We start from the raw sequence: 57,671 nt of genomic DNA, 5'->3' as shown, positions 1-57,671 counted from the left end.
CTACTTGGCTACAGCAACAAATTAATACGCGTTTTTCTTTTAGGTTTTAAGTTCCAACAAAAATAACCCTCGCATATAGATAGGTAAGGCAAGTATTTAATGAACAGTAACGATTGAATATTATTAAAGCTGTGAATCAATTAGCTCCAATGCTTCGTCTAAAATAGTTTTAACCGCATTACGTGCTTTTTCAGGGTTACGAGACTTAATGGTATTAAGGATATCAGCATGTTTTTCTACATCAGCGCCGGGTACGCCTTTAATTTTATTTGTATACCTAATACTGACTTTTAAGGCAGTTCCTATAAACTCAGTAAGTTGAACAAAAAATCGATTACCACTAGCAACTAAAATACTAGTATGAAAAGCAATATCTGCATCTAGTGGGTCGTCTAGCCCTTGATCTGCATCGATCATACGTTCTAAAGCTTTTTCAATATCTTCTAGCTGTTCATAAGTTGCATTAATAGATGCTAAAGCTGCAGCTTGAGGCTCTATTGCAGCACGAACTTGTGTAAATTCTTTTAATAAAGATAGTGATGGTTTACTACTTAATATCCAAGTTAAAACATCGGTATCAAACATGTTCCAACTGCTTTCAGGTAGAACTCTTATACCTTGTTTAGGTCTAGAGGAAATTAACCCTTTTGCAGATAGCATTTTAACAGCTTCGCGTGTTGAGCTTCGACTTACATTGTATTGAACACAAAGATCAGCTTCTGAAGGTAAGCCTTCCCCAATAGGATAAGTTCCCTTAACGATTGCTATGCCTAGACTATGAGTTAATTGCTGAGTTAAATTCTGTTTAATAGAAGGTGTCATTTAGCTAAAATCCACTATTATTGTATTAATATGTTATATCATATTTAATTTCAAACAAATATGATATAACTTTATATGTAGATAATAACTAACACATTTAAATACTTTAAAGCCTATTAAAATAAAATAGGTTAATTTTATTACATATTCACAATAGTTGGAGCATTGAAGTGAGTCTATCAACTCAATACACAAGCTTAAAAGATAAAGTTATTTTAATTACTGGCGGTGCAAGTGGTATAGGCGCATCGATGGTTAAAGCTTTTGTTCAACAAAAAGCTAAAGTAGCATTTATTGATTTAAACCAAGATAAAGCCGATGCATTAATTTCTGAATTATCTTCAATATCAAATAATAACATTTGGTTTAAAGCTGTCGACGTTACACAATCTCAAATATTACAACAAGCCATTATTGAAGCAGCAGAATACTTTAATGGTTTCGACGTGTTAGTTAATAATGTGGGTAACGATAATCGTCAATACACAGAAAACATTTCAGCACATGACTGGCATAAATGTATGCAAGTTAATTTAGATCCTGCCTTCTTCTCTTCTCAAATAGCGTTTAAATTAATGAAAGGTAACGCATCTGGTAGCATTATAAACTTTAGCTCGATTAATGCCTTAATTGGTCAACAACACATGACTGGGTATGTTACTGCTAAAGCAGGCTTAATGGGTATGACTAAAGCTTTATCAAAAGAATTCGGCGAATCTAATATCCGAGTAAATGCTATTTTACCTGGCTGGGTTGCAACTGATCGTCAATTATCAAGCTGGTTAACAGAGCAAGAAGAAGAAAAGTGGATGGAATCCATGGCATTAAAAAAAAGAATTAGTCCAGAGGATGTATCGAATTTAGCATTGTTTTTAGCATCTGACGATAGTGCATTAATCACAGGACAAAGCATTATTATTGATGGCGGGAGAATTTAATTGCTAATTCATAAATATGTTGTTGCTGTTGATTGGGGGACCAGCCATTTACGTGCTTTCTTATGTAAAGTAAATGACGATAAAACCCTCACTCTAACTGACAATGCAAAGAGTCTTGGGGTGAACAAAGTAGTTAACAGCTTTGAAAAAACACTATTTGATTGTATTGCTCCTTGGGTTAATAAGTACGGTAAAATCCCAGTATTTATGATGGGACAAATAGGATCAAGTATTGGTTGGAAAGAAACAAGTTACCTGCCCTGTCCAACAAGTCTTGAAGATATAGCTTCAAAGTGTATTAATTTTTCATGTAATGACCATGATATTGTCATTGTTCCAGGAGTAAGTTGTCGTTTAAGTAACGATAACTATGATGTTATGCGCGGTGAAGAATTACAAGTGTTGGGTTGGTTACAGCAAAGCAGTCAGCATTCTATAGGAACCCATTTAATTTGTTTACCTGGTACGCATACTAAATGGGTTTTGGTAAAAGATGGCAAGATAGAATTATTTAAAACAGCTATGACAGGTGAGCTTTTCGATTTGTTAATAAATCACAGTATTTTAATTAAAAAAAACAATAATGCTACATTCGATTTATGCTCTTTTCAAAAAGGTGCCGACTTTACTTTAAAAAGCGAACTAGGGAGTTTTACGCACGGTTTATTTAGTGTTCGCAGTAAACAGCTTTTTGGTGAATTAACTAATTCTCAAGCATATTCATATCTATCAGGTTTACTTATTGGTAGCGATGTTAGAGCAGCAATGAATGCCGAAGAATGGCAATTATCTCAAATTGGCGACGTATCTGTCATAGGTGAAAATAAGTTAAGTCAGCAATTTTCTCAAGTGCTAAAAGCGCACGATATTAAGATGAAAATCTACGAAGTTAGTGAAATAACCTTGTTAGGTTTTAACGCTGTTTATCAGCAGTTTATCGCATTACCTTCTTCTAAATAATAAGCATTGATTTCAAATTTAATAAGGATTACCTTTGAAACAATTTATTGATAAACATCCTGTTGTTGCTATTTTACGCGGAGTATTACCAAGTAATGCCATCAATATTGCACAATGTTTATATGATCATGGTATCAGAGTTATTGAAGTCCCATTAAACTCACCGCAAGCAATAACCTCTATAGCGAATATTGTTGGTGCCCTACCAGAAGATTGCTTAATTGGCGCAGGTACAGTTATTACCTTAGAGCAAGTTAAGCAGGTTAACAATGCAGGAGGTAAGCTCATCATCTCTCCTCATTGTGATATAGATATTATTAACTATTGCCTGGCTAATAATTTAGACGTTATTCCAGGAATAGCAACTCCCACAGAAGCATTTTTAGCTTATCAGGCGGGTGCAAGATGGTTAAAACTATTCCCAGCAGAAACTTATGGCTGCGCTCATTTAAAAGCATTAAAATCTGTTTTGCCAAGGGATGCACACATCATACCTGTTGGCGGTATTTCTCAAAAGAATGCCTCACAATGGCTATCATTTAATGCAATTGCTGTTGGTATAGGAAACAGCTTATATCAAAGTAATGATTCTGTTGATACCGTTACAGCTAAAGTGATCCAATTAAATAAAGTGTTAAACATTAACCTTCTCGATGATAAATAAAAACACATGATGAAAACTGTAACTACTGAACTTCTAAAAGTCATACCTAGCCAATGTCAATTAGGCGAAGGTGTGTTGTGGCATATAGAACAACAGGCAATTTACTGGATTGATATTGAAGCAAAACATTTATATCGATACTTTGTTGCAAACGATATCATGGAAAAATTCACTTTACCGCAACGTATAGGTAGCTTTGCATTTACCCCTATCGACGATCAAATTGTTGCAGCTTTTGAACAAGGTGTTGCTCGTTACAATATAAAAACATCATCTTTAGAATGGCTAAGCCAACCTGAACTTAATATAACAGGTAACCGTTTTAATGATGGGAAGACTGATCAACAAGGTCGATTTTGGGCGGGCACTATGGTGGAAAAGCTAACTACACCAGAACAAAAAGCTTCACTATATTGCATTGATCATCAACTAAACTGCCATATAAAGGTAAACAAACTAAGCATTTCTAATGGCTTATGTTGGAATAAAGCAGGAGATATTCTTTTTCATACTGACTCTCCATCACACAGTATTTTCAAATACGACTTTTGTCAAACAACAGGTTCAATAAGCAATAAACAATTATTTGCCACCACTCACTACTCAGCATTTCCTGATGGCTCAACAGTAGATGCTGACGATCATTTATGGAATGCTCAATGGGGCAATAGTCAAGTGATCCGGTACGACACTAATGGCGATATTGCATTATCAATATTATTACCTGTATCCCAACCTTCCTGCGTAACCCTTGGCGGACCTAATTTAGACTGGTTAATTGTAACAACTGCAAAACAAGGACTGTCTAAAAGACAATTATTAACACAACCTTTAGCCGGTAATGTATTCATATTTCAATTAAATGGTGTGGTTGCTCTAGCTGAGCCTAAATGCACCATTTAGCCTCTCTAATTCTTTCATTACTTAACTTTAATTATTAAAAAACCATCATTAAAAACACAGTATTAATTACATTATTGAAGGAATTAAACTTATAAGTAGACAAGACTTTGGGTTAATGCTTTAATTATTTTATCTTATAAATAGTACTTAATAACCTTATGAATTCTATTGTTTTAGAAAATTCAACCGCCAGAGTAGAAGTTTCCCCATCGTTAGGCGGATCAATTTTAGCTTACGATGTTAATCTTAATGGTCAGTTTATACCTATTTTAAGAGAAGCGAGTAATGCAAAATCGGTTCATGAAAGCGCTAATTTTCCCTTAGTACCTTATTCTAACCGTATTAGACATGGCCAATTTAGCTGGCAAGAAAAAGAAATGACACTTCCACTCAATCATTTACCAGAAAAGCATAGTATTCATGGTCATGGCTGGCTATTACCTTGGGAAATAAAACATAAAACGGATACCAGCTTAACACTGCAATATCACTATAAAACCTCTGACTGGCCTTTTTCTTATAGAGCTGAACAAGTTTTTACACTTAAAGACAACTCATTAACTATCGAATTGTCTGTGATTAATTATTCAAATAACGAAATGCCTGCAGGTTTAGGCTTGCACCCCTACTTCAGTTTAACTGATAACACATCAATTACATGTTCAGTAGAAAAAATGTGGACTGTAGATGATGAATCCATGCCAATAGAGCTTGTTAATGTACCTACAGGTATGACTGATTCAAAAGGGTTATTAGTAACAGGAAGTAATTTAGACAATGTATTTACAGGTTTTGATGGGGCAGCAACAATTACTTGGCCTGAAAGAAAAATAATGGCTAAAATCACAACATCATCAAACTGCAAATTTGCCGTAATATATAGTCCTAAAGGCAAAGATTTCTTTTGTTTTGAACCTGTGACTCATTGCACAGATGCTATTAACTTAGCTCAGAAAGGTGTTAAAAACACTGGAGTTATATCATTAAACCCTCAAGAGAAAGTGACAGTGTCAATGTGTATTTCCCCTGAAGAATTAACAGCCTAATAGGTTTCTATTAAGTACAAATTAACTCAGTAAATTTAAACAACATAAAGAGAAGAGTTTTAACTGAATATCTACGATAAACAAGTTAAAACTCGCACTCAACTGTCTATTCTTAGTTAGCCTTTAATTCAAAAATCAGTGAAGATTGTGGGAATAGTACAGGTAATTGCATACCAAAGTTCATTAATGCTTCACCACTAAATTCTTGCCCTTGAATCTTACTTAAAATAGAAGGTGAATACTCTTTAAGCTGAGTTGGCCAAATAAGTGATAATTTATAAACCTTATCTAGTGCTAAGCCTGCAAACCTAAATTTAGGTGGTGTTGTTCTTTTAGTTTCAGTAACACTATTATAAGCAAACAATGCTTGTGTTTTATCATCATTAATCAAGCCAAAATCAATTGAATCGGTAGTGCTATTTAAGCGCACTAACTCGCCGCTATGTATTAACTTGCGGTGCTTTTTATGTAATGCAATGATGGTTGTTAGCTGTTCGCATTCCTTATCCGTTAGCTCTCTTGGGTCCATTTCAAGTCCCATATGCCCAAAAAATGCTACGGCTGCACGCATTTCCATACTAATGTGACGGCCAGTAATATGACAATCTCTAGGCCCTACATGTGCTCCCATAACTTCTGCAGGAAAGAAGAATGAACAACCTTGCTGAATTGATAACCTATCTAAAGCGTCATTTGAATCTGATGTCCAAACTCTGTCTGTATGTGCCAAAATACCATAATCAACGCGTGCTCCACCCGACGAACAACTTTCAATTTCTACATCAGTATGTTTTTCTTTTAAGCGATCTATTAATTGATATAAAGCATGCGTTTGCTGATGAATAGCTGGCTTACCAAGTGCATTACCGGCGTGATTAATGTCTCTATTCATATCCCATTTAATGTATTTAATTTTCGGGTATTCAGACAAAACATCATCAATCGCATTAAACAAATACTCAACAACTTCAGTGCGAGTTAAATCTAAAACCAATTGATTTCTAAAGATTAATTGTTCATTGCCAGCGGTAGCTAATATCCAATCAGGATGAGAACGATATAAGTCGCTGTCTGGGTTAACCATTTCAGGTTCAAACCATAAACCAAACTCCATACCCTTTTCGTTAACATGCTCAATTAAAGGCGTTAAGCCTTGTGGATAAATTTCTTTATCTACTACCCAATCACCTAAACCAGCGAAGTCTCCTCGACGACCTTTAAACCAACCATCATCTAAAACAAAACGTTCCGCACCTAAGCCAGCAACTTTATCTGCGAGCTGCTTTAAGGTTTCTACATCGTGATCAAAGTAGATACCTTCCCAAGTATTATAATGAACAGGACGAGGCTTTTGACTGTGTTTTGCCGATAATAATTCACGACGAACATACTGATGAAAGCAATGAGATAAGCCACTAAAACCTTGATCGGAAAAGGCTGCATAAAGCGTTGGGCTTTTATACGATTGTTGCGGCTGTAATACAACTTCACCAGGCAGTAATAATTCGCCTAACTGCACATAACTGCGCCCTTCTGCTAATAACTCTGCACGCATCTTATGGTTACCGCTCCACCCAAGGTGAAATCCATAACACTCGCCTGCTTGTTCATGTGTTTGGTTATTGTGCATGACCATGCCAGGGAAATTATCATGAGATGTTTTACCTTTACGGTTTTCTCTAACAAAACTCCCCAAAAATAAATCAAGTGAATTACGTTGAAACTCATTAGACCAACGACCTTCAAATGACATAATTTTATTCATTTGATCTGGTAACGTGAGTGTAGGTGCTGCACACCAGTTAACACTTAGCGGCTTGTCACTTAAATTAACGAGTGTTGTAGAGGCAGACAAAACATCCGTCTCATTATTTAATGATAAATTATGCACCACTTTTATTTGGCGAATATCATCAAGACTTTCAAATACAACTTCATGCTCATGTCGTTGAGTAATATTAACGATGTCGCCGCCAAGTGACCATGCAAAATCTTGATCGACTATTTCAATACCAGGGGCACCTGTAAACCCTTGTCCTAACAAAGGAGATAAAGAGATAGGGGCTTCAACAACAAGTGAACACTTAGCTTCTTGCCGAGTCGACAATAACGTTAACATCTCAGTAGAGGTTTGTGCTGAAAGTATCTTTCCCCAGTAAAGTATAGTGGGAGTTCTATTTTGACAATCAATAATCAAACTAACGTTTTTACTGTTCAATTGAATAACATCGTGCAATGGTTTCATTTAACTATTTCCTTCAAATAACTTTTTTCAATGAGGCTTATTCCACATTTACTAATTTATTTTATATCAATAAATATTAATAGTATATATCATACAAATAAAGTTAATATAGATCTAAAACAAATTAAAAGTATAGATTAATGATAAAAAGTAATATTTGAACAACATTCAAATATTCTCTTCTTATACAGACAACAATAAACAGAGAGTGAAAAAAATGTTAGGTGTTTGCTATTATCCTGAGCATTGGCCCGAATCAATGTGGGCACAAGATGCTAAAGAAATGCGAGAGCTTGGTTTACGTTACGTACGTATTGGTGAGTTTGCATGGTCAAGAATTGAATTTAGTGATGGCGTTTACAGCTTTGAATGGTTAGACCGTGCCATTGAAACATTAGCGGCAGCTGGCTTAGAAGTGATCATGTGTACGCCTACCGCCACACCTCCTAAATGGTTAATTGATAAGTACCCTGACATTTTACCTGTTGATATAAATACAGGTGTAACACGTGCATTTGGCTCACGCAGACACTATGATTTTTCTAGTAAGAATTTTTTTAGAGAAGCAATGCGTATCTCTGAAGTGTTAGCTAAAAGATACGGTGAACACCCAGCCATTTGTGGCTGGCAAACTGACAATGAAATTGCCTGTCATGATAGTACTCATAGTGGTTCTGTTGCGGCAAAAGAAGCATTTCGTGAGTGGTGTAAATCTCGTTACCAAACCATTGAAAAGTTAAATACCGATTGGGGTACTGTTTTTTGGTCAATGGAATATGAAAACTTTGAGCAAATAGACTTACCTATTTTAACGTTAACGGAAGCTCAACCAGCTCATCAATTAGCTTATCGTCGTTTTAGTTCAGATCAAGTGTTAGCTTTCCACAACAAAATGATCGAAATTATACGTCAACATGCGCCAAATAGATTTGTGACCCACAACTTTATTCCTATGATGGACACACAAGTTGATAACTATGCCCTAGCTGAAAATTTAGATTTTGTTAGTTATGATAATTACCCATTAGGCCGCTCAGATTTATTTTTTGCAAACAGACCAGCTGAAGAATTTAAACCTTATATGCGCACTGGTCACCCTGACTATGCAAGTTACGACTTTGATCAAAGCCGTGGGATCAGCAAAAAGAACTTTTGGATTATGGAGCAACAACCAGGTCCAGTAAATTGGGCTCACCATAACCCTCGCCCTGAAAAAGGCATGGTTCGTTTGTGGTCTTGGCAAGCATTTGCACATGGTGCAGATTGTGTTTGCTATTTCCGCTGGCGACAAGCGCCATTTGCACAAGAGCAAATGCATGCAGGTGTTAAACGAAATGACAACTCTAAAGGTGCTGCATGGGCTGAAATAGAGCAAATGCGCGATGAACTTAAAACCGTAGCCTTTTCTGCAGATGCACCAGTACAAGCAAAAGTAGCAATAATTTCAGGAACGACTAATCAGTGGGTTAGCGAAATTGAACGCCAAGCTGACAGCTATAGCCATCATGAAACAGAGTTTTCTTACTATTCAGCTATACGTCAATTAGGTTTAGTCGTAGATTTTATTTCAATGGATAGTGACTTTAGTCAATACGATTTAATTCTTGCGCCATGCTTGCCTATTGTTAACGACGCTTTTATAGAAAAATGTAAAAACGCAAAAGCTCACTTTGTATTTGGTCCTCGCTCAGGTGGCAAAACAGATGAACTGTCATTAGCGCCAAACTTACCACCAGGTAAACTACAAGCTTTAGTGCCTATTCAAATAATTTCTACTGAAACTATACGCCCTGATTGCAGTGAAACACTTATCTACAAAGGTAAAACGTTTGAAAGTCGTTGTTGGAGAGAAGAGATTCAGATCAATGAAAACGTCAACATTAGTGCTCTATATCATGATGAAAACCCAGCAATAGTTCGACATGGTAATACAAGTTATATCGCTACTCTTACATGTGATAACTTCTTAATTGAATTGTTTGATGATTTAGCCAATGAAATGGGTATTACAACCATAAGATTACCTAAAGACATGCGCATGGTTCATCGTGGAGATATGACTTATGTATTTAACTATGCAGGTCATGCTCAAACATTCCCAATAGAAAACGTAGGTTCTTTTTTATTAGGGCAAGCCAATATGGCACCTTATGATGTAGCCATCATTAAACTAAATAGTTAAATTTAAAACCAATAACTACAGTAAAATGATTACAAAAAACAAAGCCCTTTTTAGATAAATAAGGGCTTTTTACTATATAGTGATCAAACACTTATTTAAAATAAATCAAACCTAATAATACAACTACCTTACCTAAGCCTGTTTCTTGTATGTGTTACTTTCCATTAAAGGATTCTTACCAGGTTGATCATCTTTAAATAAAAATCAAAGTAGATAAAACACCTTTATTTAATCAATAAAAAAGGAGCTATATTAGCTCCTTTATATAAATACATGATGAATTAGTTAACGATTAACTCTTCATTTTTAAAAGAGAGTGTAGCTTTTCCGCCAAACACAAACTTATTGATTAATAGTGCAAATGAAACACATGAGATAAGTGTTACAAACATAAGATGAATGTAATGCAAACCAAATGGTGCATGAAACGGTGAGAATTCAAAAGAAAGTAATCCATATAAAACCACACCAAACAGCACTGCAGCTATTCCTGCATTTGCATGAACACCTTTGAACAATAAGCCTACAATAAAGATCGATAGTATTGGCATACTAAATAAACCCCATAGTTGCTGTATTAAGTTTATTATACTATCAGCCTGTTGATATACAGGAACCAAGGCCAATGTTAAAAAGGTTAATCCTACGGTTATCCAAGCACTTAGCTTAGGTACATTAATATCTTTGTTAATATAAGGTTCGTGAATATCACACACATATAATGCTGTCGCAGAATTTAGGTTACTGTTATAAGTTGAAAGTACCGCTGCGGCCATTGCTGCGGCAAAAATACCTGATAACCATGCAGGTAATAAATCACCAACAATTTGGCCATAGGCTGCGTCACCAATATCACCGTACAACTTAAATGAAATAATACCCGGTATTACAATTATTGCGGGTACAATAATAATACGAATACCCATCGCAGCAAACACACCTTTTTGTGCTTCTTTTAAGTTAGGGGCAGCCATTGCTCTTTGAGTAATAACTTGGTTAGTACCCCAATAAAACATTTGAATAAATAACATACCGGTTAATAGCGTATGCCAAGGAATAGGTGAATCGTCACCGCCAATTAATGTTAAACGCTCCGCAGGAATACCTGAAAAATCATAGTCAATCGCATTTAAGGCTAAGAATACAACGGTAATTGCCATCGCAAGTAATAATACCCCAGAATAAGTATCAGACACTGCTACAGCACGTAAACCACCAAATATAGAGTACATAGCACCAATTGCAGCAAATGCTACGGCTATATACATAAGTGGAATATCAACTTGAAACATTGTTTTCATAAACAACGCTCCAGAATAAATAACCGCAGGACAAAATATTAATGCGCTACTTAAGAAAAACAACGCACCAATAACAGCACGAATATGCTTATTGTTATATCGCTTTTCTAATAATTCAGTTGTAGTAGTACAGTTATATTTGTAATAAACAGGTAAAAACACTTTAGCTAAAATAAATAAACCAACCACAGCTGCAAATTCCCACCATGCGAGTAATGCCATTTGGTTTCCGTTAGAACCTACAAGCTGATCTGTACTTAAATTTGTTAAAGTAATTGAACCTGCGACAAAATACCAAGCTAGACCACCACCAGCTAAAAAGTACTCTTTATTTTGCGCTTCAGCCCCGCTCCCTACTTTTCGTCCATGACCACGACATTTCAAATAGGTTAATAAGCCTATTAAAGCTGTTACAAAAACAAATACGAATATTTGAATTAAATTATCTGACATTTATAATTTCCCCAATCAGCTTGTTATATTAAGTATGGTTAGCTTTAGTGACTTCTAACTTGATACTTTTTATTTTATGTAAATGACTAAAATTATTATTTTTAATAATCAATGTGTTTAATTGATAAATAGAAACTAACATTGCGTGAATAGCTGATAAATAACCCTTTTTATTTAGCTCAAACAACTGCTCCGCATTTAAACCTTGAAGTTTATCTTCATTTATAGTGCTTAAACCTTTAAGTGTCTGTGTTGTCCCATCTTCGTAGGCTATTTTTACGTCTATCAATTTAATTAAATTAAGTGACTCAATACACTGAATAAATTCATACGACTGCATATCGCTTTTTAATTCAGCCTCAAGTAGTTTTGTTTTTTGATGCAGATAAGGTGTAGCATTTTTGTCTTCGTCAAATAATGCATCCCCCTTTGTTTTAGAAAATATAGGGTTTGACTCATCAATACCTACCGTATAGCTTTTATCGTCATTAGGTGAACGCATTAAATAAAATGGATAGGTTTGCATCGCACTTGGTTTATAAACAGCGGTCCATTGGTCATTTTCAACATATACGTTTGTATTAGCTTCAAAACTTGTCAGAATAGACAGTCTCAAATGTCCATTTAGATTGTCGCGCATAAAAAACACAGGAAAACTACTTACAGCCTTTCCTATCTCATCAACACGCAAATTCATAATATGTAACTTATTCGCAAATTTAACAGCACTGTTTAAGTGAACTTTTAACTCGCTATGGTTATTACTTTTTACTTCAACTAGTTCTTTCATATTACTTTTCAGCTTATTTTGTGGCAGATAACCATTGATTAATAAAGTGACGATGAGGTTGTAACGTTTGTAACATTTGTTCTGTTAATTGCTCATTACGCTTGATTAGACGATCAGCTTGCAAATGCTCTTGATATAAATGTTGCTGAACCGTAAAGTCAGGTTTAAACCCCATACCATAAAGAACATACTGATAACTTGCTGCCGGAAACAATTCATTTGCTCCTTGAAAGTCACTAATAGTCGGGCCTTTATACTTCCAAATTGCCAAATCTTCTTTTAACGACTCCGGGATAGTTTTAGGATCACAGTGGGCTTGCCAATATGGTTCTTTTCGCTTGGTTAACATGTAGTGCAATTTCAAGAAATCGATAATACGCCCCCAACGATAGTCCATTTGGCTATTAAAACGTTTGGCTGTAATAAGCATGTTCTCTTTACTAGCAGGTAAATTTTCTGCTATGTACCGTGCAGAAATTTCAACTAACATTATCGCTGTTGCTTCTAAGGGCTCAACAAAGCCTGCAGACATACCAACCGCTACGCAATTTTTTTCCCAGAAACGTTCATGGTAACCTGGCTTATAACTAATTTTACGACAAGAAATACCTTCACCAGCCTTTCCTAAATATGTACGTAAATTATTTTCAGCTTCATCGTCTGTTATATATTTACTTGAATACACATGGCCTACGCCTCTTCGATGCGTTAAACCTATATCCCAAATCCAGCCAGTATTTTGGGCAGTAGCTATTGTATGTGTGGCAACAGGGTCATCATCATTTTCATAAGGAACTTGCATAGCTAAAGCACTATCATTAAACAATACATCATCTACTGGCTTAAATGGCACTCCTAAGGTTTTTCCGAGTAATAAGGAGGACGCACCGGTGCAATCTACAAATAAATCAGCATCAACTTCGTTATGTTCATTTAAAACAACTGACTTAATACTACCGTCGTTTGATAAGGTCACACTTTTCACAGTATCGACAATCTGAGTAACATTAAGCTTATTGATACAATGCTCTTTTAACATTTCGCCCAACATAGATGCGTCTAAATGATATGCATAATTGCATGTACCTTGATACTCACCTTCAGCGAATGTTCTTGGCGCTAATCCTTTCTCACATATATGATGTTGAAAGTTTGATTCAATAGCATAATTTTCAATGTTATTGACATAAGGGGCTAAGTCAATACGTCCGTAACCTAATGGAACCGTAAAGGGATGATAGTAAAAATCGCCGTTACCATGAACCCAATTAGTAAACTTTGCCCCTTGTTTAAAAGCCGCGTGACATTTTCTAAAAACGTCGCTTTCTTTTAAACCAATATCTTGAAGTGTATTTTTTAAAGTAGGCCAAGTACCTTCACCAACACCAATGGTTGGAATATTTGAAGATTCAATTAAAATAACGTTTACGGAGTTATTCGAGGCACTTTTATGATGAGATGCAATAATAGAAGCAGTTAACCAACCAGCCGTTCCTCCTCCAACTATTGCAATTGTTTTTACAGTATTTGTCATTTTTAACACCTTTAACTAAGTTTCAGTTATTATTTTTTAACGATAACTTTAGTCGTTTATTAAGAAAAACAATGAAAATAACACTGTTTATTTCTCTTAATAAAACACTCAGTTCAACTAATTGTTTTATTAAGAAAAAATGGCCTGATTAATTTTTCTTTCAGACCATAATTTTCTATATCAATTTAAATGATATAACTACTTAAAACTTAGCACGAACACCTATTGCATAACGAGATCCGTTATCTTCGATGTTATATGCTTGATTAGCAAAACGACCTGTTTGTACTAACTCTTCTTCAGTAATATTAATACCTTCAAAGAATACAGATACATTTTCTGAAACATCGATGCTAGCGCTAATATCTAATTGGCCAAATGTTTGAGTGTTAACTGGTTCACCATTAAAACCGTTATCAGCTAAGCGTAAGAAGCCTTCACGATTATTATAAGCTACTCGTGCTTGCCAAGTATCAGCTTCATAAAACACAATAAGGTTTTGAGAGTCGCCTAAACCTTCTAATCCAAATGATGTTCCATCTTCGTCACTATCAACCACAGTAGCGTTAGCTGTAAAACCAAAACCATTCTCAAAGATATGTGTTAAAGCAATTTCGTAACCAGTAACAGTTTTAACATCACCATTTTGTGGACGTGCAACAGTATATGTTTCAAATTGACCGTTTAGTTCAGCATCTACTTGAGCATTGGTGTCCGTACAAAGTGCACCGGCACAATTATATTCAGGGCCTACACGGTCGGTTAATTCATAAGATTCAGCTCCAGTACTAACACTGATAAAATTATCAACTTCTTTACTAAATACAGCGAATGAAAATAGACTTGCATCGTTATAATACCATTCGTAAGAAATGTCCCAGTTTTCAGAAGTAAATGGCTTAAGCGCTGGATTACCGCCTGATGCTGTTAATGTTTGACGACGAGGCTCACCAAATACCGTAGCAGGAGACATTTGAGACAAGGTAGGACGAGTTAGTGAATCATATGCTGCAAATCGTAACACCATGTCTTCTTGAATTTCTAATTTAACATTTACACTCGGAAGTAAATTAGAATAGCTGCTTGAGTTACTTATGTTTTGAACAGGACCAAATACATTTTCAAACAACGTAGGATCCGTTGTTACTACAACATCTGCAATATCACTTTGCACAGCCATCGCGTTAACACTTGTTGTTGAGTATCTAGCACCAACATTTACCGTTAACGGCATATCACCTAGCTCATACCCAAATGTAAAATCGGCATATAGGCTAGTAATATCTTCATTAATTGTATAACGATTATTTTGTAATACCGGTTCAATTGGTGCACCTTGGTCAGCTAAGAAATTATTCATAGCATCACCATCAAAAGTATAAAAAGTATCAATTAATCCAGGGAAGTAGTTCTCTGCAGTAAAAGATTCAAAACCTATTACATCGTTTGGAGCTTCTGTACCGTATCCACAGAAAGCACATTGACTCGCAAAAATTTGGAAACTTGATTTTTCACGCTCTTGACGATAAATACCAAATTTAGCATTTTCGAATACATCTCCGTCAGCTTCGTAAATAAAGTCGGCTTTAAATTCGTTAACTTCATCTTCATCTGTAAAAGTGTTACCTATTTCGTTGTAATGTAAACGAGATAGTGAAGCATCAGGTAATGAACCATTTTCAAAGCCATCATGTAAAACGGTTGGAATAGCACCTGTACCATCAAACTCATAGTTATTTAAAATACCAACTACGTTGAAACGATCTTGTCCCGCTCTATCATTTTCAGCACTTGATGTTGAAACATCGAATGTTGCACTTAATTGATCAGATACCTGCCACTCAACATTTATACCAAAACCATCAGTAGAAACATCACGTGAATTACGAGTATGTGATACAAAATCAGTTGCGCCGCCAATTTGGTCAAACGTCAATAATGTACGTGTTTCTGAATCAATCGTTGCGTTGTTAACACGACCAGGTTCAAACCATGATGCTAAATCAGTTGCAACAGAGTCAACTTCAAATTTTGAAACAAAACCATCAACAGTAATACTTATATCTTCAGAGGGTGCGTATTGAAGTACTAAACTTGCATTAGTACGTGTACGCTCTTGATTATCAACAATTTGATCCCAGTTACGAGGAATATATGCATTAGCAAATAACTCTTCTCCAGCAGTTGTCTGAATCGATCTACCCGGCATCCAACCTGCAGTTTCTATACGGTTAATTTGAACATCGCGCTCGGAATGACTTACCGCTAATAAAACACCAACTGTATCATCCGCAAACGTATTACTTACTAGTATTGAAGCTGCTGGTGAAGTTTCTTCAGAAAGACTTTCATACATGCCCTTTATTGAACCAACAACCTGAAAACCATTATAATCAAATGGTCTAGCCGTTGAAATATCGATAGTACCACCGATACCACCTTCTTGAAGATTAGCTACAGAAGTTTTAAAAACGTCTGCTCCTGTAATTTGGTCTGCAGCAATAATGTCGAAGTTAAACTCTCTACCTGCACTATCAGTTGCAATCTGACGACCATTAACTAGAACAGTGTTAAATTGTGGGCCAAAACCACGAACTGTTACCGCTTGGCCTTCACCACCACTACGGTCGATTGAAACACCTGTGATTCGTTGTAGTGATTCTGCTACGTTTAAATCCGGAAATTTACCTAAATCTTCAGCAGCAATACCATCTGAAACAGTATTGGAATGTTTTTTATCTACCATTGCTGCTTTCAAGCTTCCTAACATACCTGTTACAGTAATAACTTCAACTTCCTGTTCTTTAGCTGTGTCTTCTGCTATTGCACTAGTGCTTGATAAAGCTCCAGCTACTGCTAAAGCGATAAGTGATCTTTTTGTAAGAGTTAAACCTTGACTTGTTGACATAATCTTCCCCATTCATTGTTATAATATTTTGTCGATTGGCATCACTTAAGATCACCAACCCCATACAAGCTATTAAGCCTATTTATCTTATAATTACAGTTGAGGTGTAATAATGTCAACTATTACCACAATAGATAATCAATATATTTTAGGTGACGTAGCAAAAAACATCCAATAAAAACATATAAACCACTGTTTTAATTAAAATAAAAAACTTAAAACCTTAATAAGGTTATATTCTTATTTCTTAATCAGATTTATCTTGATACTGAAAAAATTAAGTACAATTATTAAATACCTGTATTTTCATTTAATAGTCATTGTAAATTAAAACTGCATTTTTATTGCATTTCAGTATTGCTAAATAAATTAATAGGTCTAGTTAAATGTCAGCTATTAAAATAAACATTTAACAATAGTCACCCTTCATATTGTTAACTCAATGAATAACAATAACTAACTAAAAAATAAAGATAAAATATAAAAAACACAATAAAACCAACTAAACCGTTTTTTTATTTAACTTATAACTAAGTGATTTATTACAGACCATTAACTTTCTCTGTGTATAAACATAAGCATATATAAATACATTAATTACATATGGAACAACATGTTAAAAATATAATGACTTTTTTTGTTCAATGTGATTTTTTCTGCTACTAACTTCTTATACTAATTAAAGCTGAAATCTTATTAGTTTCTACTGCAAAAAAATAATATTTGATAATTTAATCACATTCATTTATCTTATAAATAAGACTTTACTGATTGAGTGATAAATGAACGTATTAGTTACCGGTGGTATGGGTTACATAGGTAGCCATACCTGTTTGGCATTACTTGAGGCAGGATTTACTCCTGTTATTTACGATAATCTATCGAATTCAAGCGTCAAGGTGTTAGAGCAATTAAAGGCAATTTCTAACTACGACTTTAACTTCATAGAGGGTGATATAGCAGATACTGCAATGCTAGAAAGTGTATTTAGAGATTACAATATACCGGCTGTCTTTCATTTTGCCTCATTAAAAGCTGTGGGCGAATCAACCGAGCAACCTTTACGCTATTACGATAATAATGTCTCAGGTACCTTAAATTTACTCACTGCAATGGATAATTGTGGAGTTAAACAAATTGTATTTAGTTCTTCAGCAACGGTTTATGGTGACCCTCAATACTTACCTATTGATGAGCAACATCCCATTTCTGCAACTAACCCATACGGTTGGACGAAAGTGATGATTGAACAAATACTTAACGATTGGTGTTTAGCAAATAAAAACAACCTTGCTATTTCGTTACGCTATTTTAATCCTGCGGGTGCTCATCAAAGTGGTTTACTCGGGGAGAGTCCAAATGGTATCCCTAACAATTTGATACCTTACATAGCGCAAACAGCGGTAGGGAAAAGAGACTGTGTGAATGTGTTTGGTAATGATTACAATACAGAAGATGGTACAGGTGTTCGTGATTATATCCATATTTTAGATCTAGCAGCAGGACATGTTGCTGCTTTTTCAACACATAAAGAAGATAATGGTTCGTTTGTTTATAACTTAGGCACGGGTAAAGGATACTCTGTTTTAGAAATAATTAACGCTTTTTCATCATCAGCCAAAGTTAAAATCAACTATCAATTTGCGCCTCGACGAACAGGTGATATTGCTAGTAATTATGCAGATTCTTCACTTGCAGAAAAAAAGTTAGGCTGGCAAGCCCAATTAAACATTAAATCGATGACTGACGACACATGGCGTTGGCAGTCTAAATACCCCAATGGTTTGGAATAAAAAATGAATAATTTAGAGTTCACTCATCGTCGAAAAAACCCTCTTACAGGTGACTGGGTATTAGTTTCCCCTCATAGAAACAATCGTCCATGGCTTGGTGCCACGGAAGATGCCCCTGTTATAGAGTTACCAAAGTATGATGAAAGCTGTCCGCTTTGTCCGGGCAATGAGCGAGCAGAAAACAAAGAAAACCCTGATTACAAACATACACATGTATTTGTTAATGACTTTGGTGCATTAACCGAAGAAACTCCTGAATCAGCACAAATGAATGATGAACAACACCCGTTGTTTGAAGCTAATGTTGCCCATGGTGAGTGTCGAGTTGTTTGTTTTTCTCCAGACCACAACAAATCTCTACCCCAATTAACCGTTGATGAAATTAAAGCCGTAGTAGATACCTGGCAATCAAATTATGTTGAGCTGGCAAATAAGTATACCTGCGTAAGTATATTTGAAAACAAAGGTGCCGTAATGGGCTGTTCTCAGCCGCACCCTCACGGTCAAATATGGGCTCATGAACATTTATCAACTGAAATAGAACAAGAAAATCAACAGCAACTTGATTATCAAAATAAATACGGTAAATCATTATTAGCAGACTATGTTGAACATGAGAGTACAAAAGCCGATCGTATTGTTACAGAAAACGAGCATTGGATAGTAGTTGTGCCTTTTTGGGCAGCATGGCCTTTTGAAACTTTATTAATTGCTAAAGATAATATTGAACATTTTGGTCAATTAAACGACCTACAAAAAAACAGCCTAGCGCAAATACTTCAAGAGCTAACAATACGTTACGATAATGTTTTCAATTGTAGTTTCCCTTATTCAATGGGTTGGCACAGTGCGCCTGAAAATGGTGCTGATAATAGCCACTGGCGCTTACATGCTCACTTTTACCCTCCACTATTACGTTCGTCTACCGTTAAGAAATTTATGGTTGGTTACGAAATGCTTGCCGAAAGTCAACGAGATCTAACAGCTGAAACCGCCGCTAAAATATTGCGTTCAGTGAGTACAACACACTACAAAAAGGAGCTAATAAATGACAAATAATAGCTTTAATGAAAAATTCGAAGAAATTTATAAGCAATCTGCTCAAGCTATTTCTATAGCTCCAGGGCGAGTTAACCTCATTGGTGAGTTTACTGACTACAATAACGGGTTTGTATTACCTTGCGCATTAGAATTCGCAACACGCATCCTTTACAAAAAACGTGAAGATAATAAAGTTGTTGTGCATTCTCTACACTACCCTGGCGAGCATGACGAATTCAGTATCGACGGCGACATTACTCCAGGCGAGTCCCAATGGGGCAATTATATTCGTGCCGTTGCTTTTGTATTTAAACGTCAAGGTCATCAACTATGCGGTCTAGATTTATTAATCGACAGTAATGTACCGCAAGGCAGCGGTTTATCGTCATCGGCTGCTTTAGAAGTTTCTATGGGCGGGATTTTTAATCAAGCTTGTCAATTAAACCTATCAGGCCAAGCGATAGCCTTATTAGGTCAAGAAGCTGAAAACGACTTTATGGATTGCCAATGTGGCATCATGGACCAATTAGTTTCGGCTAATGGTAAAAAGGGTCATGCCCTATTAATGGACTGCAGAAGCTTAGAAACTCAATCAGTTAGTATTCCAGAAGATTTATCTATCGTTATTGTTAACTCAAACTACCCTCGCAAACTTGTCGACAGCGAATACAATCAACGTCGAATAGATTGCGAAGAAGCAGCAAGCAAAATGTCTGTCAGCAGTTTGCGCGACGCGACTTTAGATAATTTGAATGCCGCTCGTTCAATCATGACAGATAATGAATACAAACGTGCACACCATGTTATCACTGAAAATCATCGTGTATTAAATGCGGTTGAAGCACTTAAAAATAACAATATGAAAACTTTAAGAGAACTAATGACAGCCTCACATCAGTCATTAAAAAATGATTTTGAAGTAACGGTTCCTGAAACTGATGGATTGGTACAAATATGCCAAGAAGCATTAGGTACACAAGGTGCTGTACGTATGACAGGTGGTGGCTTTGGTGGTGCGATAGTGTGTTTATGTCGTCATGACGATATTGCTAAAATTAAAGAGGCGGTTGAAGCGCAGTACCACGCTCGTTTTAATATTCATGCTTCTATTTACGTTGGTAAAGCGGGTGATGGCTTACAGGTTTCAGAGCTTTAAACCTTTAGGGTAATACTCTTTAAGCTACCTAGTTAGCTTTAACTTACAAAATATAGGTTATTCAGCAGTTATTTTGGTTTAGGCTGATACACATAATGTAGTATCAGTAATCAAGGATTAATTATGCAAAATATTCATTGGGGAGTTATTGGCTGTGGCAATATTGCACATCAATTTGCCCGCGGGATAAAAAAATTAGATAACTGTTCAATTGTCGCAGGTGCTTCCCTTACGACAGGACGAGCTGAAAGCTTCGCTAAAACTCACCAAATACAAAGTTCGTATACCAATTATCAATCGTTAGTGAACGATCCCAATGTTCATGCCGTGTATATAGCGACTACGCATAACTTTCATTTCGAAAATATTAAACTGTGTTTAGAAAAGGGTAAACATGTACTCTGTGAAAAACCCTTTACTATTAATGCTGAACAAAGCAAAACACTCGCCGTTTTAGCAAAGCAAAATAACTGTTTTATGATGGAATGTGTTTGGACACGATTTCTTCCTACTATTCAGCATTTAAGTCAATTGTTAGCACAAAATGTTATTGGTGATGTACACACTGTAAAAGCTAATTTTAGTATTTGCAGTAAAGTAGATCCAGGACACAGACTTCGTAATAAAGCTCTTGCAGGCGGTGCATTGCTCGACCTTGGCATTTATCCATTAACGCTAGCTTCTATAGTCTTTGGAGACACTCCTAGCAAAATACAAAGCTCTGCGGTTATGAATGAAGATGGCATAGATGAAAGCTCATGTTATTTACTTGAATATGAACATGGACAACGCGCCATACTTTCTTCATCTATTACAGAATATGCGCCTAATGACGGAATAATTTCTGGCAGCAATGGTTATATAGTCATACCTAACTTTCTTGGCGCTCAAGAATTACACGTCCATATTAACGATCAGCCAAGCCAAATACTTAGTTTTCCTTTCGACGAAGATGACAACTTTGTTTTTGAAACATCTCACGCAATGGAATGCATCCGACAAAATAAATGCGAAAGCGATATTTTACCTTTAAATAAAACAACAGCAATGATGACTTTAATGGATACATTACGAAAACAATGGGGACTTAAATATCCAGGGGAATAAATACATAAGCTATGTGTTTCAAAATAGATAATGTTAAATTTTAAATAACAAAACGGAAAAATATGAAGATTAAAAACAATAAAACATTAATGATAACCGTAATGCTGTTTAGTTACTTACAATTTTCAAATGTAGTAAATGCGACTCCAATATCAAACGATGTTAGTAAACAAGTGCCTGAAGAACTACAAAAGAAATTACCGGTAGATGTTGCTCCTGAACTTGCAGAAAAAGGACAACTTACTGTTGGTGTTAGAACTATTGAGATTACTAATCCTGCTCAATTTGATCCTAATACTCAAACACAAAAAGACAGAAAACTAACCCTTGAAGTATGGTATCCAAGCAAAGTAAATAAAGCAGACGTGAAAACCAGTTATGAAGATGAAACTCGATCAGGTATTCCATTTTCAATTCAGGCCGATGCCTTTCGTAATTCAAAAGTATTAAAACCTAGTGGCGATGTTAAATATCCATTAGTTATTCTTTCACACGGTTACACCGGCTACAGATCTTTAATGTATTATTTAGCAGAGCATTTAGCATCACACGGATATATTGTTGCTGCAATCGATCATACCGATTCAACAAATGCTGAAGTAGACCTAATAAACACTCCTTTTTCTGGATTTTTTAGTACGTTGTTAAATCGTTCACGTGATCAACAATTCACGCTAGATTACCTCACTACAACAGAAAATTTTGTTTCAGCAGCTATGAATAAAAACAAAGCAGGTCTGGTTGGCTATTCAATGGGAGGTTACGGCGCTGTAAATACTATTGGCGGCTGTTATGACTTTACAGATGCAACAACATCAATTTTTACAGGTATTAAAGATCCGGTACAAATAGAAAAAATAAAAACATTACTTAATAGTTGTGCTGGCGGACAATACAAAAATGCAAAAGTAGACTCAAAATGGCAAGCCGTAATCGCTATGGCTCCATGGGGTGGGCAGCACAATGTGTTTAACACTCAAGCATTAGCAAAAATTAACACACCTGTTTTATACATTTCTGGCGATTTAGATGATATTTCAGATTACACATCTATAAAATCTCTTTACGAGAAAACAGGTACTCAAGATAAATACTTACTTACCTATAAAAATGCTCGACATAACATAGCGCCTCACCCTGCTCCGTCAGTTGCAAAAACCAGTGAGCTAGATATTGGTCATTATTACGAACCAGTATGGGATCACACCGTACTTAACAACAACAATAAGCATTTTGGCCTAGCGATGATGGATTGCTATATAAAACAGCAGAAAGATAAATGCAGCTACTTAGACTTATCTGAAAACTCTAACCAAATACCTATTGATGGCAAAACACCTGAAGCTTGGAAAGGATTTGATCACCGTTATTCAACAGGTATGGAATGGAAAAAAGGTAAATAAATAGATGTAATTTATACCTTAGTTAATAACTAAAAAGCACCTACATATTATTTAGATGTAAGTGCTTCTTTTATCTAACTAGCGTAACTTAGTGATTGGAAATTGTCATTTATAACGTTTGAATTAAAAGAGAATAAGTGAGATTAAGTATCTCCCTTATTTTATTGTTTCAACCTTAATGACAATAATGACGCTATAGCTAAAAACAAACTTGAAACCCACAAGCACGCTTCTAAACCATATTCTTGATATATCCAGCCGGAAAGCACAGTGCCAACCAACCTTCCCATAGCATTAGCCATATAATAAAAGCCAACATCTAGAGAAACGCCATCACTTCCGGCGTAACTCACTATTAAGTAACTATGCAATGATGAGTTAATAGCAAAAACAGCGCCGAATATAAGCAAACCAACAATAATTGATGCATGAATAAAGAAATCAAAATGTAGTGCTAACGCAATAGCTGCAGGGATCAACGTTAAATAACTCGCCCACAAGAATGCTCCTTTTCCTGTTGGCACTTTACCTTGTTTTTTCCCGGTAAAATAAGGTGCAAAAGACTGTACTATGCCATAGCCAATAACCCAGGTTGCCATAAAACCACCAACCCACCCGTGATCCCAATTAAAGGTTACAGCTAAAAAAACAGGTAGCGCGACTACAAACCAAACATCTCTCGCGCCAAATAAAAACAATCGCGCTGCAGATAAAGTATTTATGGCCAAGCTTTTAGAAAAAATATCAGTAAACTTAGGCTTACTCTTTGCCTTACCTAAATCTTCTTTTAATGCGATTAAGCTAAATATCCATACAAGAGCTAGCAAAGAAGCCATTAAAATAATGGCGCCTTTAAACTCAAGTAAAGTAAGTAATACTCCACCTAAAAAGAAACCAACACCTTTTAATGTGTTTTTAGACCCAGTAAGAATCGCCACCCACTGATAAAGCTTTCCTTCAGCTCCTTCAGGCACAAGTAATTTTATTGAGCTTTTAGCGCTCATTTTATTTAAGTCTTTAGCAATACCCGACAAGGCTTGAGCACACATAACATAAATAACCGTTAACATTTCTGCAGGAACAGCCAGCATAGCTAAAGCAATTATTTGCATAGCCAAGCCAATATTCATGGTTTTGTTTAAACCCAACCTTGCGCCTAACCAACCACCAACAAGGTTGGTAATAACGCCAAATACTTCATAAAACAAAAACAGCATGGCAATACTTAATGGCCCATAACCTAACTGATGAAAATACAGCACAACCAACATGCGTAACGCACCATCAGTTAAAGTAAACGCCCAGTAATTACCTGTAATAACTAAATACTGTTTAATTTGTGGCGATAAATCTTTGAGTGATAATAGCCCCATAATAAATTAGTCTTTATCAGCCAAGCCAACCATACGCACTAGCTCGGCTGTACGGTTTGCATAACCCCATTCATTGTCATACCAAACATAAAGCTTAACCTGAGTATCATTTACCACCATGGTTGATAACGCATCAACAATGCTAGAGCGAGGATCAGTTTTATAGTCAATAGACACCAAAGGACGTTCTTCATAGCCCATAATATTTTCTAACTCGCCTTCAGCTGCTTGTTTCAATAATTGATTCACTTCATCAACCGTTGTGCCGCGCTTAACTTCAAATACACAATCGGTGAGTGATGCATTTGTTAAAGGCACTCGTATCGCATGGCCGTTTAACTTTCCTTGCAACTCAGGAAAAATATGAGTAATCGCCGTAGCCGAACCTGTTGTTGTAGGAATTAAACTGGTACCACAAGAACGAGCTCTACGTAGATCTTTATGAGGTGCATCTATAATAGTTTGGGTATTGGTAATGTTATGAATAGTTGTCATCGAGCCATGCTTAATACCAATTTTTTCATGAATAACTTTAACCACTGGCGCTAAACAGTTTGTAGTACATGAAGCGGCAGTAACAATAGGATGAACGGCTTTGTCGTATAAGTTTTCGTTAACACCCATAACAATATTCAGCACGCCATCTTCTTTTACCGGTGCAGTAACAACCACACGCTTAACACCTTGATCTAAATAAGCTTGTAATAAAGCTTTAGTTTTAATTTTACCTGAAGCCTCAATGACCACATCACAGCCTGACCAATCTGTATCTTCAGTTTTTGTATTTTGTGTACAAGGAATTTTATGACCATTAATCACCATAAAACCAGCCTCGTGCGAAACCTCATGATGCCAACGGCCATGCACTGAGTCAAAAGCCATTAAATGAGCAAAAGTTGCAGCATCTCCAGCAGGATCGTTAATCTGAACAATTTCAACCTCATCCCAATCAAACGCTGCTCTCATTGATAAGCGTCCCATTCGGCCAAAGCCGTTAATGCCTACTTTAATCGTCATAATCATGTCCTAAGTGTTAATTAAGTTGTTGTTAAATTTATAAATATGAATTGAAATAATCTAGCTGAGATAAATTCTTTAAAGACTTAGGTCGAACTTTCTGAATTTCAGTAATCACTCGACTACCTGACCAACCCATAGCTAAAAGAATAAGCCCAATAACCAAGCCCGTTCTACCAGAGCCACCTTTACAATGAACAGCAATAGTCCCTTTATTATTTATTACCGCTAAAATTTCAGCCTTGTGCTTTTCCCAATTAGTTTCAAACGCTTGAGTTGGCGCCTCATCGTCTAAAATAGGTAATTGAAGCCACTCTATCTCTTGCTTGTTACATTCAATAGGTAAAGATGTGGCATTGTTCTTCTCTATTTCTTCATCGAACATTAATGTAATTAGCATATCTGTACCGGCTTGCTTAAGTGTTGAAATAGAGTCAACTAAACTTGCATCTTTTGTTCCCGGACAAGGTGTAAAAATAAGCTGAGCGCCATTATCAAGTTTCAAAATATCAAAAGGGTGAGATTGCATAGTTTTTTCCTAAAAGTAATAAATTAAGATTTTTGATCAAACCAATCATTCGTCCGATTGATGATGTAAACCAACGACAACATAACAGGTACTTCAACCAGTACTCCCACAACAGTCGCTAAAGCCGCACCAGAATGTAAACCAAAAAGTGATATAGCCACCGCAACCGCCAGTTCAAAAAAGTTAGATGTACCAATTAAACATGCAGGAGCCGCAATGTTATGAGGTAATTTCATCCATTTAGCAGCTAAATAAGCAATAATGAAAATACCGTAAGTTTGCAGAATAAGAGGAATAGCAATTAAGCCAATGGTGCCAGGCTCAGATATAATGGTATTTGCTTGAAAGCCAAATAATAAAACCACCGTAGCTAATAACCCAATAACAGACCATGGTTTTAGTTTTGATAGAAAGTGATTTAATGAAGTTTCGGCATTGCCTTTATTTAAAAGCTTTCGCGTTACTACACCAGCGATTAAAGGCAGTAAAACATAAAGCACAACCGATATAAGTAAAGTTTCCCACGGTACTTGAATATCGCTTACACCTAATAAGAATGCAGAAATAGGCGCAAAAGCGAAGATCATAATGACGTCATTAATCGACACCTGCACTAACGTATAATTAGGATCGCCTTTCGTTAATTGCGACCATACAAAAACCATGGCAGTACAAGGAGCCACACCTAACAAAATCATACCGGCAATGTATTCTTGAGCAGATGCAGGATCAACCAAACCAACAAAGAAAAAATTAAAAAACAACCAGCCCAAACCAGCCATAGTAAAAGGTTTAATCAACCAATTTATAACAAGTGTTAATACCAAGCCTTTAGGGTTTTTACCGACATCTTTTATTGCTGAAAAATCTATTTGAACCATCATGGGATAAATCATTACCCAAATAAAAATGGCGACAACAATATTCACATGAGCAAATTCAAAGCCAGCAATCACTTCAAAAGCACTGGGCTGCCATAAACCTAAAAGCACGCCAAGTAAAATACTTAAGCCAACCCACGACGACAAATAACGTTCAAAAATTCCCATAAACTTAGTCCTCTACACACTTAATCACAAAAATTAGCTTTATTAGGTCGGTTTTGCATTTGCGCTAAACGCTGAAGCTCTTCATTAATCAGTGCAATGTTATTTTCTGTAGTTTGTGCAATAACAGACTTAGCCCATAGCGGTATTTCAGGATTAATTTTATAAAACACCCACTTACCATGCTTTCTATCAATTATAACTTTTGCTTTTTTCAACACCGCGAGATTACGCGACACTTTAGGCTGGCTATCTTCATCCATAGCTTCCATTAACTCACAAACACACAACTCGCCATGGTAGTGCGCCAGCATAAGAGTTTTAAGTCGAATATCATCGGTAAGGCTTTTATAAAAGGAAATAGGATCAAAATCATCCGGTTGAGGATTGTTATCAGTAAGCTCTTCTATCCCCTCATCTTTCGTATTTTTTTGCTTCTCTTCAACCAAAAGAAACATAGATAAGCGATTATTAAGTTCACTTAAGGTGACCGAAAATGGGTTGCTACCAGAACGTTCTTTAGGATCAGCAAAGTCCCATGCTAACTGCTTACCAGCATTAGGATAACTTCGGCATTCGCTGTTTGCTTTGTCGCATAAGGTAATAACGAAATCAAACACTTGATCCTCAAAAGTGGCAATACTTTTAGACGTTAGATCTTGAGTCGCAATACCAAATTTTGTTAATGCTTCAACAGTGCGTTCATCAACACCTTCAGGATGTGTGCCCGCACTAAAAACATCATAGCTATCACCGGCTTTATGTCTAAGTAATGCTTCCGCCATTTGGGATCTAGCTGAATTACCCGTACATAAAAACAACACTTTTTGTTTACGTTTTTCTTTCATTGTTACACCTCAAAGACACATGCGATTTATTATATATATGAAATATCATATGTACAATATTATTTACCATTAAAACAATTAAAGGTAAATAATGTTCTCTAACATAGCAGAGTAACTAAAAGCATAAATTAGCCATAAACGGCTAAACAATAACAATTAGCCATAAACGGTTAAATCATTATAATTAGCCAAAAAGGGCTAAATTTGCATTATTAGCCATAAGCGGCTAAATTAGATTATATGTGTAGCAAGGAATGTTAATGTGAAATCTACTTATAAACCAATAGCAGTGATCAGTGGCGATGTTATTAACTCAACAAAGTTAACCTCTGAACAATTTGATCAATTACTTACGCGGATCAAAGACATCCAAACATGGATCAGCAAAGGTAATAAATCGAATGTGCATAGTATTGAGCGAGGTGATGAATTTCAAACGGTAGTGCATGATATTGAAAATGCACTTAGATATACCATTATCTACCGCGTTGCAATCAAAGCACTAGGCAAATTATTTGATAGCCGCATTAGCTTTGCTATTGCTCCAAATGCTGATCTACGTGAATCTGTATCTGAATCAATGGGAGCAGCATTTGTGCTTTCTGGTCGAGGACTAAAAAATCTAAAAAGTGAAAGATTACTCTTTAACTCTGAACCCGTAGAGCTTTCAGAAAACTTTAAGCTACTCTTTAAATATTTAGACAAACAACTCACCGAATTAACATCACGCCAATGTGAAGTGTTACTGCCAATGCTTAAAACCAATGAAGGTTTATCGATAACTGAGTTGTCTAAAAAATTAAACATTGCTGATGCAACAGCAAGTAAATCACTCAAAGCCTCAGGTTGGTCATTAATCAATGAATTAAACGGGCGATTCATACATCATGTACAAGGACTGAAACATGCTTGATTATTTTGAGATATTAATACCATTTTTACTTATTCACATCATATGTGACTTTTATCTGCAGCCAAACAAATGGGTAGAAGAAAAAAAGCAAAAAACTTACCGCGCACCAGCACTTTACTATCATTCACTTTTACACGGCGCCGCGCTCTTTATTCCTGCTTTTACCTTAGGTATTAACGGGTATTCAATAGCGTGCTTAATCGCTATTGTTGCGGTAAGTCATTTCTTTATAGACCTATGGAAAGTATCTACACCAAACGGTCATAAGTTTTCTTATTTTGTTATTGACCAAACTTTACACATATCAGTTATCGCCCTTATTTCATATCACATGGCAGACGGCTTAACGGTTGAAACAATACTTAAACATGACAAATTCTCGGATGCTGTAATGATTGCTTTTGCGTACTTACTTATTCTCAAACCCACTTCAATTATGATTGGTAATATTTTAAAGAAATACCCAATTTCAGAACCTGAAGATGGTAGTAATAATAATGGTCTTGTTGCTGGCGGTGAATTAATTGGTTATTTAGAGCGCATATTAATCCTTACATTTACACTGGTAGGAAGTTATGCCGCTGTAGGTTTTGTATTAGCCGCTAAATCAATATTTAGATTTGGTGAATTGAATAAATCGAACGACAGAAGCATGACTGAATATGTGTTAATTGGCTCTTTAGTTTCTGTAGTTATCACAACATTATTGGGCACAATAATATCCCTTGGTTTAGAGATAAAAATTAAATAAATCGGCTGACTATTTTCACTTGAATGATTACAGATATAAATATACCGCTTTCAATTATCTCAACTCAGCGCCCGCGTCTTTCATGCATAAAAACCAAGAAAGAACGCGCTTAAAAGATTAAATATTCGGTATATTATATATTACCAACACTATACAAATAGGCAGTTAAAACACCAAATAGCCTTATGAAAAACATCTACACAGTGATTAAAATACCAAGAGCCGCATAAATAGCATTTTTTTAAAAACTCGCACCTAATTCACTTAGCTTTTTACTTCACACTGTTTTATTATGCTGCCCACACAACAAAGGGAGTTAAGCTTGTGAAGCTAAAAATTCAAATTAATTTATCTCAAGATCCAGTATCACCATCAGAACCAGCACCATTTGATCCTGTAAAAATTAGGAATTTTTTGTTACTCACCATCACTTTGTTAAGTCTTATAGGTTTTGGCGTTTACAGCTTGTGGACGCAAGACTCAGAGCCCTCTTCAACTAGTACACTTAATGCTTCAAACAATGCCTTATCAAGTAAAACAGTAGTAAACGATACTGATGAAAATACAGCAGAGTTAAGCCAAAGCGATTTAAAGCAAAACGAGTTAAAGCCAAGCAAGTTAAACAAGACATCAACACCAGAAACTCTGGCAAGCACAACACTAGCTGATGAAACACTCGCTAATAAAATCAACAGCACAGCAACGAATGCCACAAATACTGAAGTACCTAAAAACGTTAACGTAAACAATGAAGAACAAGCCGCAAAAAGCAATATACCCAATATAAAGCTTGAAACAAAAACCACTGAAAATAGCAACAAAGAAGCTAGCACAACTAAAGCAATATTAGCGATTGCCTCTAATTTGTCAGAACAAGAAACAGAGAAAACAGAGCCAGAGCTCGCAGCAAAAGTTGAAGCAGAAATTGAAACAGTAGATAAGGTTGAACAGAAAAAAGCTAACTTGTTAACCTCAAATCAAATCACAAACAACGCGGTTCATCGAGCACAATTAACATCAAATATACTATCTAGAGAACCAAGCGATAATATCAAACACTTGAGTTTACAAGAGCAAAATAAGTTATATCTATTTACTGAAATTCACGGTAAGAATAATCAAAAAATTTATCACCGTTGGATATTTAAGAAGAAGCTCATAGCTGAAATAACACTCAACATTAGAAATGACCAATGGCGAACTTATTCAAGTAAAAACTTTGATGAAACCATGATTGGCGAATGGGAAGCTCAGGTTGTTGATCAGAATGATAATATTTTGAAAACGGTAATGTTTAAGGTTTCACGGTAGAACGTAGTAAAGCATTCAGATAACGCCAGCCAGCGTAAACAATTACTTAAACCACATAAAAACAAAAGAATGAATGAGTAATAATTCATTCTTTTTTTATCAAACAAAATGTCGCATAAACCTAAAATTGTCCGATAAAATCACTTATGCGACAGAGCTTATACAAACAAGCTTATGTAAATAAAAGATCACTCTTGCCTTTTATCATTCATGTCTTTGCAAAAGCTATCCTATAAAGCTTTTTTGGTTTATATGAAATTTGGGTTAGTACGCCCAGCCAAATCTTTCGGGAAGTTTCTTTCTAAAGCTAGCTGCTCTGCTCGTTGGCTAATTTCCAATTCAGTTAAGCTGTAAGTAATAGAAACACTAGTCTGTGAAGTATGAGTGTCTGAGGCATTGCTACCTGAGGTGTTACTATCAGACGTACTGTTATTAAACAGCATGCCATGCTCAACTAAATTCTTAATAATAGTATTTGCCGCTGGTAATGCAGATGAAGCCTTAACGATTTCACACCTTGCATAGTTATCATATTCAAAAGAAACATTAGCTACTCGCAAAGTAGCATCAGCTCCTGGTATTTGTTGTGCGCCAAACATAGGAGGCCCACCTAACGTAGCATTACCAAACGATGGGATAAAACCAGTCACTTTATCAATGGCTTTAGCCGTTCTTGTTTTAACGACTTGAGGATCCCACTGATTATTTACTTTAGCTAAATACTTTTTGTCTAGTTGAGGTTGAGCACTCTCTAACTCTGACGAAACTAAACCGTCTTCAAACAAAGTCACTTCAGGAGTCATGGCATGAATTTGAAAGTACCCGTTTGGATATGGTGTTAGCTGAGTCATACCATTCTTTGTACCACGCTCACCATAAAAAATAATTTCAGGCCAATTATTCTTCTCACTAGGCCAATAGCTCACATAAGCCGCTTTAAATTCCACCATGCGCTTTGGCAGTAATCCAATCATGTTGTCTATAGTTCCCGTTTGAAAACCACAGGCATTTATTAAGTAATCTACTTCAAAGGTTTGTTTTTCTTCCTGACACTTCGCTTCTATAGTCCATTTATTACTGGTCTTATTTTGAATTACCGAGGTGACCTGAGTGTTTGTTAACAAACTGCAGCTTTCACTCTTTTCCAGCGTTAAACTGGCAATCGCAGCAAGTCTAAACACGTTAATTCCAAACTCTTGAACTAAGATCAGCGGAAACTTTAATTGGTTTAAGTCAGCACTTTTGGCGAATGAGATCATCCATTCATCACACGTTTCAGGCTGTTTAGGTGCTACTAGTTGAGCAAGTCTTTCGATATCTTGACGTTCATACAGAGTAAAATATTTTTCAGCTGGGCCCAATACTTGATTTAGAGGATCAGCCTCTACTAACTTCGCATATTCTTGCTGAAGTGTTGTTAGTCGAGCAATAACATCTGATGGATGCCCGTTATCATGTAACGGCACAGCAACAATGGTTGGCCTATAATCGATAGCGTCTCTATAAAGCCTTGCCGTACTAATAGATTGTTTTAACAAATCGATACATTGTTGATCTGAAATCTCTCTGTACAAGTTACCACCAGCATGAAGATGACACATAGGTGGTCCATTAATTAAGCTGGTTTCTTTTTCCAACAAAATAACGTTTACACCTTGTTCACTAAGACGCAACGCAATAGTAGCCCCACCAACACCACCGCCGATGATACCAATACGAACATTTGAATTTTCAGAACTCTTAGAATTTTGATACAGCATATTTAGGGCATTAAATGGTAATAAATTACGATAGATTAAAATGAGCTTTATACTATTAAAGCTATAAGGTTAACTTGCAACTGTAGTTGCAGAGACTATTACAGTCGTTATTACGGAGCTATAGAGGCACTACAGCATCAATTATATCAGCAAAGTCATCTAAAACGAGGCTTGCTCCGTGGCTTTTAATGTTTTCACCATGGTTGTAACCATAAGTTAAACCAATACTTTCCATATTCGCTGCAGTGGCGGCAAAAATATCGTTTTTAGAATCGCCAATCATTACACATTTAGCAGCATTAACTCCCAGCGTTTCACACACATACTCTAACTGCATAGGATCGGGTTTACGTTTAGGTAAACTGTCGCCTCCTACTAACATTTCAAATAAGCTATTTAAGCCAAATGTTTCAAGTATTGGGGAAATAAACTGTTCAGGCTTGTTAGTTACAATCACTAAGCGATAGCCGTTGCTCTGTAAAGTTTCTAATGTGTTTTTTACGTTTGGATAAAGGCAGGTATCTACGCAAACATTTTGCGCATAAAAATCTAAAAATATTGAAAGGGCTTTTTCAACAAAAGCCGGATCAAGATCAGCAGAAATATCAATACTTCCTGATAAAGCTCTTTTAGTTAACACCTCAGCACCGTTACCAACCCAACTGCGAATGACTTCAGTAGAATAAGTTGCCATATTCAAGGCTTTTAACATTTCATTAATGCTAAGTGCTAAGTCCGGCACACTATCAATGAGTGTTCCGTCTAAATCAAATATCAATACTTCTTTATTTGTAAATTGCAATTTAAAAACTCATGTTTACCCTAGTTATATGGGGCGTAGTATATATTTAATAGCATCGGGCTTCTACAATTTACAGGTTTTAAATTTTAATTACGGGTGCAAGAATAAAGCGTTCACTAGATATAAATTATCGTTGGTGTGTTTGTGTATTGTGTTGGGAAAATAAGTAATTTGTCCTTTTCCTTTCTTATAAAATGTCGCATAAATGTAATATTGTCGTATAAATAGTTTTATGCGACAATGTCGCATAAAACTATAAATGTCCGATAAACTCACTTATGCGACAAAACTTATGCAAATAAATAAAACAGAAAAAAAGCTCATATTTGATTATGTAAAGTCTGCTAAAAAAGCGGTAAGCATTAGTGAAATTAAAGTAGCGACAGATTTTCAAGTTGATAGACGTACAGTACAACGCTGGCTCAACAGTGCTGCAGAACAAGGCTTAGTTTTAATTACGGGTGAAAGAAAAACGCGTAAATATGAGAGTTCATCAGACAAAATAAAGCCAACCTTTAAGTTCTTAGAAGGTTTACCTAGTTCGAAACAACAAGAATTACTGAGTATGTTGCGAACTATATGGACACATAACTCAACTGCACTTGAAGGAAACACCCTTAACTTAGGTGAAACTCAATTTATATTAAATGAGGGATTAACCGTATCGGGTAAGTCGTTAAAAGATCATAAAGAAGTTATGGGACACGCCACAGCAATCGACTTGCTATACGACATAATCAGTAATGAACTCACCGTAAATAAAATAAAACAATTACATAAAGCGGTTCAAACCGACATTGTATTCGATATAGACAAACCTTATGGCGATTTCAAAGTTGTACCTAATGGTACCTATTTATTACTCGATAATAATTCACGTATATACCATGCCTACTCAAAACCATTTGATGTTCCAAAGCTAACATCTGCTCTGGTTGAATATATTGAATCATGTAAACCTAAGAATATTAGCGAAGCAATTTCGATGTATGCAACAGCACATTTAATTTTTGGACAAATACATCCTTTTTGGGATGGAAATGGACGTATTGCACGTTTAATAGCAAACCTCATTTTACTAAGAGCTGGTTATGCCCCACTAGTCATACCTGCTACACGAAGATTGGAATATATCACTATTCTTTCTAAATACAGTGCAAAGTATAAAGCTCCTAAAGCAGGTGAAGCGTTATATCATGTTGGAAATGAACTTGATGATTTTATAGTTTTTTGTGAAGAATGTTATCAAGACACGATTGAGCTAATTGAGAGTATTCAATAAAGAACATTTATTATTTAGTTTTAGTTATTACTTAAATCAAGTTAGCGGACCCCTTGATATTGCTCTATCTATCAATATAGCGCCATCTCCTTCTGTGGCGAGTTTATCGTTGTCGTTATAGAGTGGGCATGCCTTCATTGACAAGCAACCACAACCTATACAGCCTGATAAATAATCTCGAAGCCTTTCCATTCTTTGAATCCGTTCATTTAAGCTTTTAGCCCAATGGGTAGAAAGCCTTTGCCAGTCTTGTTGGCTTGGCGCTGTTTTGCCGTTCAATGTATCAAGCTGCTCTTTGATCTCAGTGAGTGTTATACCCATTTTTTGGGCCGCCTTAATCAACGAAACACGGCGTAATACTTGTTTATTGTAGCGCCGCTGATTACCGCTATTTCGCGAACTTTTAATCAAGCCTTTGCTTTCATAAAAATGTAGCGTTGACACTTTTACACCACAGCGTTTAGCAACGGCTCCTACCGTTAATGGGTCTTCACGTTCAGCTAATTTATCCATTTCTTTCCTTTGTTAGTCTCATGTTCCTCTATGGATCCTATTGAATTAAGTCCATTTCTCCCGTTGCTCTGGGTATGAAACAGAAGCCATAAGTATCATTTTAATATTATACAAATAAACCCTTGACCTCAAGTTAGGTTGAGGATTTATAGTGCACTCAACACCAACAACTTTACTGAGAAAAAAGTGCACTTAGAACACATTAATTTAGTCGTAAATAACATCGAAGAAACATTAACATTTTACCAAGCAGCATTTCCTAATTGGGCAGTACGTGGCGAGGGTGAGCAAGAGTGGTTTGGAAAAACACGCAGATGGCTTCATTTTGGTAATAACGAGCAATACCTCGTTTTTTGTAGCGAAGGAGAAGGAACAGCACGTGACTTAACTGGCCACCAAATCGGCTTAGCGCATTTTGCTTATGTAGTAACCAACTTAGCAGAAATGCAAGCCAGGTTATTAGTGGCTGGATTCAAACACGCCAAAGACGGCGCAGAAGACCCCTACCGATCAAATATTTATTACATAGACCCAAACGGCATTGAAGTAGAATTCGTTGAGTACCATAGCGACTTAAATGAACGCCGCAACGCATACGCTTAATACTATAAAGACTAAACTCATATACACATGAATAAGGGAAATAATGAAATCTATTGCCGTGGTTTACCACTCAGCTTCAGGCTCCACCCATCGTTTAGCCAACGCCATTGTGCAAGGTGCTAACAGTTGCGCTGATGTTAAAGTGAATGTTTATCGAATTCTACCTGAGCATATTCACCAAGGGCGTTTTATCGCCCTAGATATCTTGCACGAAATAACCAAAGCTGATGGTATTATTTTTGGCTCACCCACTTATATGGGCTCTGTATCAGCGCAGTTTAAAGCATTTATTGATGCCTCAAGCGAAATTTGGTCAACAGGTAGCTGGACTAACAAAATTGCCGCTGCCTTTACTGTTGGTAATCATTACTCAGGCGACCAATTAAGTACGATTAAATACCTACAAACGCTAGCAGGACAACACGGAATGTTATGGGCAGGGTTAGATTTAAAAGGCTTAAAAGAGAGAAATATACAAAATAACTCAGGAGCACAATCGGGGCTTATTACGTATACGCAAGATAAGGAGATACCCGCTGATGCATTACTTACAGCACAGTATTTGGGGGAACGAGTGTCGTTATTAGCCAATCGTTTGTAAGCGGCTGAGATGGAAAGTGGTGATCGCTGAAACCTATCGAAAAAAACAATTATTTCAATTTTTTAAAAATGGGTGTTTTTTATAAATTTAAATAAAAGTTATATGCTGATTTCTATCATTGAATTAACTGATGATGAAGTTCGTAAAAATGAATTATCTTTTTCGTTAGTTATCGATAATAATTCTCATTAACGAATAGATATTATTATTGAGTAGGACATTATGAAAAAGACAATTACCTTTGCTTGTTTACACTTTACCGTTGCGTTTACAGTCACTTATTTATTAACTGGCAGTGCTGTTATTGGTGGCCTAGTAGCCCTTGTAGAGCCCGCAGTTAATACCGTTGTATTTTATTTTCACGAGCGTGTTTGGAAGAAATACGAAAACCAATCAGCGAGTAAAGTAAGCGACGATTCTGAGCAGGCTTTCCAATTAAATGATATGACATTGGTGTCTTAGTCGTCCCATGTACCTGTACAGTGGGCGGCTAGATTGAGTTGATTGAGAGTATTCAATAAATAAATTTAACCGACATTAATTTAGCAAGATCAAAAAAGCCGCTTTGTAGGCGGCTTAGTACTTTTAACATAATGAAAATATAATTAACTACAGATTTTAGACTCTTCAATCATAGCTTTTTGAATAGCAACAGTTTCTTTAATAACTTTATCAAAGAATTTACGTTTCTCTTTAGATGAAGCATTACGAACGAATTCAGAAAAAAGGTGTAGACTTAACTTTTTCACGTGAATTAAACATGTCGTACACCTAATTAATTTAAATTGATTTAGTAATGTCAGATATAACCTCAAGCTAGAATAAATTATACTTTTTGCTTAGTAATGCGTCAATTTACTGTTTTATCATCCTAGTTTTAGTGGTCGCTTATCTTTAGTTGTCGCGGTGGCGACGGCACCCAAGGGGCGACGTACCGCCGCGCCTCCCCTTGGAACCCCTGCGGCGCCCTACTCAGCTAAAACATTCAATTAGCATTAGCTGTAACCCTCGAAATCTGCCGATTTATCATCCATGAACAACGGCAGCCCTCGACGTCCTGTCTCGGGTCGAGGCCTACTATCGCTAATATCTAATTGAATCGCTGAGATGGGAAATGGTGATCGCTTAAATTATCCAGAAAACACCTTGAGTATAAATAGCTAATAGTTATTAACTCTCAGCCATTTTAAGTACATAAGATGAAATACAAAACTATTAGCTAGCGCCTAGTCTGCTTTTAAAAATACTGAATAAAATACTAATGTTCAGCGATTGCTGGCAGGACGCCAGCAAAGTGAAGTAGCACATGGATGTGCGTTCTGAACGTTAGCTCAAAACATTAGTAGTTTTATGAAGAATACATTTTTAAGCAGCTCCGAGGGATTCCAAAGGGAGGCCGGAGGCAGCCTCCTTTTGGGTGTCGTCGCCACCGCGACAAAAACCTCAAGCATTCGATCAACTTATTAGTAATATTCATACTTAAAATTATGATTTCACCCAGGTAAATGAATATAAATTAAATAAGTTATTTACAGCTACAAATGAATCGAATACTATAATTTTGCTTTCTTTAATACTTGAAATAATCTCACACTAGTTAGAAATAGCTTAAAATTAGAACGCAAGTTCTGCGGAGCGTTTTACGCTCTACCTGATACGGTATGGCTCTTGGCACTTCAGTCGTCCTCGGCCGCCCGGTTCGCCCAATGTGAAATTGGGCAGGTTAACTTGCAGGTAATATTTTCTGATAATCAAGTAAGTAGGTACTAATAATTACTATGTGAGGCATTCCTAGAGAGTGTCGTAATTATAAGGAATAAACCGATGTTTATAGAATACTTGAAAGCTCTCAGAAAACGATTTTTTGGAACCATTGCATGTCTACTTGGGCATAAATGGGTGATTAGTTTTTTATTAAGTCTCGCTGGAAAGATACTTTTCTGGTTAGCAAAGTTACTAATAATTGGCCTGTTATCATACGCGGGGTTAACCTTTCCAACTCTTTAGAGGAGAAATTCTCAATAGTGAATCACCTGCAGGTATATAACCTAAATGAATATGAGTTTAATCTTAAAATTGAGATTAGTTCTAAAAATAACTTCTTCTCAAGTTTCTACCGATATAAGAGTAAGTGAAGATATTCTCAACGGTATAGAATCAGAAAAACATCCCATACCTAATGCTCTCATAAAATACTACGCTGACCATCTGTCTGTGAGTTCAATTTATTTAAGAATGTTATTTAGTAAAAATAAAAATTATCTTTATAAAATAATAATAAAATGTATCAATAAATATTTTGATATGATTTTATGGCTAAGGAAAGCAAATGAAGAAAAATAGATACCCACTTAATCAAAGCCCTCTTTTCAAATTAAACTCTCATTCAAAATTAGCTAAATTACTATTATTAGAATCTACAGCTCAATTAAAAAAAATAACATCCAAAGGTGACTACAACTACTACGAATCAAAACTTCCATCTGGAAGACTGATTGAAGTTCCTCTTCCTCAAATGACTCGAATTCATAGACGTTTAAATTCATTACTCAATCGTATTGAAATACCTAAATATATGAACTCAGGAGTTAAAGGACGATCTCATATAAAGAATGGTAAAGATCACCTACAATCAGATGTTGTGTATAAAGTAGATATTAAAAAGTATTACCAAAGTGTAAAGCTTATTAATATCGAAAAAGTATTTAGAAATAAATTCAAATGTTCACATGATATTGCAAAAACAATCGCTTTACTGTCAACATACAATGGTTTCATACCTACGGGTAGTCCATTAAGTCAAAACATGGCATACATTGCTAGTAGATCTGCATTCGACCACATAGCTAAATATAGCTTTGATAACGAAATTAATTTCACAGTGTATGTTGATGATTTAACTTTTTCAGGTAAAAAGATAACCTCTAAATTCAAATCTTATATAGTTAAGTATCTTAAAAGAAATAGGCAATTAGATTGCCATAAGATTAGAGCATATAATGATGGAACCCCTAAACCTATTACTGGTGTAGTAATAGTAAATAATATTTTAAAAGTCTGTAACAAACACAGACATAAAATATTTATGTTAAAGCAGAAATTAAATAAAAGTTTAAATAATTCATCAATACCTCCTGATGATTTAATGCGTGAATTTCAAGTACTACAAGGCCATTTATTCTCTGCAGGGCAAATTAATGGGAGATATAAGCAATTAGGTAAAAAGCTTGTGGAGCAAAGAAAAAAATTAGGCATAAATGCAATAAATCAAAAAACGATGAACAAAATCAATGCACCTGCTAATAAAAAGAAAAGAAAACTAAAAATAAATTGGGTTTAAGAAACAAAAAAAACGAGCATTAAGCTCGCTTTTTAATATTAATTTTCAGATAGTTGTGTAGATTAACTAAGTTCCCCTTTGGGGCCTTTCATAGCCCTTATTCTACTTATTCTAAGACTGTACTTTAGAACAACTAAGTTCCCCGTTAGTGAGAGTATAATCAGTTTGAACTAATACCTATAATACAAATATATTTACCATCCAATTTGTATATTCTTCTTCTCTAACAGATGATTCAATTCGATCCAGAATAATGAGCTTACAAATCGGTAACACCAGATTTCAAGTATATATTTGTCATAGTTGTAAGTTTTGTGATTGGAAATAGCTCTGAAGCAATTTGAGAGGGAATTCATTTTATCTGAATCGCATATCTGCATTTTAAACAATTGAGATATCTAGGCTAACTTGCTTTAATCATAAACAAGTTAGCCTATTTCTTTATCTACATATAATTAGCAAACCTTCTGTTATTTTTGATTTTTCTCCTTTAGCTCTATATCAAGATCACCCAGTAAAAATTGCATTATTTGTAGTTCAGTCATTTCCTCAGTAAGTTTTTGTCCAAGTAGTGTCCAGTGTTCAATAACATCTTCGGGTGTTTTTGGTAGTCTTTCCAAATATACGTTTGCCTTTGTAATTAAGTCATCTGACAGATTAATCTTTTTTTTTATCAACCATATAATTTCTCCTATTTTTTTGTGTAATTCTTAGCTGGTGGTAATATCTGATACAGCCATTCATTGTCATGTTTATAAAGCCATGTGTAATCGGCATAATGTAAATTCTTCAGCTCTTTTCGAGTAATACCTGACTGTGCACTTATAGCCTTAAATATGGATTCTCTAGCACTTAATCGTCGCTTATCCATCCGTATACTTTTTCGTTTTTCACTCAATCCGGGCACACTTTGGATAAGTATTTCAACAGATCCTACTGACACGCCCTCTCGCTCTGCAATAATTTTCCTGTGCAACCCAACGTGAGCGCTTTGTAGTATTTTAGCTTCTACATCTGAAGTAATAAACTGAGTCCGCTTCTGAAAAACAATGCCAATTTGATTCGCAATACTCTTTACAAAGTTAACGCTTCGCTTAAGTCGTCTCGATATCTCACGCAATGAATAAGTTCTTTTATTTAGTAATTTAATGCAACGTTCACGATCTACCAGTAATTTGTCCGTCTCTTCTTTTGTAGACATCTGTACACTTCTTTCCTTATCACGCATTTGATCAAGCACGTAGCAAAGAAAGATGTATTTTAGAGGGTGGCAATTATAGTTGCTCTTGTGCAGAATATTGAAAACCACACTCTTGGTGAGAAGTTTAAAACCGAATATTGATACTGATATCTCGTTTGCTTGTGGGAGCAGTAAGGTCATGTCCACACTTTGACCTTTAAGTAGTTTTTTCAATCGAACAAGCTCTACTGGACCACCCCAATAATCCTCTCGGCAGTCGTAAGAAAAAAATTGATAATCATGACTGTAGCGCAGGATCAAATCAGTGAGTCTCACTGCGTGTTTTGATGCAATTGTTCTCGGCGTATTATCTAATTGTGGAGGAAGATAAAATTTACGACTCGATGTGTTCAAATAACGCAGGTTTATTGCGTGTACAGGACAACTTATCACCCCATGCATTTGATGGCTCAAATGCCAAAATGCTAGACCAAATGTATGCCTATCTTGTTCAATACACTCTGGACAATACCAACTACCTCCGAGTTGTTTCATTGCTGCCTGCGCAACAGCAGAAACATTTGCAAGGTTATAACCAGAGCTAGAAAGCATAGTTTGTTTTAATAAATCTGGTCTGGAAACAAATCCTGAAAATAACGGAAAAAATGTGTGGTTGTAAAGCAGCTGATTTGTTAAATAACCTGTAGACTCTGCAAGATGCTGTATACCGAAAGGTAATCTCTGGTCGATATTTACTGGAGACTTCCCAAACCACCGTTGCGCACTAACTCTATGGTTAGTTTCTGCTCGATACATATGCAAACGCGCCACATAAGAATATATCGTTTCATCATGGTATATTGGTGGCGCATAAGCAGATATCATGAGGCTTTAAACTCCGTCGCATCTTCAGCAAACTTCATCGCTAACAAAAAGACTAAAGGATGCCGAACTGGAACTGTCAGCTTCAATTGCTGAGGCAATCCCAAACTAGCTTTATCTGAAAATAAAGCGTAATTCTGCGCTGACGGACATAGTCTAGTCAAAGCATCAGAGAGATACTTACGCCACTCTAATCTGTAGGTAATATCTAAATGCATATTCCTAGTAGTTACTCTGGCTCCCATAGCGCTAGCCATAGAGGACTTTACGTCTTTTAGGCGGTTGCGGTTATCCTCTGATGATATGCTCAGCAACTGACGAGATTGATTGTTCAACCAATTACGAAGCTCATCCGATTTAATCTCGATGCCAAGACTCAACACCTCATCGTTAATCACTGGATAATCTAACAGTGTTTCACCTAACTTAAGCTGGAAACTTAAAAGAGGCTTACTGTGGACTGCACATAAATAAATCGAAGTAATTTGATGAGTAGCATGCCAAATCGGTACACCGTATTTTTCAATATCAGCAACACGACAATCTGCACAGAATTTCATCGGTTTTAGTCCATCCAATATCTCTTCGCCTTCAAAAACACTCCGCTTAGATTTCACACGACTTTTGACGCACTTGATATGTTCACGATAGGCCTGCTCGCCAACAAAGCCTCTCCAAAACCTTGACCCTAGATGCTCTTTTAACAAAACACCACTGTACTCTCTTGCACTTTCTCTATATGCAAAACACGAAGCAACTCGTGGGAATAGCTGATGTAATTTTCCTAACTGCGCTGAGCCACTAAATGACATCAATCTTCGAGGGTCTACTCCACTAGTCATTTTACGCAAACGAGACAAATAAGCCGGGAGATACTCCCCCGGTAAAATAGGAATTTGAGCTGCGTAATGGTCAATAATATGAGTATTCATCACTTTACCTCTTACGAAATATGTCATGAGCGGCACGTCCTAACTCTTTGCTTTGGTTCAAAGCAACACTATCAGGGGTCTGATCATTTGGCATTGGAACAACTTTCTTAGTATGCTTTAATGCTTGTAATGACACTTTTAAGCTTCTTTCTTGAATTGGCTTTTTGTGCAAGCGAGTCAATTTATTCAATACCGACTTTTTAAGTTCATACACGTCCTTCAATAACTTTTCACTCAACCTCGTTATGTTTAACTCCTCCACGTGGTCTATCAATGCTTTACAGTAAATTTGAAGAGCACTGTAATTTCCGGCTGTATAAACGTGGATTTGGCGTAAATATGCACTAGTCAATACCACTTCACGACAAAACACATACTTCTGAATAATCGTTGTAACTAAATTATCCCAATAATCACTATCTTGTGGATAGTTGTCTAAAGTGATATCTGCGTCTTTTTTGTAGCGGCGAAGGGTATGTGCATTGCAAGATAAAAAGTCTTCCAACTCAGGTGTACCAATGAGTAAAATTGGAACCTTCAATGAATTAAATAAACGCTGAAGAAATTTCGCATTTGGCGAATCTTTACCTGACACTTTTCCACTCTCAGTTATAAGCATCTGCCCCTCATCCAAAATAACAAGGCCGATTCCATGCTGCCAGCACGCGTTTGCCAAAGCCTCAATTAGATGTCCTTCACCTTTACGTTGAGGGTTATCTTCGTAATACTTTGTTCCTATCTTGTCATCAATTGCTGCTAATAAATTTTGCAGTACGCTGAGTGTCGAACGCCCATTGATATCAGTCTTAATACAAGGGATTTGCAAAAAACACTTTTGATAAGCAGTATCACTTGCAGGGTGTAGGATCGTCGTTGGGAGCATATCCACAGCGCGGTTAACCGTTTCTGATTTACCCAGTCCGGCAGGGCCGATAATGCACCCTGCCATGTCAATCTTTTTGTCTGCTTTGATTTTTCCCTCCACTCTTTTTTGACCACCAATTGCAGCCTTGTTCATATCTGCGTAAAAACTAGGATAGGCGATATTTTTAAAGCGATAGCCAAATTCAATCATTTCACTAATTGCTTTGTATATTTCCCATGCAAAGTCGCTTGGCGCATAAAACTCACAGCCAAACACTCGCTTCCTCTCACGAGCATCTACCCCATTAAAGTTAAACTGTTTATCCTGCCTTAATTCGATCTGAGACATAAACGCTTGCTTATCGCCTATCAGGTTTAATTTAGCAACTAGTGGATTAAGTTTCGTTGGTGAAACCCATTGACTTTTTTTAGACTTTGATTTCATTGATTAATACTCCTATAATTAATTTTAAATTGCTTAGTGGTTATAATCGTCGCTCATCGCAGTGCAAACTGTATTAGCGTTATTTTGTGCCTCATAGAACCTGTCTACTTTTGTATTCAACTTCTTACCTTTAGCGGGTGACTTACCTTCAGGGCGCATTAGACCGCGCAGGTTTTCACAATTGCTTGCAGCGATATCTCGCTGTTTTTTTACTCGAATAGAATCATCAACACTGTTAGCGTAGCGTGCACCAGAAGCGAATACGGCCATGTCCTCTAATACTGCTAATCCCTCTTCGGAGTGAAGATTTTTCAGCAGTTCGTTAGAGTCAGCCAAATCAAAGTCGATAATGTCATTTGATGTAGTACCCATTTGAAACCACACCTTTTGAGTCCAAGAAGGAAGGGCCATGACTTCAATCTCGAAACCTGAGCGCTTGGGATCAATGGAGATCTCCTGCCTCAATTCTTCAAACTGCTTGTTAGAAGTTTGATAATTGAAACCCTCTTTCATTAATTCCACCCCTGTTTTACTGACAATGGCTTTTTTCTTTGGCAACAATGCACTCATCAGGGTTTTAGGATCGACTGTTTTCCCACCGTCCATCAACTCATCCATCCCCCAATTCCATAGCTCTCTGGGAATTCCCCTAATACCATTTTCGAGGTGTTCCTGTGTCACCTTCTTATTCAGGATTGTGTGATTATTGTGTGCAATGACTTCTTCAATAAGGATGTAATAGAGATCATCAATGGTGTATACGGCATGATTGGATGGATCTTTTTTAGCTTTTGCACGGCCTTTAATGAGCGCTCCGGGAAGTCCGTGGATGCAGCTTTTATTGAGCTTATTGAATAACCCTTCTACTGACCCTTTAGCCCGACCTAAATAGGCTTCCGTAATTTGAATAGAAGCAAGGCCTATTTGTGACTTAATGAGTGCGGACATAGCTGCATCAAGATATTCTGCTCCTCTATCAATAACTAAGGTATGACAGACGTGATGACAAGGCCAATCACCGGGCTGATAGTCATAACCCCATTGTTTACAAAATTGTTCCTTGTCAGACATCGCATTAAACAGCGCAAGGCACACTGCTTCAACATTCGCTCCATTAAGAGATAAGTGAAAACCAACGAAAATGTTAGTGCTAACATCAACAACCGAATAAAGAATAGGCCGCTCAATAGGCAAGCTCTCTTCAGTGCAGTATTTAGAAATTAGGTGAACATCCAGAACGGTCGCATCAATTTCATACATGTGACTTGGGCCAATAACATGCTTCATGACAGTGCTGGTTTGAATCTTAAATTTGTTACGAAACTCTTTTGCGCCATGTTTTATTTTTTCGAATTTAGTTCGACCATCGCATGCCTTAAATAAAAGCGTTTTAAACTGAGATACCGTTAAATATTTTTCGGGGATATAGTCGTAAATCTTTCTCCCGAAGTCATCTTCATAGATCACCGTAATGGCGTACTTGGCATTATAAAGTTTGCATAAGTGCTTTATGCTTAGATATTTTTCACCGTCGAAATTTGACTTAGTAAATTCCTCCACGCATTTAAAGTCGTTTTTATTTGATACCCGTTTAACTTGATTGTTTGACTTTCGCTTTCGTCCTCTACCTGTAGGAAAACGACGTTCAGCATCTTTAGTATTTTCAGGCATTGCGAAATTACTGCCACAATTCCCATATGCAGGAATAAGTGCCTCTTCACATTGGCCAAAAGCATAGTAAACACAAAGTGTATCCCACAAAAAGTCGTAAGTTACCCCGAGACCTTTTGCGAAAGATTTAATGCTTCGAGTTGGGATATCCCCATTGAAGAAAGCCACTTTCCGCTGAATAATCTGCTCAAACGCATCAACTACGCGTCGCTTTTCTTCCACTTTCTTTTTACGGTTTTCTCGTCGTTTAAAGAAGTGTTCAATGATTTTCGATTTTCCCCTTGGGATGTTTTGCGACAACCATAAATCTCGATAATAACGGATGTGAACTGCGTCCGAAAAACTCTGACTAACTAATGAAAATAAGTGCCAATCGACCCATTCGGTTGCGGAACAGTGTGTTAGTTTGAGAGGGCTACCGATTCGATGAACAAATGGTTTTTTAGGCCGTCTTCTATCCTGCTGGCACAATATAACAATGTTAGAACCATACTCATATTCGACAACAGTGAATCGCGCATGGTTAATGTCTTCACTATGAAGAGGCGGTGCGACAAGAACTTTATTTATTGCCAATTCCATATTTTTTCTCCTATAGGCAAAGGGCGGTTAAAGATAATTTCTTTGGATATATCAACTGGTAATCGCTTCTGCCAAATAAGTTTCCAGAACGACCCACGTATTTTCCCCGTAGAATGATTTAATTGAAGTGCGATGCTAGATAACAAAGCTGTGAAACAAGCTCTAGGCATCTCACGAAATCTATGCTTGAAAGCTTCTTCGACCTTTACCAGAAGCACTTCATCAATTTCTAGTTCGCTTCGAACTTCTGCTTCCAATAAGTTGCGGGCAAAATCCTCTTCAAAGCACTGCATTGCAGAAGTCACCAAACGCCAACCCAAACCGTCAATTCGACAGAATTCGACTTCAATATTGAGTTTATTGCGTATGTTTACATCACGTTTTTGCTTCTCAGAGAAAAGTCCATCTTCGTTCACTCCTTTAAGAGCTATCGCGCATTGCTTAAAAACGCCATCCTCATCTGAGTAATCAATCAGATAATCCGTCGTCATAACAACCGCTTGATTAACTTTGAGAAATGGCCGTATGTGCTTGCCTTTTGGGGTATAACTGGGATGCTTTACTCTCATAGCATCGGCTATTTCTAGTGTCGTTTTGATTGGTAGTAACGGGTATTGTGTTTTGATAGAAATAACATTCGGTAGGAAATCCAAGTACCTCAGCAATCGAGTTTCCATAATCGACAGAGTCTCATGACTATCATCGGATTCAGGGTTAAAAATCTTACTACCCTTACCAACCGTTGGTGTGCGCTTTAGCTTAATGTACGGCGTATACTGTTTGGTCTTGACTGCTTGTGCTTCCCACTTCGCAATTCGATTTAGGGTAAGTGATGTTACGGGTGGCTGATTCCCGATTCGAACAAAACCTAAATTTTCATGATTTTCTTGCATAAGTATTTCTCCTTTAAATTTAGAAAATAGGCTAGAGAAATAAAATTTGAAATCAGTTTTAGAGTGTTATTGCAATATTATTGGTAAAACCAATAAACTATAAAAACACAAGGAGGTGATTTGACAACATTGATATGTACTTAAGATACAAGTTGAATGAACCTCATAAGAGCAACAGGACTAGTGTATTTATAAAAACACAAAAATTAGCAGGTATTGAATATTAATCACGAGTTTTGTAACAAAAATTCAGAGCTTGTCAACTAAGGCATCAGGCGTAATAAGAAGTGTGAAGTCATTACATTCATAAAGTATCTGCCAGATAAAGATTTTCATCACTATTGACAAAAATCTTTATTATCCAAAATCCCATCATTCATCACTTACCTGCCGCACCACTCACCTTTTAGATATAACAGCAATCGCGATTAGGTCTTATTTGGTAAATCTCACAAAATAAACAATAAAACAAATTAAAATAATTTTTTACTTATTATTATTTTTAGATTGACAAAATTATGAAGCATACATAATCTAATATTTTTATAAGAGTTAAAAGTTCTCCAAAATGACACTAATTTATGGCCATAGTCATAATTCACACAACACTGATAGTGCAAATGGATAAGAAATAATGCATCCCTCAATTAAACAAGTAATTGACTACTCATCTGAGCTTTCTCTTATAGGTCATGAAGAATTTATCGAGCTGGTATGTGCTTGCTTCGTTTATTTACATACCTTCAATCAGAGCAATTCACCACAAACATTTCAATTTAATAAAAAGCTAACATTTAACGAGCTAAACTCATCGGTCAAAATCACTCTACACTTGTCAACACCTCTTAAGGTATGCCTTAAGAATAGGCCTGAATTGGAGAATGCATTAAATGAGTTCATTGCAAAAATTGCACGCCTACTTCAAAGCAAAGTCATCAATGGCAAAGATCTAAACACCGCTATCAAAGTGTTGTACGGTAAATCCAGTCATCACTACGTTATACCAAACGAGCTGTGCCAGCTTGGAGTTGATTTATTAGGGAGTTCAATCCAACAAGTTTACTGCCCATTCGAGAAAGGATGTGATTTTGCTTTATTTTTCCCTGAGCAAACAAAAGTAGTGACTGAAACGAATAGTAAAGACGACGTGTTTTACGCGAAAGTTCAAATTGTATTATTAAACAAATCGCTTCAGATCATCGAAACCGACCCTATTAAAAGCCCCTCTCTAATAGTTGATGGTGGACTCAGAAAGTTTGACGCTGTTATCGGCATGCCTCCACTAGGTAGTAGAATAAAAGGGAAAGTTGATGGCGATATTTGGTGCCGCTTTCCTGAAGATGCCTTTTTTGGCGAGGTATATTATTTGCGCCACATGCTCGCGCAAAGTAAAGGCCGGGTTATTTGTTTCGTGTCCAACGCATTTCTTTATCGGACGGCAGCGGGTGAATATCGATTCAAACAAGATATAATTGAGAATGAGATACTAGAAGGAGTTATTGCGCTTCCCAATGGACTCTTGTCACATACTTCATTAGATATAAGCCTTGTTGTATTGGACACCAGAAAAACATCACTAAACGTTAAATTTATGGATGCTAGTAGTGAAGCGTTTACTTATAAGTTATCAAAAACACGTAACCAACTAAGTAATGTTAAACAACTGTTAGATATTTATTACAACCCCTATAATTATGACGACGACCTGATAGTTTACTCATCCATGTATGAAATAGCAGATACTGACTATAACTTATCCCCAGCTCGCTATTTAAAATCAAAAGATGATAGAAAATTAGACGAATTCTTATCTGGTTTTAAAACCACCACATTGTCTGAGCTGGTTGATATCATCCGGCCTCAAGCATTACAACATAATGAGGAAGGCAATGAAGCAGCTAATGAATATGGGCTAAATAACCTTAATGATATTGGCCTCCTTGCAGGCAGTCCAAGGCAGTTGACACTAAATAGTCGACAGTCAAAACGTGCAATAAAACAATTAATACTACCCAATGATGTTTTGGTCGTTTGTCGTGGTGCTGTAGGCAGGGTCGGGTTTGTTCCCGATAAAATAGGAGATAACGCCCTAGCAAACCAAGCATTTGCTATCTTGCGGGTAAAACCACTTTGCAGAAGAATGTCTCCAAAAGCACTATTTCAGTACTTATCGTCCGATTATGGTAAATATCAACTCAGCTCGCTTGCCACTGGAACTACATCACTAATGTTATCCAGTAAAGATTTAAGCACAATGATCGTTCCTGCGTTAAACAAAGCACAACAAGAAGTGATGGCTAATGCGCATCAGCAAGCCATTGACAAACAAAATGCAATAGAAATATTACAAAAAGAGCTTATGGGATTGCGAACACAGGCAATACAAGAAATCCTAATATGAGACTGAATCTTTAATTATCCAATTATATATGTGGATCGTCACAAATAATGAGAAATGCGTCACACGATAAGAAATTTTAATATTTAAGTTACACCTGAGAAAAACTTTGTAACTTGTCAACGATCCAATAATGTCAGCAAAGATACGAAAGCGGACGTTTTTTTGTCTGCCAGCTAGGAAGTGCAGTTATCTAATTTCGATCACTGTCTTTTGGGTTTTGTAAGCTGCAATTATTGACCGTAGAGTGCCGACTAGAGTCGTTCGAGCTAACTTGTTTCTACTTCTAAAATTAATCTATACAAGTAACCAATATCACTTGCTAATACAGTGTGATCTAAAACATAAGTATCCATATTTTACTTCTTCGCTTTTCTACTCAGGTTGTTCACAATTTTTAGTGTCTATTTTAATTTGTGTGACGAGTTCTTGTTTATTATCCAAGTAATCATAGATAACGACAGCCTTCAAATCTCTAAATGGTTTCATCGATTCTCCGTTGCAGACACTCGTTTTGATATTAGGAGCCATAGCATCAACAAATGTTTCAATATTAATGTTTTCTCTTTCGTAATTTGGTAATTGATATGTGTAAGAGAATGTATCTTCATGGGATGAACTTGCAATCCAAGTTGTTTCTTCATCTATTACCATCGGCAGGCTTTCGTTAAGTTGAATGGCGGTGTCAGATAGAATATCAGCAGTGTTCTTGGTGGCACGTAAAAGGCCACTCATGGCCCAATAACTGATCATTACACCACCGATAGCACCTAAAATGATGTATAAGCTGAGTTTGGTATTTTGATCTAAGCTTGTAACTTCAGATTCGTTTTTTATTTCGAAGCTAGGTGTTTCCGATAAATACTTTGAATACTGTCTTTCACTAAATCGCCAGCCAACATACCCAAATAACGCGCCCCCTATAGCCCATACTCCGGCTTGCCACAATAGTGAAACTAGATCTAACTGATCGGAACCTTTTAGCGCTGGCAAAACAGCCATAACTAAATACATGATTAAACCCCAGCTCAAAACACCAGTCTGTAAGACATAAAAAAACATGCCGCTTTCTCTTTTCTCGCGCCAATTCTCCATTCTATTAGCCATTGCAGTTTCTAAGTTCTGATTTCCTTTTAACCAGTTATCCGGAACTTGAGATCTTAGATATACATTTTTTACTTTATCTTTATCCCAACCTAAAACGGTCGAAGAAATCAGAGCGTTTATTAACCATCCTAAAAGGTAAAATCCAATCATTAGAGTTACCATTAGGCCAATAAATCCAATAACCCAAATTAAGCTATTGTCGAACTCTCTCACGGGAGTATCGGTGTCCAGTTCTAACCATATTGATATAAGCCACATCACACCGAATGAAGAGAACATCAGCGTGAAAGGAAGAATAGCAAGGGCTATCGAATACCTAGTTTTGATTATTGAACTGATATCGGTATTGAATGCGATGTTTGTCATAAGTTCCCTTTATTAAATTATTATTCTTCCAGTCCAGATTAAACCACATCGACATGTTTTATGCACTTTGAGTCATAAATGATGTATTAGATTACTTTATTATAGATTCAGTAGATTATTTTTTCACCCAGCTGTTAATGTTAGTGAACGGCCCCACTGATTTTTCTAATGTCTGCTTTTGGCTATCACTTGACCTAAAGAATAATCAGCAGCTATCGTCAACAAAGATACGAAAGCGGAAATTAGCATCAATTAGTATTTAACCTATTTAGAGTGTTCAATCTGTCTTGCTCCTGACAGTCGCAAAAGCCACCAAAGCTGTCGTTTATGTAAGTCTGTTATAATTTTTGCTATTTGTGGATTGTTTAGAGATTAAATTTATATCAGATTATCAGTTGTTTCGAGAACCATTTCTTCAATACTATATTAATTTAAACTCTAGAAGCTCTAAAAACTACTTTTTTTGGTTTCATCTTTTACCTCAGGTTGCTGTTGTTTTACTGCATGATATTTGGAAAGAACCTATTAGGTCTAGGATATATTTATCCAGAATATGTAATTTCTCAATAGTAACTTTTTTAGAGAAAATGTAGTCTATTTCAATATAATTATTTAACAGGCGGTATGCTCGAAAGTTAGAAAATGTAGACGAAAAGTCTTCAACTATAATAGGTAAATTGTTTTTATCTTCTTTAAGGACATACAAAGTTATATGACCTTTTGTATATTTTTCAAATTCACCTACTTTACCTATATGTGTGTAGTAGGATTCTTTAGTTTGAATGCCAGATAAAGTATTAAAAGTCCACATGTTTCTTTCGTGCTTTACTGCCCTAAGATTAACGCTTAACTCATTAGCAGAAGTAGGTGTAACCTTCTCAAAAGGTAACTTGTAAATTGGTGTCTTTATTTTAAAACCTACACGTTCTCGGACGCCCCTTTGATAATAGTAGGGTTTATATTTCAGGGGGATTTGGTATTCGTAAAAATTGTTGCATTCTGCATTTAGTGGAATAGAAGAAAACCTCACTTTCTTATACTGCTGCTGTATATTGTTTTCTATATTTACTGGTGTTTGAACTGAATCCAAAGCTATCAGGCTACCTATACTTGCAATTATTATAAAAACTGGAATTAACAGTAAACTCTTGACTATATTTTTTGAGAGAATCATTCAGGAGGAATCGTTTTGTTATAATGGTTTAAGTTAATCGTATACTTAAGCTTTTCTTAGGTAAACAGTTTCTGAACAAAAGTATATACTTTATCCGAAAAGCAGGTATTCGATAGTCCTCTCCTCGCTTAAAGCTATCATAAAATTTTCAATGCAACCGTCAACAATGAGCTCAGACTGTGTGAAAACTATTTTTAATTGGCGTAATTCGATAATATCAGCGAAAAAAGGCTCTGTAGATTAAATTCTGTTGTAAGTTTGATACCAAATTACTTATTAATTTACGTAGCGTGACATAAAAAATTTACGCTGGGAGTTTTCACACAGCCTGAGCTTAAACCAGCCCCACAAAAGTGCAGTAATATTTGACTATTAATGCCCTGATTATGATCGTGGTTTCATAAAAGCTAATGTCTGCAATTGGCTATCACTTGACCTAAAGAATAATCAGCAGCTATCGTCAACAAAGATACGAAAGCGGACGTTAACATCAATAGATTTTTGAGCTATTTCCTGTATTCATAATATGTAGGTTTACCTACACCCCGAAAGACAACTAAGCCACAAAAACAGACATTCGACAGAGTTTTTTAATGTGGCTATAAGTCATATTAAATATTTTATTTAATTCCATACAGTTAGTTAAATTGTGGAAAAGTCAAAGTAATCTGTATTAGGCTACATATTGATTTACACAAGTTTTTTAAACTGATAACTTTAATCGTAGGATGTACAAAGGACATTATCGTTAGGTTAAGGCTCGGCTGAGCAACCTGACAAATTATCCAATATAAGGGAAGGTATGATCCAGTCTGAATTTCAACGTTTTCTGCAAACTTTACTTTTATCACCATCTAGTGCGTCAGTTCATAAATTCGCTAATTTGGTACTAAAAAGCCTGGGTGAAATTGTTCCACTAAGCACTAATCAAGGGCAACGAGTTAAACATGTCGTAAAGCTTGCTCAAAAAGAATGGGCTAGCTTAAGCCAAGATATTCCAACTAATCTTGAATATGTTGAATCAGATGTTGCATCTTTTACCCTACTCAAAGAATTGTCGGTTGATTCATTTCGGGGATTTAGCCGTGAAGAAACGTTTGATCTAAAAAGCCTATTAGTGCTTATTTTTGGGCCAAATGGTACAGGTAAGTCAAGTTTCTGTGAGGCATTAGAATACGCCTTATTAGGTTCAGTAGCAGAAGCTGAAAGTAAGCGTTTTAGAGATGTTGAAGCTTATTTAAAAAATGCTCATACCAATAAATTCACACCTCCAAAATTGATCGGGATTGATGCTGAAGGCAGTAATGTCAATATCAAACCTAATGATGCTCTTTATCGGTTTTGCTTTGTTGAGAAAAATCGAATAGATAGCTTTTCACGTATTGCTGCACAAGCTCCAGCCAAACAGTCAGAACTAATATCAACACTATTTGGCCTTGATTCGTTTAATGAGTTTGTTAAAAATTTCTCTCCTGAAATTGATGGTCGATATATAGATATAGAAGGTGTGAAAGCAAAGGAGCTTTCTCAAAAACGGCTGAAATTACAAGGGGCTGAACAGCAAATAAAGCTTAATAAAGGCATCGTTCAACAGGTGAAAAGTGAAGAGATTGAATTAGCATCACGCTATAGAGAAGGATCCACTTTACTTAAAATGATGTTTGAGCTTAATGGGTCAGAGGAAAGGCAAGGGCAAATACCTTTATTAGAAGCAGAGCTACAAAAGCCTGTTCCGCCGAAAAGTAACCTAACCTCTGCTAACCTAACCTTAATCAAACAAACGTTGATAAGCAGTCTAAACGTCCATAAGCAAAAAAGAGAAGAATTAGCGAATGCAAGTCAACAAGTATCTTTCCAACAACTATTTGAAGCGGTAACTCAAGTTCATCAAATTAGTCCTGATAAATGCCCTGCATGTTTAACCCCATTATCGGAAGTAACCGTTAATCCTTTCACTCATGCAGGAGAGGAGATAGTCAAACTTCAGCACTTAGCTAAATTGCAAACTCAGATAAAGCAACTTGAGCAAACAGTGCTTCAAAAGCTTCAAGAATTGCATCAGATATTAACTACTTGCTTAAACTTTTATGCCATTGATAATAGGCTGGCACTATATAGTTTCACTGAGGTGTCACAATTAAATGTGACATGGTGGAATAGTTTACATGCTGAGCTAGATGATGGCGCGACAGCCATTCAGCTCATTGAAACTCAAGTAGCATGCCTAGAGAAACAAGATATTGAGAGAGTTCAAATTGAACAAGGTAAGAACGCTCAACAGATAGAGTTGAAGCGATTTAAAGAGCTTTTAAATGACGCGCAAAAGCTAGCAGCAAGGAAGAGTGCTGCGATTAACGCAATAGACGATGCTCAAAAGTTAATTAATGAGTTTGACGAAGCAAACAAGACAATAATCGATGAAATAGAGCTGGAAAAGTCTATTGTTACGCAGAATATTGAAATTAGGAAGTCCTACCAACAGTTTGTGGAGTTACTTAATGCCTACCGTAAAAAGCTCCCTGCACTTCTAGTCGAAAACTTAGGTGATGAAGTTGTTAAATTATATAATGCATTCAACCGTAATGATGCGCCAACAGAGCTATTGGCATCAATTCAGCTACCGCTAGCACAAAACCAGAAGCTAAAAATTTCCTATCAAAACGAGCCTCAAAAGTATTTTGATGCGCTTCATGTACTAAGTGAAGGGCATATCCGTTGTGTCGGCTTAGCAATATCACTGGCGAAAAACATCAAAGAAAACTGTCCACTTCTCATCTTTGATGACCCTGTTAATGCTATTGATGATGACCACCGAGAGTCCATCAGGCGCACTCTATTTGAAGATGATTACTTTGATAGAAAGCAGATTATCTTGACATGTCATGGAGAGGAGTTCTTTAAAGATATCCAAAACATGTTATCAGTAGAGCAAGCCAAAAGTAGCCAGCGGTTGGCGTTTATGCCTCGTATTGATGAGCAGCATATACAAGTTGATTTCAAATGCGCCCCACGAAACTATATAGAAGGAGCATTAGAACATATTCGTAAAAATGAAATACGATTTGCATTGGGTAAATCTCGCCAAGCTTTAGAATCATTAACTAAAGGAAAAGTATGGCGATATGTCAATAAACATGGAGATGGAAACTTAAGCATCAAATTACGTTCCGCAAAAGCGCCAATTGAGTTGCGTCAATTAACGGATCAACTTAAAACTAAGATTAAACAAGATGACTTCAATGATCCTGATAAACATAATATTTTATCACCTATAGAGCAGTTATTAGGTGTTAATGGTGATTCTCGCGAATGGCGGTACCTGAACAAAGGTACTCATGAAGAAGTAGACCGAGCAGAGTTTGACAGAAACTCTGTTCATACCATTGTATCTGCAATAGAGTCATTAGATCAGGCATTATAGTGTTACGCCTAATAACTAACTTTTGCCAATAAGAGTAAAGTCTCATCGTCAACTTTGAGTAATTGAGTGTTCCGGAGTAAGTTTGTGCATAAAAAACAAAGGTCATTAAACCAAGTAAAAGAAGATATATCTGTTCGGGTTTTGAGAGATAAGTTACCTAAAGAGTGGGTTATTCACAGTTATGGAGCTGACTATGGTATTGATTTCGTTGTTGAGCTTTTCGACTTTATCGATGAAAACGAAAATATTGCTGAAACTCTTGGAGAGAACTTTTTTGTTCAATTGAAATCTTCAGACTGCATAAAATATTCCGCCAGAAAGGCCTATAAACGTGAAAATGTTGCTAAGGGTAATCTAACTGAAAATAAGGACGATTTCGTTGAGATCCCAGTTGCCAAATTTCAACTGGATATGTCTGATATATTGACTATCCAATCTATGGGGATTGCAATACCAGTATTGTTGATTTTGGTCGATACGAATACTGAAAGAGCTTTTTTTGTTTGTCTCAATGACTATATAGATAAAGTTCTAATACCTGAAGACCCTGACTATGCGTCGAAGGGAAAAAAAACGATTTATATTCCCACTTCAAATGAAATACTGGATGAGGAAGATGCACTTATTGCATTGCGAGCATATGGAAAGCGCTCAAAGATGTATGGCGCATTCTCTTTGTTTAACTATCAGCTAAAAGAAATTTGGCGCATGCAAGATAAGGCTGCCATGCCATACAATGTGCCTCTTGAGATTCCTGTTGAAATGATAAAAACTTTTGTTGATATAGCATTGAGGCAAGATATTTGGTCTACTCATGAGTTCTGGAAGCCAATGGAATGGAGCAACAATGAACTACTTACGCTTAAAGACAAATTGAGTAGGGGCGTAAAACCTGAAGATTACCAAGAGTTTCTAACGTATTGTTCAGATTATATCTGGCATCGGTTGACTAACTTATCGAATATGTATGAGGAATTAGTCAGAGAGTGGTTTATGCCTACATATCTTGCAATGTTAACTTCGTATCCGCCAAGAGATGGTGATGGTAATAATGCTCAAAAAACCTAATAAGCATGTTGTCGGACTATTTTCCGATGCGTTCCAAACCAGCCGCAAATGCCGGCGTTAGGAGAGAGTAATGGACTTCTTTGAAAATGGATTATTTTTCTTTTGCAATAACTATATAAATGAAACCGAGCGCCTAAAAAGATTCACTGAAACTATTGAAGCAGTTTGGACTGAACGTGGAAATGAATTAGATTTAAATCTAAAGTCTAATCTTAGTAAGGCACCAGAGTGTGACCATCAAGATATCGGTGAAAACTTCAGTTATGATTACATAGAAATGGTTATAAAATATCAGTTTTTACATAGGCAATCTATTGTGATTACAGCATCCTCTTTAGTTGAAACTGCTTTGTATAAACTTTGCGAGCTTACATCTTCTGTTTCAGGAAAAAAATTCGACCTTAAAACGAATAAATCACGAAAATCCAAAATACATAAATGTATCGAACATTTATCAGTTGTAGAAAATTTCAATATGGATGACTTAAAAGAAGAGTTAGATCACATTAGTATCTTATATAAAGTTCGCAATGAAATTGTACATAACAATGGAATGGTAACTGAAAAACTTTATCGTTTAAATCTCCCACATTTAAAAGGAAGCTTTGGTTATACAATTGAAATTAATGTCGATTTTATGGATTTTTATTTGAAAATAATAAAAATATTTTTTGAAAAATTAAAAATACAAACTACTGAATTTATAGGTAAAATGTCTAACAATAATATCAGCAAGGACATGTAACAGTTGGT

Annotated in this window: 47 protein-coding genes (1 of these 47 only partly in view); 24 read left to right on the top strand and 23 right to left on the bottom strand. The window is 36.2% G+C overall.

Annotated elements, in window-relative coordinates:
* Positions 1-50, top strand: the final stretch of a protein-coding gene (locus Q5N69_RS07935; protein ID WP_304368334.1) for a hypothetical protein. Its footprint begins 184 nt before the window's first position; only the last 50 of its 234 coding nucleotides appear in the window; its start codon lies off the left edge, out of view; the stop codon is at positions 48-50.
* Between the two features lie 73 nt (positions 51-123).
* Here Q5N69_RS07935 and Q5N69_RS07930 read toward each other — a convergent pair whose 3' ends face one another.
* Positions 124-822, bottom strand: coding sequence for a FadR/GntR family transcriptional regulator (locus Q5N69_RS07930; RefSeq protein ID WP_304368333.1), 699 nt, complete (start codon positions 820-822; stop codon positions 124-126).
* Between the two features lie 170 nt (positions 823-992).
* On the opposite strand from Q5N69_RS07930, the gene Q5N69_RS07925 reads away from it, so the two are divergent.
* From Q5N69_RS07925 to Q5N69_RS07905, 5 genes are all read left to right on the top strand, one after another.
* Entirely contained in the window at positions 993-1,760 is a 768-nt protein-coding gene (locus tag Q5N69_RS07925) for an SDR family NAD(P)-dependent oxidoreductase (RefSeq protein ID WP_304368332.1), read from the top strand.
* Entirely contained in the window at positions 1,761-2,720 is a 960-nt protein-coding gene (locus Q5N69_RS07920; protein WP_304368331.1) for a 2-dehydro-3-deoxygalactonokinase, read from the top strand.
* Positions 2,721-2,754: 34 nt separating this feature from the next.
* Positions 2,755-3,384, top strand: coding sequence for a 2-dehydro-3-deoxy-6-phosphogalactonate aldolase (locus Q5N69_RS07915; RefSeq protein WP_304368330.1), 630 nt, complete (start codon positions 2,755-2,757; stop codon positions 3,382-3,384).
* 6 nt (positions 3,385-3,390) lie between these two features.
* The gene (locus Q5N69_RS07910) at positions 3,391-4,287 is read left to right on the top strand and encodes an SMP-30/gluconolactonase/LRE family protein (RefSeq protein ID WP_304368329.1); all 897 of its coding nucleotides are present in this window, start codon (positions 3,391-3,393) and stop codon (positions 4,285-4,287) included.
* A 158-nt stretch (positions 4,288-4,445) separates the two neighbouring features.
* A complete protein-coding gene (locus tag Q5N69_RS07905) occupies positions 4,446-5,333 on the top strand; it encodes an aldose 1-epimerase (RefSeq protein ID WP_304368328.1) in 888 nt (295 codons plus the stop codon).
* A 112-nt stretch (positions 5,334-5,445) separates the two neighbouring features.
* Here the strand turns inward: Q5N69_RS07905 and Q5N69_RS07900 are convergent, their stop codons facing one another.
* Entirely contained in the window at positions 5,446-7,578 is a 2,133-nt protein-coding gene (locus Q5N69_RS07900) for an alpha-galactosidase (RefSeq protein ID WP_304368327.1), read from the bottom strand.
* 157 nt (positions 7,579-7,735) lie between these two features.
* On the opposite strand from Q5N69_RS07900, the gene Q5N69_RS07895 reads away from it, so the two are divergent.
* Complete coding sequence (locus Q5N69_RS07895; protein WP_304368326.1) at positions 7,736-9,760, top strand: beta-galactosidase; 2,025 nt, start codon at positions 7,736-7,738, stop codon at positions 9,758-9,760.
* Positions 9,761-10,041: 281 nt separating this feature from the next.
* Here Q5N69_RS07895 and Q5N69_RS07890 read toward each other — a convergent pair whose 3' ends face one another.
* The 4 genes from Q5N69_RS07890 to Q5N69_RS07875 all read right to left on the bottom strand — a co-directional run bounded on the left by Q5N69_RS07890 (position 10,042) and on the right by Q5N69_RS07875 (position 16,746).
* Entirely contained in the window at positions 10,042-11,514 is a 1,473-nt protein-coding gene (locus tag Q5N69_RS07890; protein ID WP_304368325.1) for an SLC5 family protein, read from the bottom strand.
* 28 nt (positions 11,515-11,542) lie between these two features.
* On the bottom strand, positions 11,543-12,304 hold the full coding sequence (locus tag Q5N69_RS07885; protein ID WP_304368324.1) for a SapC family protein: 762 nt from the start codon (positions 12,302-12,304) through the stop codon (positions 11,543-11,545).
* A gap of 13 nt (positions 12,305-12,317) precedes the next feature.
* A complete protein-coding gene (locus tag Q5N69_RS07880; RefSeq protein ID WP_304368323.1) occupies positions 12,318-13,838 on the bottom strand; it encodes a tryptophan halogenase family protein in 1,521 nt (506 codons plus the stop codon).
* A gap of 202 nt (positions 13,839-14,040) precedes the next feature.
* The gene (locus Q5N69_RS07875) at positions 14,041-16,746 is read right to left on the bottom strand and encodes a TonB-dependent receptor (protein WP_304368322.1); all 2,706 of its coding nucleotides are present in this window, start codon (positions 16,744-16,746) and stop codon (positions 14,041-14,043) included.
* A 782-nt stretch (positions 16,747-17,528) separates the two neighbouring features.
* On the opposite strand from Q5N69_RS07875, the gene galE reads away from it, so the two are divergent.
* The 5 genes from galE to Q5N69_RS07850 all read left to right on the top strand — a co-directional run bounded on the left by galE (position 17,529) and on the right by Q5N69_RS07850 (position 23,246).
* Positions 17,529-18,539, top strand: a complete 1,011-nt coding sequence (gene galE / locus Q5N69_RS07870; RefSeq protein ID WP_304368321.1) for a UDP-glucose 4-epimerase GalE — start codon at positions 17,529-17,531, stop codon at positions 18,537-18,539.
* Positions 18,540-18,542: 3 nt separating this feature from the next.
* The gene (locus tag Q5N69_RS07865; RefSeq protein WP_304368320.1) at positions 18,543-19,598 is read left to right on the top strand and encodes a UDP-glucose--hexose-1-phosphate uridylyltransferase; all 1,056 of its coding nucleotides are present in this window, start codon (positions 18,543-18,545) and stop codon (positions 19,596-19,598) included.
* A complete protein-coding gene (galK, locus tag Q5N69_RS07860; protein WP_304368319.1) occupies positions 19,588-20,736 on the top strand; it encodes a galactokinase in 1,149 nt (382 codons plus the stop codon). The genes Q5N69_RS07865 and galK overlap by 11 nt, the downstream gene beginning before the upstream one ends.
* A gap of 123 nt (positions 20,737-20,859) precedes the next feature.
* On the top strand, positions 20,860-21,843 hold the full coding sequence (locus Q5N69_RS07855; protein ID WP_304368318.1) for a Gfo/Idh/MocA family protein: 984 nt from the start codon (positions 20,860-20,862) through the stop codon (positions 21,841-21,843).
* Between the two features lie 62 nt (positions 21,844-21,905).
* A complete protein-coding gene (locus Q5N69_RS07850; protein ID WP_304368317.1) occupies positions 21,906-23,246 on the top strand; it encodes an acetylhydrolase in 1,341 nt (446 codons plus the stop codon).
* Positions 23,247-23,407: 161 nt separating this feature from the next.
* On the opposite strand, the gene arsJ is transcribed toward Q5N69_RS07850, so the two are convergent.
* From arsJ to Q5N69_RS07825, 5 genes are read right to left on the bottom strand one after another with little or no spacing between them, the layout of a single operon-like run.
* Positions 23,408-24,619: an organoarsenical effux MFS transporter ArsJ gene (gene arsJ / locus Q5N69_RS07845; RefSeq protein WP_304368316.1), complete on the bottom strand. Its 1,212-nt coding sequence runs from the start codon at positions 24,617-24,619 to the stop codon at positions 23,408-23,410.
* A gap of 6 nt (positions 24,620-24,625) precedes the next feature.
* On the bottom strand, positions 24,626-25,636 hold the full coding sequence (locus Q5N69_RS07840) for an ArsJ-associated glyceraldehyde-3-phosphate dehydrogenase (protein WP_304368315.1): 1,011 nt from the start codon (positions 25,634-25,636) through the stop codon (positions 24,626-24,628).
* 37 nt (positions 25,637-25,673) lie between these two features.
* Complete coding sequence (locus tag Q5N69_RS07835) at positions 25,674-26,165, bottom strand: dual specificity protein phosphatase family protein (protein WP_304368314.1); 492 nt, start codon at positions 26,163-26,165, stop codon at positions 25,674-25,676.
* A gap of 23 nt (positions 26,166-26,188) precedes the next feature.
* Positions 26,189-27,214, bottom strand: a complete 1,026-nt coding sequence (gene arsB, locus Q5N69_RS07830) for an ACR3 family arsenite efflux transporter (RefSeq protein WP_304368313.1) — start codon at positions 27,212-27,214, stop codon at positions 26,189-26,191.
* A gap of 20 nt (positions 27,215-27,234) precedes the next feature.
* Positions 27,235-28,059, bottom strand: coding sequence for a metalloregulator ArsR/SmtB family transcription factor (locus Q5N69_RS07825; RefSeq protein WP_304368312.1), 825 nt, complete (start codon positions 28,057-28,059; stop codon positions 27,235-27,237).
* A gap of 262 nt (positions 28,060-28,321) precedes the next feature.
* On the opposite strand from Q5N69_RS07825, the gene Q5N69_RS07820 reads away from it, so the two are divergent.
* The 3 genes from Q5N69_RS07820 to Q5N69_RS07810 all read left to right on the top strand — a co-directional run bounded on the left by Q5N69_RS07820 (position 28,322) and on the right by Q5N69_RS07810 (position 31,034).
* Positions 28,322-28,972 carry a hypothetical protein gene (locus tag Q5N69_RS07820; RefSeq protein WP_304368311.1) on the top strand — a complete coding sequence of 217 codons (651 nt, stop codon included), beginning with the start codon at positions 28,322-28,324 and terminating at the stop codon, positions 28,970-28,972.
* On the top strand, positions 28,965-29,723 hold the full coding sequence (locus tag Q5N69_RS07815) for a DUF3307 domain-containing protein (RefSeq protein ID WP_304368310.1): 759 nt from the start codon (positions 28,965-28,967) through the stop codon (positions 29,721-29,723). The genes Q5N69_RS07820 and Q5N69_RS07815 overlap by 8 nt, the downstream gene beginning before the upstream one ends.
* Before the next feature lie 324 nt (positions 29,724-30,047).
* Complete coding sequence (locus tag Q5N69_RS07810; protein ID WP_304368309.1) at positions 30,048-31,034, top strand: DUF2914 domain-containing protein; 987 nt, start codon at positions 30,048-30,050, stop codon at positions 31,032-31,034.
* 248 nt (positions 31,035-31,282) lie between these two features.
* Here the strand turns inward: Q5N69_RS07810 and Q5N69_RS07805 are convergent, their stop codons facing one another.
* The gene (locus Q5N69_RS07805) at positions 31,283-32,794 is read right to left on the bottom strand and encodes an FAD-dependent oxidoreductase (RefSeq protein WP_304368308.1); all 1,512 of its coding nucleotides are present in this window, start codon (positions 32,792-32,794) and stop codon (positions 31,283-31,285) included.
* A gap of 118 nt (positions 32,795-32,912) precedes the next feature.
* A complete protein-coding gene (locus Q5N69_RS07800) occupies positions 32,913-33,596 on the bottom strand; it encodes a phosphoglycolate phosphatase (RefSeq protein WP_304368307.1) in 684 nt (227 codons plus the stop codon).
* Between the two features lie 259 nt (positions 33,597-33,855).
* On the opposite strand from Q5N69_RS07800, the gene Q5N69_RS07795 reads away from it, so the two are divergent.
* Positions 33,856-34,878 carry a Fic family protein gene (locus Q5N69_RS07795; RefSeq protein WP_304368306.1) on the top strand — a complete coding sequence of 341 codons (1,023 nt, stop codon included), beginning with the start codon at positions 33,856-33,858 and terminating at the stop codon, positions 34,876-34,878.
* Between the two features lie 36 nt (positions 34,879-34,914).
* On the opposite strand, the gene soxR is transcribed toward Q5N69_RS07795, so the two are convergent.
* Positions 34,915-35,391, bottom strand: a complete 477-nt coding sequence (soxR, locus tag Q5N69_RS07790) for a redox-sensitive transcriptional activator SoxR (RefSeq protein ID WP_304368305.1) — start codon at positions 35,389-35,391, stop codon at positions 34,915-34,917.
* Positions 35,392-35,577: 186 nt separating this feature from the next.
* Here soxR and Q5N69_RS07785 point away from each other — a divergent pair, with 186 nt between their 5' ends.
* From Q5N69_RS07785 to Q5N69_RS07775, 3 genes are all read left to right on the top strand, one after another.
* On the top strand, positions 35,578-35,994 hold the full coding sequence (locus Q5N69_RS07785; protein ID WP_304368304.1) for a VOC family protein: 417 nt from the start codon (positions 35,578-35,580) through the stop codon (positions 35,992-35,994).
* 43 nt (positions 35,995-36,037) lie between these two features.
* Complete coding sequence (locus tag Q5N69_RS07780; RefSeq protein WP_304368303.1) at positions 36,038-36,595, top strand: flavodoxin family protein; 558 nt, start codon at positions 36,038-36,040, stop codon at positions 36,593-36,595.
* A gap of 222 nt (positions 36,596-36,817) precedes the next feature.
* Positions 36,818-37,057, top strand: coding sequence for a DUF2061 domain-containing protein (locus tag Q5N69_RS07775; RefSeq protein WP_304368302.1), 240 nt, complete (start codon positions 36,818-36,820; stop codon positions 37,055-37,057).
* Between the two features lie 143 nt (positions 37,058-37,200).
* Here the strand turns inward: Q5N69_RS07775 and Q5N69_RS07770 are convergent, their stop codons facing one another.
* Entirely contained in the window at positions 37,201-37,344 is a 144-nt protein-coding gene (locus Q5N69_RS07770; protein ID WP_304368301.1) for a hypothetical protein, read from the bottom strand.
* 1,580 nt (positions 37,345-38,924) lie between these two features.
* Here Q5N69_RS07770 and Q5N69_RS07765 point away from each other — a divergent pair.
* The gene (locus tag Q5N69_RS07765; protein ID WP_304368300.1) at positions 38,925-39,935 is read left to right on the top strand and encodes a reverse transcriptase family protein; all 1,011 of its coding nucleotides are present in this window, start codon (positions 38,925-38,927) and stop codon (positions 39,933-39,935) included.
* 470 nt (positions 39,936-40,405) lie between these two features.
* Here the strand turns inward: Q5N69_RS07765 and Q5N69_RS07760 are convergent, their stop codons facing one another.
* From Q5N69_RS07760 to Q5N69_RS07735, 6 genes are all read right to left on the bottom strand, one after another.
* Entirely contained in the window at positions 40,406-40,555 is a 150-nt protein-coding gene (locus Q5N69_RS07760) for a hypothetical protein (protein WP_304368299.1), read from the bottom strand.
* Between the two features lie 71 nt (positions 40,556-40,626).
* Complete coding sequence (locus tag Q5N69_RS07755) at positions 40,627-42,000, bottom strand: TnsD family Tn7-like transposition protein (protein ID WP_304368298.1); 1,374 nt, start codon at positions 41,998-42,000, stop codon at positions 40,627-40,629.
* A complete protein-coding gene (locus Q5N69_RS07750; RefSeq protein WP_304368297.1) occupies positions 41,997-42,929 on the bottom strand; it encodes a hypothetical protein in 933 nt (310 codons plus the stop codon). The genes Q5N69_RS07755 and Q5N69_RS07750 overlap by 4 nt, the downstream gene beginning before the upstream one ends.
* A 4-nt stretch (positions 42,930-42,933) precedes the next feature.
* Positions 42,934-44,238: an ATP-binding protein gene (locus Q5N69_RS07745; protein WP_304368296.1), complete on the bottom strand. Its 1,305-nt coding sequence runs from the start codon at positions 44,236-44,238 to the stop codon at positions 42,934-42,936.
* Positions 44,239-44,271: 33 nt separating this feature from the next.
* Positions 44,272-46,491: a hypothetical protein gene (locus Q5N69_RS07740; RefSeq protein ID WP_304368295.1), complete on the bottom strand. Its 2,220-nt coding sequence runs from the start codon at positions 46,489-46,491 to the stop codon at positions 44,272-44,274.
* Positions 46,476-47,384: a TnsA endonuclease N-terminal domain-containing protein gene (locus tag Q5N69_RS07735; protein WP_304368294.1), complete on the bottom strand. Its 909-nt coding sequence runs from the start codon at positions 47,382-47,384 to the stop codon at positions 46,476-46,478. The genes Q5N69_RS07740 and Q5N69_RS07735 overlap by 16 nt, the downstream gene beginning before the upstream one ends.
* Positions 47,385-48,018: 634 nt before the next feature.
* Here Q5N69_RS07735 and Q5N69_RS07730 point away from each other — a divergent pair.
* A complete protein-coding gene (locus tag Q5N69_RS07730) occupies positions 48,019-49,785 on the top strand; it encodes an N-6 DNA methylase (RefSeq protein ID WP_304368293.1) in 1,767 nt (588 codons plus the stop codon).
* 372 nt (positions 49,786-50,157) lie between these two features.
* On the opposite strand, the gene Q5N69_RS07725 is transcribed toward Q5N69_RS07730, so the two are convergent.
* Both Q5N69_RS07725 and Q5N69_RS07720 read right to left on the bottom strand, forming a co-directional pair.
* Positions 50,158-51,255, bottom strand: coding sequence for a hypothetical protein (locus Q5N69_RS07725; RefSeq protein ID WP_304368292.1), 1,098 nt, complete (start codon positions 51,253-51,255; stop codon positions 50,158-50,160).
* Positions 51,256-51,736: 481 nt separating this feature from the next.
* Positions 51,737-52,345 carry a hypothetical protein gene (locus Q5N69_RS07720; protein ID WP_304368291.1) on the bottom strand — a complete coding sequence of 203 codons (609 nt, stop codon included), beginning with the start codon at positions 52,343-52,345 and terminating at the stop codon, positions 51,737-51,739.
* Positions 52,346-53,231: 886 nt separating this feature from the next.
* Here Q5N69_RS07720 and Q5N69_RS07715 point away from each other — a divergent pair.
* The 3 genes from Q5N69_RS07715 (at position 53,232) to Q5N69_RS07705 (ending at position 57,663) form a co-directional block, all read left to right on the top strand.
* Positions 53,232-55,850, top strand: coding sequence for an AAA family ATPase (locus tag Q5N69_RS07715; RefSeq protein WP_304368290.1), 2,619 nt, complete (start codon positions 53,232-53,234; stop codon positions 55,848-55,850).
* Positions 55,851-55,934: 84 nt separating this feature from the next.
* Entirely contained in the window at positions 55,935-56,918 is a 984-nt protein-coding gene (locus Q5N69_RS07710; RefSeq protein ID WP_304368289.1) for a DUF4365 domain-containing protein, read from the top strand.
* Positions 56,919-56,988: 70 nt separating this feature from the next.
* Positions 56,989-57,663 (top strand): hypothetical protein, encoded by a 675-nt coding sequence (locus Q5N69_RS07705; RefSeq protein ID WP_304368288.1) that lies wholly within the window; start codon positions 56,989-56,991, stop codon positions 57,661-57,663.
* The last annotated feature ends 8 nt before the right edge of the window (positions 57,664-57,671 follow it).

The organism is Pseudocolwellia sp. AS88, assembly GCF_030551755.1.
GTDB lineage: Bacteria > Pseudomonadota > Gammaproteobacteria > Enterobacterales > Alteromonadaceae > Pseudocolwellia.
This window is presented reverse-complemented; position numbering and strand designations above follow the sequence as displayed.

Coding starts and splice junctions, on each gene's coding strand:
- galE (WP_304368321.1), top strand. CDS start 17,529: ATGAACGTATTAGTTACCGGTGGTATGGGTTACATAGGTAGCCATACC.
- arsB (WP_304368313.1), bottom strand. CDS start 27,214: ATGGGAATTTTTGAACGTTATTTGTCGTCGTGGGTTGGCTTAAGTATT.
- Q5N69_RS07865 (WP_304368320.1), top strand. CDS start 18,543: ATGAATAATTTAGAGTTCACTCATCGTCGAAAAAACCCTCTTACAGGT.
- Q5N69_RS07775 (WP_304368302.1), top strand. CDS start 36,818: ATGAAAAAGACAATTACCTTTGCTTGTTTACACTTTACCGTTGCGTTT.
- Q5N69_RS07745 (WP_304368296.1), bottom strand. CDS start 44,238: ATGAAATCAAAGTCTAAAAAAAGTCAATGGGTTTCACCAACGAAACTT.
- Q5N69_RS07740 (WP_304368295.1), bottom strand. CDS start 46,491: ATGGAATTGGCAATAAATAAAGTTCTTGTCGCACCGCCTCTTCATAGT.
- Q5N69_RS07730 (WP_304368293.1), top strand. CDS start 48,019: ATGCATCCCTCAATTAAACAAGTAATTGACTACTCATCTGAGCTTTCT.
- Q5N69_RS07780 (WP_304368303.1), top strand. CDS start 36,038: ATGAAATCTATTGCCGTGGTTTACCACTCAGCTTCAGGCTCCACCCAT.
- Q5N69_RS07930 (WP_304368333.1), bottom strand. CDS start 822: ATGACACCTTCTATTAAACAGAATTTAACTCAGCAATTAACTCATAGT.
- Q5N69_RS07795 (WP_304368306.1), top strand. CDS start 33,856: ATGTCCGATAAACTCACTTATGCGACAAAACTTATGCAAATAAATAAA.
- Q5N69_RS07735 (WP_304368294.1), bottom strand. CDS start 47,384: ATGCAAGAAAATCATGAAAATTTAGGTTTTGTTCGAATCGGGAATCAG.
- Q5N69_RS07900 (WP_304368327.1), bottom strand. CDS start 7,578: ATGAAACCATTGCACGATGTTATTCAATTGAACAGTAAAAACGTTAGT.
- Q5N69_RS07855 (WP_304368318.1), top strand. CDS start 20,860: ATGCAAAATATTCATTGGGGAGTTATTGGCTGTGGCAATATTGCACAT.
- galK (WP_304368319.1), top strand. CDS start 19,588: ATGACAAATAATAGCTTTAATGAAAAATTCGAAGAAATTTATAAGCAA.
- soxR (WP_304368305.1), bottom strand. CDS start 35,391: ATGGATAAATTAGCTGAACGTGAAGACCCATTAACGGTAGGAGCCGTT.
- Q5N69_RS07815 (WP_304368310.1), top strand. CDS start 28,965: ATGCTTGATTATTTTGAGATATTAATACCATTTTTACTTATTCACATC.
- Q5N69_RS07755 (WP_304368298.1), bottom strand. CDS start 42,000: ATGATATCTGCTTATGCGCCACCAATATACCATGATGAAACGATATAT.
- Q5N69_RS07705 (WP_304368288.1), top strand. CDS start 56,989: ATGGACTTCTTTGAAAATGGATTATTTTTCTTTTGCAATAACTATATA.
- Q5N69_RS07840 (WP_304368315.1), bottom strand. CDS start 25,636: ATGACGATTAAAGTAGGCATTAACGGCTTTGGCCGAATGGGACGCTTA.
- Q5N69_RS07875 (WP_304368322.1), bottom strand. CDS start 16,746: ATGTCAACAAGTCAAGGTTTAACTCTTACAAAAAGATCACTTATCGCT.
- Q5N69_RS07910 (WP_304368329.1), top strand. CDS start 3,391: ATGATGAAAACTGTAACTACTGAACTTCTAAAAGTCATACCTAGCCAA.
- Q5N69_RS07850 (WP_304368317.1), top strand. CDS start 21,906: ATGAAGATTAAAAACAATAAAACATTAATGATAACCGTAATGCTGTTT.
- Q5N69_RS07890 (WP_304368325.1), bottom strand. CDS start 11,514: ATGTCAGATAATTTAATTCAAATATTCGTATTTGTTTTTGTAACAGCT.
- Q5N69_RS07825 (WP_304368312.1), bottom strand. CDS start 28,059: ATGAAAGAAAAACGTAAACAAAAAGTGTTGTTTTTATGTACGGGTAAT.
- Q5N69_RS07885 (WP_304368324.1), bottom strand. CDS start 12,304: ATGAAAGAACTAGTTGAAGTAAAAAGTAATAACCATAGCGAGTTAAAA.
- Q5N69_RS07805 (WP_304368308.1), bottom strand. CDS start 32,794: ATGCTGTATCAAAATTCTAAGAGTTCTGAAAATTCAAATGTTCGTATT.
- Q5N69_RS07750 (WP_304368297.1), bottom strand. CDS start 42,929: ATGAATACTCATATTATTGACCATTACGCAGCTCAAATTCCTATTTTA.
- Q5N69_RS07905 (WP_304368328.1), top strand. CDS start 4,446: ATGAATTCTATTGTTTTAGAAAATTCAACCGCCAGAGTAGAAGTTTCC.
- Q5N69_RS07725 (WP_304368292.1), bottom strand. CDS start 51,255: ATGACAAACATCGCATTCAATACCGATATCAGTTCAATAATCAAAACT.
- Q5N69_RS07880 (WP_304368323.1), bottom strand. CDS start 13,838: ATGACAAATACTGTAAAAACAATTGCAATAGTTGGAGGAGGAACGGCT.
- Q5N69_RS07715 (WP_304368290.1), top strand. CDS start 53,232: ATGATCCAGTCTGAATTTCAACGTTTTCTGCAAACTTTACTTTTATCA.
- arsJ (WP_304368316.1), bottom strand. CDS start 24,619: ATGGGGCTATTATCACTCAAAGATTTATCGCCACAAATTAAACAGTAT.
- Q5N69_RS07765 (WP_304368300.1), top strand. CDS start 38,925: ATGAAGAAAAATAGATACCCACTTAATCAAAGCCCTCTTTTCAAATTA.
- Q5N69_RS07835 (WP_304368314.1), bottom strand. CDS start 26,165: ATGCAATCTCACCCTTTTGATATTTTGAAACTTGATAATGGCGCTCAG.